Here is a 54139-nt window from a genome sequence, read left to right on the forward strand (position 1 = left end):
ACGTCTCGCTCTTCGACGACGCCAAGATGGTGAACGTCGAGCGTTTCGCGGCTGGAGAGCCTGGCCCGGAGGGCAAGATCGTCTCGCTTCTTCCAAGCACCCCGTCTCCTCGTGGAAGCACGGGTCATATCGCGGTGGCGTTCTGGGAATCCCCGGGCGGGCCGAGCGCGGCGACGCCGTACACGGCGATCTCAGTGGCGCGCCGACCGGCCTCTACCACCTGGTCGGCGGGGTAGCCCTGCTCGTGGGCGGCGATGCCGGCCGCGGCGATGGCCCCGAAGAAGCTGCCCACCAGGGCGGCGGCGGAGATCACGTCGAGCCGGTCGGGGAAGGCCCGCAGCAGCGCCCCGGCCAGTCGCGGTTGCGCCTCGGCGGTCAGGCGCATGGCGCGTGCCCGCAGGGCCGGTTCGGTGAGCATCAGCCGGGTGCGCACCGGCGAGAGTGCGACGTCCAGGTCGTCGTCGTCGACGAACGCCTGCACGTCGGCCTCGTACAGCCGGATCAGCAGGTCCTCGAGCGATTCGCCGGGAAGCGGGTGGTCAACCACCTCCAGGATCCGCTCGCCCCGAGCCTCGGCCTGCATGAACAGCACGTCCTCCTTGGTGCCGAAATAGCTGAAGAAGGTCCGGGCGGACACGTCGGCCGCCGCCGCGATCTCGTCCACGGTGGTCTGCTCGTAGCCCTTCTCGTCGAACAGCCGCACTGCGGCCGCCACCAGTGCCCGGCGCGTGCGCAGCTTCTTGCGCTCACGAAGACCCAGCTCAGAAGTCATGGTTCAGCTTAACACGCAGAAGCTGAACTTCTTCATAGGTTGCAATGTTTCAGACTCTGAGGTTTTCTTGAGATGGTCGCGGGACGCCGTCCCGCACTTTCCGCCCGGAGGGCGCCATGACCCTTCCCAGCCTGCCGACCGACCGCGCGACTCCTTTCGACCCGCCCACCGGGCTGCTCGCGGTCCGCGACCAGGCGCCGGTACATCCCATGACGTACGCCGACGGCCGGCTCGGCTGGCTGGTCACCGGCTACGCCGAGGCCCGCACCGTGCTGGACGATCCGCGCTTCAGCAACCGGCTGGACGCCGGCGGCAGCCCGCCGTTGAAGGAGCTGCTCGCCGTCATGCCCAGGGAGCCCGTACCGGCGCCGCCCGGGTACTTCATCGTGATGGACGACCCCGAGCACGGCCGCTTCCGCAGACTCCTGACCGGCCAGTTCAGCACCCGGCGGATGCGCGCGCTGGAGCCGCGGGTCGCCGAGATCGTCGAGGCGCAACTGGATGACATGGAGCGCGCCGGGCCACCGGCCGATCTCGTCGCGGCCTTCGCGCGGCCGGTGCCCTCCCAGGTCATCTGCGAACTCCTGGGCGTACCGGCCGCCGACCGCGGGCCGTTCCTGGCGGCCGCCGACACCATGCTGGATCTCGGCCGCCCGCCCGAGGACCGGGCGCGGGCCTCCGCGCAGGCCATGGGCTACCTGGCTGAGCTGGTGGTGCGCAAGCGGGCCGAACCGACCGACGACGTGCTCGGCGGTCTGGTGGCCGGGGGCGAGCTGTCCGACGAGGACCTGAGCGGCGTGGCCGCGCTGCTGCTGACCGCCGGGCACGACACCACCGCCAACATGCTCGGCCTGGGCACTTTCCTGCTGCTGCGGAATCCGGCACATGCCGACGCGCTGCGTCAGGACCCGGCCCTGGCCGACAGTGCCGTGGAGGAGTTGTTGCGGTATCTCTCCATCATCCACATCGGGCCGATCCGCGTCGCCAAGGCCGACATCGAATTGGGCGGACACACTGTACGAGCGGGCGAGACGGTGACGGTCTCACTGCCGATCGCCAACCGCGACCCCAGCCGCTTCCCCGATCCCGACCGGCTGGACCTCACCCGCCAGGCCGAGAGCCACCTGGCCTTCGGGCACGGCATCCACCAGTGCCTCGGCCAGCAACTGGCCCGCATCGAGATGCGCGTCGCCTTCCCGGCACTGCTGCGCCGCCTGCCGGGGCTGAAACTGGCCGGGCCGCCCGAGCAGGTGCGGATGCGTACCAGAGCCACCGTCTACGGCGTCCACGAGCTACCCGTCACCTGGTGAGATCACCCGGACCAGGCGATCTCGCCGGTTCGGCTGACGAAGCGGCCGGAGCCGGCGCCGGGCTTCTCGGTGGCCAGGGCGACGATGGCGTCCGTGCCCTCGGTGACGGTCTGCGGGCCGCTGTTGCCGTTCAGGTCGGTCGCCGTGTAGCCGGGGTCGGCGGCGTTGACGCGGATGTCCGGCAGCCCCTTGGCGTACTGGGTGGTCAGCATCGTGAGCGCCGCCTTCGAGGCGGTGTAGAGGGGCGCGACCACCGCCGATTCGGGCCGCGACGGGTCGTGGGTGAGGGCGAGCGAGCCCATTCCGCTGCTGACGTTGACGATGACCGGGTCCGATGACCGGCGCAACAGGGGCAGGAACGCGGTGGTCGTCCGGACCACGCCGGCGAGGTTGACGTCGAAGACGCTGAGCGCGTCCGCGCCGGTCAGGGTGCTGGGGTCACCGTACGGGCCGTGGATGCCGGCGTTGTTGACCAGGACATCGACCGAGCCCTCGTGAGCGGCGACGTCCGCGGCCGCGGCGGCGACGGACGCGTCGTCGGTCACGTCGATCTGGACGAACCGCGCGCCGAGCGCGGCGGCGGCCACCTCGCCCCGCTCGGGGTCGCGGGCTCCGATGAGCACGGTGTGGCCGAGTTCGATGAGGCGGCGGGCGGTCTCGCGGCCGAGGCCCTTGTTCGCTCCGGTGATGAAGGTGACTGTCATAGGGCCATTGTCCGTTTCACCTGCGGTGTTCAGCCAGGGAAGCCGCGACGGTAGGAGCAGCGGTACCACCATCGACGACCGGGGATGGCGCAGGATGGAGGTCATGACGACTCCCGGGGCCGGACTGGGCGCGATGATCCGTACGTGGCGAGAGCGGTTGCCTCCGTCGGCCGCGGCGCTGCCGGTGGGCCCGGCACGCCGCGCGGTCGGGCTGCGCCGCGAGGAGCTCGCCGAGCTCGCCGGCGTGTCGGTCGACTACGTCGTGCGCCTGGAGCAGGGACGGGCCACGACGCCCTCGGCACAGGTCGTCGCGTCCCTCGCCCGCGCGCTGCAGCTGACTATCCCGGAACGGGACCATCTGTACCGGCTTGCCCGGCTCGTACCGCCGGCGGACGGCATGATCTCCGACCACATCCCGCCCGGGATGCACCGGGTGCTCACCAGGCTGGGAGACGTCGCGGTCGCCGTGTTCGCGGCGGACTGGCAGCTGGTCTGGTGGAACCGCGGCTGGGCCGCGCTGCTGGGCGACCCCTCGTCGGCGCCACCGCGGCTGCGCAACTTCGCTCGTGACAGGTTCGGTACGAACCCCGCCTGCCTCGCCCTCTGGCCTGTGATCGAACGGGACAGTGCTGCCGTCGACGCCGCCCTGGTGTCCGACCTGCGCCGTGCCACCGGCCGCTTCCCGCAGGACGCGCGCCTGGCAGAGCTGATCCACCACCTGCGCACGGGCAACCAGCGATTCGCCGACCTGTGGGCGAACGGTACGGTGGCCTTGCACCGCGAGGACCACAAGACGATCGAGCACCCCTCGGTGGGACCGGTCACCGTGGACTGCGACGTGCTGACCGACGGCGACTCCGAGCTCAAGATCGTAGTCATGACCACCGCGCCCAGCAGCGCGGACGAGACCAAGCTCCGGCTCGCCCTGATCGCCGGCCCCCCGTCGCCACCACAAGCCACCCATCGCCTCCAGCGCTAAGGGCCGGAGGCAGGGGTGTCGTGGTGGCCGGGCCGATCGACTATCCGGCGGTCACCGTCTGCGGCTCCCAGGAGAAGACCTGGGGCGCCTTCGGGTCGGCGGTGACCCGTAGCCACTGGGTCGCGGTGTCGCCGTAGGTCTCCAGGCGGGTCAGGTTGGGCACGCCCGCGTAGGACGGCTCCTCCTCGTAGACGTGCTCGTCACCGTGCACGAGCAGGACCGGCTTGCCGTAAGCGCGAGTCCGCTCGACGATGCGGGCGCGGATCTCGCTGAATCCGGGGGTCTCGACCGGCTCGGCCTGCATCATCAGCAGGACGCCGGGGGCCTGGGTGCGCTCGGCGGTGGCGAACGCGGCGTCGATCCAGGCGAGCGCGGCGGCCTTGCGCGCTTCGAACTCGGCCAGACGCACCTGCGGCCGGTCCCCGCCGGGCAGCTGGTCCCACGGCGCCAGGCCGTTGTCGCTGCCGACGGCGTGCACGGTGGCGAAGACGACCCGGCCGCGGGTGAAGCGCACGTTCTCGCGGTAGTCGCGGTGACCAGGGTCCTTGGCCTGGGTGCGCACCGCCATCTGGTGGCCACCGAGCGTGCGGCCTGCGGTCGGGAAGAACACCCGGCGGACCGCGTCGAGGCGCTCGGTCGGCAGGTAGCCACCCGCGGCGGTGCGGTGGCAGTCGGTCCACTCGTTGTCGCCGGGGGTCAGCACGAACGGGTCGTCGAAGGTGCCGAACAACTCGGCCAAGGTTGCGAAGCGGGCGTCGTCGCAGGTGGAGGAGCCGTTCTTGACGTCGCCCGCGTGCAGGACGAAGCGCACGTCCGGGTCGGCGTCGATGGCCTTGACCAGGCCGGGGAACACGACCTGCTGCGCGTCACCGTAGGGGGTGTCACCGAGCAGGGCGAAGGTGACGGCACCGGGCCGGGTGTCGGCGGCGGCGGGGGACAGCAGGCCCGCGGCCAGCGAGGCTGCGACGACGGCTGCTGCGAACAGGGGATTACGCATAGGAGAATCTCGACATGCTCCGGCTACCGGGCATGGACGCAGGGCCGACCACTCGGAGAAATCTTGCCGACGAGCATGGATGGCCGCCCGGGAGACCCCCGAGTCCATTCCGGAAGGCCGGTGTGGTGATCACCGATGGTGATGAGCCTGACTAGGATCGGTGGTTTCCGCTGGTGGGGCCGACCGGGTTGAGTGGAGGCGATCAGTCGGCGCGAGCGCCAGGCTGAACGGTCAGGCGCCACCGTGCGAGCATCTCGGCACATCTCCGGTGATCAGTCCTGGGTTGCCACGCTGCGCGGCATGCATCACTCTTGGCCTGACCTGGACACGCCTGCTGGTCTGCCGGACCTGCGGGTGGGTTGCCTGCTCCGACAGGCGCTGGTGCTACGTCGACGAACGAGCAGTGTGAGCGCCACGCTTATCGATTTGCGTGATAACCGGCCTGATCATTGCTGGTTTCCCCCGCGCGGGCTAGAGGGGAGACTGGAGCTCCAAGCCGCCTGAGCGCGGCGGATGCCCACCCGCACCTGGCATGGCTGATGGTGAGACCGATCGACAGGTCTCCCGGACGATGGCCGAAAGCAGTGCGGCGAAGGGAAATCACGATGAGCACGAGTAGCAAGATCAGGGCCAAGGCGCAGGTTCTCCTGGGCAGGGTCAAGCAGCGTCTCGGCCTGGCCACCGGTGACCAGCGCCTGCGGAGCGCGGGCAGGAACGACCAGGTGATGGGGAACCTGAAGCAGGCCGGTGAGAAGGCGAAGAACGCCTTCAGGCGCTGAGCTCCGCCTGCACGCCGGCGAACTCCGCGATGCGACGCGTCCCGCCTATCGCCTCCGGCACTCCCAGTGCAATTGATGTAGATGGAGGTAGAACCCGATGCGTATCGCGTCGATACTGCTCATCGTGTGGCTGATCGCCGGCGCCTTCGCAGCAGGCCAGCGCGGATACTACTCAGGACCGGTCGAGAACTGTAACCAGGCGGCCACCATCGCCGTGACGATCCTGGCAGGACCCCTCAACTATCTCGGCATGAACCCGAAAATCGCCTGCCAGACACCCCAGCCCAGTAAATAGCAGCATCAACTCCCCTACAGTGCAGGAAGACGGTTCGATTCCGACGCCGCCCGATCCGGAAGGGGTGGCGAGCATGGAGTTACGTCAACTGCGGTATTTCGTGACACTGGCCGAGGAGCTGCACTTCGGCCGGGCGGCAGCCCGTGAGCACATCGTGCAGTCCGCGCTGAGTCAGCAGGTGCAGCGGCTGGAACGGGAGCTTGGGGTGCGGCTGCTGGATCGCAGCACCCACCATGTCGACCTGACCCCGACGGGCGCTGTCTTCCTGGTCGAGGCGCGTCAGATCCTCGACCATGTGAGCCGGGCCAAGCAGGCCACCCGCAACGCCGCCGCCTCAACCCCGACCCTGCGCGCCGGCATCATCGACGCCGCCTACGACTCCATGCCGCAGATCCTGCGTGAACTCCAGGCCAAGCACCCGGACCTGACCATCCACCAGGTCGAGGCGGGCACCCCCGAGCAGTACCGCCAACTGGCCGACGGACGGCTGGACATCGGCATCGGACTCGCCTCCCGGACCCCGCCCGAGATCGCCTCCGAACTGATCAGGCTCGACCCGCTCGGCGTCCTGATCCCCGACGACCACCGCTTCGCCGCCGGCGACGGGATCCCGGTCGCCGCTCTGGCCGACGAGCTGCTGCTGCTCGGCGAGGAGAGCCAGACCCCGGAGCTCAACCAGTTCGTCATCGAGCTGTGCGGCGACGCCGGCTTCGCGCCCACGATCTACGAGGGAACCGTCGAAAGCACCCGGGCCGCCGGTGACCTCGTCCTGCAGAACCGCTGCGTGCACTGCATCCCGTCCTCCTCGGTCACCTCCATCCGGCCCGGCACCGTCTGGCGGCCCCTGATCGAGCCGGTCACCCACTTCCCCTGGTCACTGCTGTGGCGCGAGGCCGGCTCCTCGCCTCACCTCCGCACCGTCATCGACGGCGCCCGACAGCTCGCCCAGCGCCTTGACTGGCTGAACCCGAGCGGGCCAGCATCGTCGGCTGACGCTCCAACAGCCATCGGCCAGGGCGACGACACCCCCTGACTCACTGCGAACGGTCCCCAGGACCGAGCAGACAGCGATTCACCACCCCTAGGAGCTTCACCATGGGCATCATCGCCTGGATCGCCCTCGGCCTCATCGCCGGGGTGGTGGCCAGAATGCTGGTCCCCGGCAGAGATTCGCAAGGCCTGATCATCTCCTTCGTCCTCGGCATCGCCGGCGCGCTGCTCGGCGGCTTCGTGGCCACCGAGGTCTTCCACGTCAAGGGCATCCAGGGCTTCTTCAACCTGTCCACCTGGGTCTGCGCCATCCTCGGCGCGGCAGTCCTGCTGCTCGGCTACAACATGATCACCGGCCGCCGCTCAGGCCGACGGATCGGCCGCCGATGAACGCGCCACGCGGGCCCGGGGGTGCGTGATGCCCATCGCCGGTGCCATCGCGGTCATCATCGTCGGCGCCATCCTCGCCTTCGCGCTGGACGAGCGCTCGATAGCGGGCTTCGATCTGCGCATCGTCGGCATCATCCTGATGCTCGGCGGTGCCGCCGCACTGGTGCTGCCCCTCCTGATGCGCAGCGGATCTCGCTGGAGCGGGTCGACCGTCCGCAGTCGCCAGGACGTCATCGACGACGGCCCACCCCCGGCGGACCCGCCCGCGCCTCAGTCGAGGGTGAAGTAGTCCGGGCCCGCGTAGCGGCCGGTGACCAGCTTCTGGCGCTGCATCAGCAGGTCGTTGAGCAGCGACGACGCGCCCAGGCGGAACCAGTCCGGGGAGAGCCAGTCGTCGCCCGCCGTCTCGTTGACCAGGACGAGGTTCTTGATGGCGTCCTTGGTGGTGCGAATGCCGCCGGCCGGCTTCACGCCCACCTGGCGTCCGGTCCGGTCGCGGAAGTCGCGCACTGCCTCCAGCATGATCAACGTCACCGGCAGCGTCGCCGCCGGTGACACCTTGCCGGTGGAGGTCTTGATGAAGTCGGCCCCGGCCAGCATCGCCAGCCAGGACGCACGCCGTACGTTGTCGTAGGTCGCGAGCTCGCCCGTCTCCAGGATCACCTTCAGGTGGGCGTCGCCGCAGGCGGCCTTGACGGCGACGATCTGCTCGAAGACCTTCGCGTAGTCGCCGGACAGGAACGCGCCACGGTCGATCACCATGTCGATCTCGTCGGCGCCGGCGGCGACGGCGAGCGCGGTGTCGGTCACCTTGACCTCCAGCGAGGTACGGCCGCTGGGGAACGCGGTCGCCACCGAGGCCACCTTCACCCCCGAGCCGGCCAGCGCCTCGACGGCGACGGACACCAGGTCGGGGTAGACGCAGACGGCCGCCACCCGGGGCGCGCCCTCGCCGGGGTGCATGGCCTTGGCGCACATCGCCCTGACCTTGCCGTGGGTGTCGGCGCCTTCGAGCGTGGTGAGGTCGACCATGGAGATGGCCAGGTCGATGGCCTGCGCCTTGGCCGTCGTCTTGATGGATCGGGTGCCGAGCATCGCCGCCCGCTGGTCCGCGCCGACCCGGTCGACACCGGGCAGGCCGTGCAGGAATGCGCGCAGGGTCGCGCCTGACGCGGCGACGTCCGCGAGCGAAGTAGTCAGAGTTGACACCACCACAGCATCGCCGACCCGAGAGCCCACCTCCAAACCGGAGCCTCAAGGAATGGCATTTACGCAGGTCAGAGCGGTTGATCGAGAAAGCCGTCGGGTAAGTGACGCTCGAGATCATCCATGCGTCCAAGGAGAGGGACGACACCGTCATGGCCAAGGCCTACCTGCTGAGTGGCAGCCGCTACGTGCGGTACGACACCGACGCCGATCGTGTGGACGGCGACTACCCGAAGGCGCTCTCGGCGGGCTGGACCAACCTGCCGGAGGCGTTCAAGAGCGACCTGGACGCGGCTCTCGACCTGGCAGGGGGAAAGGTCTATCTGTTCAAAGGCGCTGAGTACGTCCGAGTGGATCAGCAGAGCAACACGGTCGACCAGGGCTACCCGTTGCTGATCACCGACCACTGGGCGGGTCTGGCGGAGGCGGGCTTCGGCGACGGCATCAACGCGGCCGTCACCTGGAACAACGGCAAGGCCTACTTCTTCAAAGGCGACCACTACCTCGGCTACGACCTCAACGCCGACCACGCCGACCCCCAGGCCAAACTCATCGCCGGCAACTGGCCCGGCCTGGCCGAGACGGGCTTCGGCGACGGCATCAACGCGGCCGTCACCTGGAACAACGGCAAGGCCTACTTCTTCAAAGGCGACCACTACCTCGGCTACGACCTCAACGCCGACCACGCCGACCCCCAGGCCAAGCCCATCGCCGGCAACTGGCCGGGCGTGGCGGAGGCCGATTTCGGCGGGCGGGTCGACGCAGCCTGGCTCAAGCTCCCGCAACGGACCGGCCCGGCCGCCTCCGGCGACGAGCACGGCGGCTGGACGAGGATGCACGATGTGCTGCACGTGGGCGGCACCCTCGCCTGGCGCAACAACAACCCGGGCAACCTCCTGCCCGGCCGGATGCCGTACCGGAACGCGCTCGCCGTCGACAGGCGAGGCCTGGCGATCTTCGCCAGCCACGAGGACGGCTGGACGGCGCTGCGCGGGGTCCTCCGGTCCTCGGTCTACAACCCGTTGAGCATGGCCGACGCGCTCAGAAAGTACGCGCCCTCCGGGCACGGGAACAACGATCCCGTCCTGTACGCCAACCGCGTCCGCCAGCTCACCGGGCTCGATCCGGCGCGGCGGGTGGCCGATCTCGACGACGCCGAGCTGGAGAGCTTCATGCGGGCGATCAAGACGGTCGAGGGGTTCGAGGAGGGCCGGACCTTCCAACGCACCGACCCGGCCCTGCCACCCGAGCTCGTCGCGCTGTTCCCGTGAATGCTGGCGACATCATTACTGTTTGCCACAATTAGTCAGCAATCATCACGGTAAGTAACAGAGCGGAGTCGCGTCGCGACAGCTTCGTAGGAGAGACCATGACGTACACCACGCCGCAGATGGCGCCAGGACAGCAGTACGGCCAGCAACCTTCTCCCCAGCAACAGCAGCAGTACGGTCAGCAGGGCGTGTCACCGATGGGCATCGGCGGTGGCATGGTCGGAGGTCTCGCCGGTCGTGAGATCGGTAATGCGATCGGCGGCAATGAGGGCGCCGCGATCGGCGGCATCCTCGGCACTATTCTCGGTGCCGTCCTCCCGATGCAGGCGCAGCAGAGCCCGCCGCAACTCAGCCCGCAGAGCTTTCCCGGCATGGGCGGCCAGTTCCCGTTCTCCGGCATCGACCCTGAGATGCTCCGCAGGCTGCAAGAGGTCTTGGGGCAGGTGATGGGTGGGTCGCAGCAGGGCCAGCAGGGCGTGTCACCGTCGTTCTTCGGCGGCCTCCTGAACAACCTGCCCACCATGCCGACGCCCACGCCGACGCTCCCTCCCATCCTGCAGCAACTGCTCGGCACTCAGGGCTCCTTGCAGCCCTTCCAGGCCGGGCAGGGCGGGCAGCTCCAGCCGATGGAGCACGTGGTCAACCCGATGAGCTTCTGGAGCAAGGTGGCCCAGTACGGCATGCAGTACGGCCTTCCTGTCGTCAAGCAACTCCTGCTCAGCATCCCGGACCAGCCGGGCCAGCAGCAGGGCATGCAGCAGCCGATGCAGCCCCCGATGCAGCACGGCATGCAGCCCCCCATGCCGCAGCCGATGCAGCCGGGCCAGGCGCCCGCCGGGGTCGGGTAGGAGCGGCGACATGGGACCGACGGTCGGGCTGGGACAGTGGCCGGACATGATCTCCGGGGCGCCGGCCATGGGGCTTCCTCAGGTGAGCCAGGCGCAGTGCGCGACGGCGCTGCAGCAGCTCTACGGGTGGTTGCAGGCCGCCGTCCCGCAGGCGCCCCAGTACGCGAACGCCGTGCCGGCGACGATCGAGGCCGTGCGGCTGTACCGCAACGGGCAGTACGACCAGTGCCTGGCACAGATTCAGCTGGTCACCGGCTTCATCGGCAGAGGCGGCCAGCCCACACCGCCGCAGTGACCGGGCCGTCGCACGACCCCGGATCGGCCGGTGACCGGTCCGGGAGCGTGCCGTACATGATCGGTTGCCCTGACCCCGAGTTGCTCGCGCAGCTGGTGGAGCTGCTCCGCGACGATCCCGAGGTACGGATCCGGCGGATCATCGGGGCGCCGGACCGGCCGAGCCTGCTCGCGGTGGAGATGTCTCCGGCACACGCCGGAGCGCTACGGGCGAGGTACGGCACGCGGCTGACGATCGAGCCGGACTCCCCTGTCGAGTTGTACTGACATATCAGCATGAGCTCTCAGGAGAGACGCCATGAGCGGTAACGGTAGTTCCAAAGACGGCAGGCAGCCGCGGCCCCGCCCGTCCACCCGAGGCAAGGCCGATCAAGAACCGGTGCGGGAACAGGTGCGGCCGAGACTACGGCGCTATATGGCGGCGGTGCTGCCCCAGCCCTATCTGGAGGCGAAAGGCCTCTCCGTCTCGTCACTCAACTCCGATACCCTGCACGACCTGCTCGAACGTGACTCGCAGGTGGAAGTGCGCAAGCGGGTCGAGGCGCCGGTCCGGATGTCCGCACTCGCGGCGGGGAACGTGTCGCTGGGAAGTCTGACAGTCGCCGACATGACGCGAGAGTACGCGGAGGCGCTCAGCCGACAGCTGCCCCAGGTCTACATCGAGCGCGACCGGCTGCTCACCTACACCGACGTGTCCCTCATGCCGCGCAGGGAGACGCGCCGCCAGCTGATCCTGCCCGCCGGCGCCGAGTCGAGCTTCACCTTCCTGGTCGTGGACACCGATGGCACGCCCATGCCCAATGCCACCGTCCTGGTCAACGGCTATCTGTGGCCCGCCCAGGGTCTCACCGGCCCGGACGGCCGAGCCACGGTCACCCTGAACGGAGAAACTCCCGAATCCATCGCCAGCGTGCAGGTGAAACCCGTCGGCGGTCACTGGAGCCGGATACTCGACCGGCCGGCCCTGAAGGAGGACGGTGACAACCTCGTCGTCCTGAAGAAGCTGTCGGACACTCTGCCCGGCTTCCCCGACAAGCAGGCGTTCGGCTGGGGGCAGCAGGCCATGCAGCTGCACCGGCTGCCCCCGAACTTCCGCGGCGCGGGCGCCAAGATCGCCATCATCGACTCCGGGGTGGACGTCGGGCACCCCGACCTCGCGGGCCGGGTGAGCACCGGAATCGATCTGAGCGATCGGAAGGAGACCGGATGGACGGTCGACACCGTCCACCACGGCTCGCACTGCGCCGGGATCATCACCGGCGCGGACACCGGCCGGGGCGTCGTCGGTTTCGCCGTCGAGGCGGAGGTGCACGTCTGCAAGATCTTCCCCGGCGGCCGGCTCAGCGATCTCATCGAGGCCCTGGACTACTGCATCGACAAGGAGATCGATGTCATCAACCTCAGTCTGGGCACCAAGGAGTTCTCCCCGCTCGTCGCGGCCAAGTTCGAAGAGGCCCGCTCGGCGGGCGTGGCGTGCATCGTCGCCGCCGGCAACGACAGCGGTCCGGTCAACTTTCCCGGCAACATGCCCACGGTCCTCGCGGTCGCGGCGATCGGCAAGACGGACGCGTTTCCCGCCGGCAGCACGCACGCCGACCAGATCCGGCCGCCGCAGGCCCTCGACGGATACTTCTCGCCCGCGTTCACCTGCTTCGGGCCAGAGGTCGACGTGTGCGCACCGGGCGTGGCGATCCTGTCGGCGATCCCGTCGAACGAGTACGCCGCCTGGGACGGCACATCGATGGCCGCTCCTCACGTCAGCGGCCTGGCCGCGCTGATCGTGGCTCACCACGGCGACTTCCAGGGCGAGTACGCGGACCGGGACGCCCGGCGTGTGGACCGGCTGTTCGACATCATCAAATCGAGCTGCACCCCGCTGCAGCTCGGCGACCCGAACAGGACGGGAGCCGGGCTGCCTGACGCGATCCGCGCCCTGGCGCCGGCACTCACCGGCGTGGCGGCGCACTCACCGCTGGACCAGCTCACCCAGGAGATGCTGGCTGCCGGCCTGCTCACCACCACGCCCCCCATCTCCTTCCAGCAGACACCGGGCGGCACGTCCATGGCGGCGCTGACCCGGCTCTACGAGGAGATGGTCGCGGCGGGGCTCATCGGCCAGTACTGAGCCGCTACTGAGCCGCTACTGAGGCGCTTCGCCTCACCCTGAACATCAAGGAGAAACCATGACCGCGACCGCTACGATCCAGCAGATCTGGTGCCTGCGCCAGGCCACCGGAACCGACCTCGGCGTCGTCCAAGCCCTTTCCGGCCTCGCCCCGGCACAAGTGCTGAGCCAGCTCGGCGGGAGTTCGATCGAGAGCTTCGTCAGGGGATTTCCCGGGGTCGTGGGGGCCATGGACAGCGCCCGCTCCGATCCCGACAACCTGTTCATCACGACCGACACCTCAGGTGACCTGGACAACTCCATCTGGCCGCACGGCAACACGACCGTGGACATGCAGGCGGGCCAGTCCCAGACGCCCGGCATCACGCTCCCCGTCTCGTTCTCACAGAACATCTCACTGTGGGATCACGACTCGGCCTCCGGTAACGACCTGCTGGGATCGATAACGATCTTCGAATCGGAGAGCGGCACCGGGGAGATTGCGAAGCTCGCCAAGTCTGAAGTGGAGAGTTCGTACTACTACGTCACCTACCGGGTGGACTAGACGCCTCACGGCGGTGCCCTAGGTATGTACGGGCCTGCGCGGGTGTGGAGATAGGGCATCCATCCGATGTGGAGGGGTGGGCCTTAGGCCGACTCTTGAAGATGTCAGGAAATACGCTCCACAAGCACAGGAGAACGGCATGAACGCCGAAATCGAGTTCCAGCTCATGAAGAGTCAGGCCAACGAGCTGCGTCAGGCAGCGGCCAGGCACCGCCGCGTACGCGAGGCGGAGCAGGCGAACAAGTCCGAGCGCCGCTCGGTCTTCGGCAAGCGCCGCTCGTCATGACCGTCCCAAGAGAGCCCGGCCGCAACCTCCCTCGCGGCCGGGCCTCTCAGCCCCCGTAATCCCGTCGAAAGATACGGACAAGGCGTGACATGCTGGACGACATGCTGGGACGTTCGGTGAGCCCCGTCTTCGTCGGGCGTAGCGGCGAGCTCGCCGCGCTCTGCGAGGCGTTCGAGGAGGCCTGCCGTGGCAACGCCACGGCGGTGCTGCTCGGCGGCGAGGCGGGCGTCGGCAAGACCCGGCTCGTCCACCGCTTCGCCGAGCAGGTCGGCGGCGCCCGGGTGCTGTACGGCGGCTGCGTCGAGCTCTCTTCCGAGGGCCTGGCCTACGCGCCGTTCACTGCGGCTCTCAGGCAGCTCGTCAGGGAGCAGGGCGCCGACCGGATCGCCGGGCTGCTCCCCGAAGGCGCCGCACGCGACCTGGCGCGGTTGCTGCCCGAGTTCGGTGAGGCCAGCGGCGACGGCGAGACCGACACCAGCCGCGCCCGGCTCTTCGAGCAGTTTCTCACCCTCCTCGAACGGCTGGCCGACAGCACTCCCACGATTCTGATCATCGAGGACGTCCACTGGGCCGACAGGTCCAGCCGGGACCTGATCGCCTTCCTCAGCCGCAACCTGCGCATCCCGCAGGTGCTCATGGTCATGACCTACCGCTCCGACGACCTGCACAGGCAGCATCCGCTGCGCCCGGTGCTGGCGGAGCTGGGCAGGGTCAACGGCGTGCTCCGGCTCGACCTGCCCCGGCTGTCGCGTGACGAGGTGGCCCAGCAGATGACCGGCATCCTCGGCAGCACCCCGCAGTACGCCAAGGTGCAGAAGGTCTTCGAACGCAGCGAGGGCATCCCCCTGTTCGTGGAGGCGATGCTCGACGGCAACGACGACTGCACCTTCCCCGACTCCATGCAGGACCTGATCCTCGCCGCCGTCGAGCGGCTGCCGGAGGAGACCCAGCGGGTGCTGCGCATCGCCGCCGCGGGCGGCACCCGGGTCGGCCACGCCCTGCTCGCCGCCGCGAGCGGCCTGTCCGACCTGGAGCTGGAGACCGCGCTCCGGCCCGCCATCGCGGGCAACGTGCTGCAGATCGCCGACGGCCGCGCCTACGTCTTCCGCCACTCGCTGATCCGCGAGGCCGTGCACGAGGAGCTTTTGCCCGGCGAGCACCAGCGGCTGCACTCCCGCTACGCCGAGGAGATCTCCAAGGACCGCACGCTCGTCCCGCCGGGGCGCGCCGCCGTCGAGCTCGCCCACCACTGGTACGGCGCCCGCAACGACCACGAGGCCCTGATCGCCGCCTGGCAGGCCGCACGGAAGTCCTTCAAGGCCTTCGCCTACACCGAGGCGGTGCCGCTGCTCGAACGGGTGCTCATGCTGTGGGACCGGGTGCCGGACGCGGCGGAGCGGATCGGCGTGGACCACATCGCGGTGCTGGAGAAGGCCTCGGCCGCCGCGCAGGCCGGCGGTGAGGTCGACAGGGCGGTGAAGTTCGTCAACGCCGCGCTGGCGGAGCTGGACGAGAGCCAGGAGCCAGGCCGGGTGGCCAGGCTCATCGTCCGCCAGACGTACCTGAAGATCTCCAAGGGGCGGGTCGGCGTCGTCGAGAGCCTCCGCCACGCCCTGCGGCTCGTCCCCGAGCCGGGCCCGGCCAGAGCCGATGTGCTCATGCCGCTGAGCCAGCACCTGATGCTCCGCGGCGAGGGCGCGGAGGGCGGCGCGTGCGTCGAGGAGGGCATGCGCCTGGCCAGGGAGCTGGGCGATCGCTGCCTTGAGGCCGAGTTCCTGCTGAACCTGGGGCTCGGCCACTCGCTCACCGGCGACATCGAGGCGACGATCGACACCAACACCCGGGCCCTGGAGATCGGCAAGCAGGCCAACTCCGGCCGGGTGATCACGCGGGCGATCGGCAACATGATCGACGCCCTGCTCGACACCGGCCGCTCGGATGAGGCGCTGAAGCTGTGCGAGGAGGGCTGGCTGGCGGCCAAGAGGTTCGGCAGGCTCCGGGCCAGCGGCCTGTTCATCCTCAACAACTGGGCCGAGGCGCTGGAGACGATCGGCCGCTGGGACGAGGCCGTCGATACCGTCGAGCGCGCCCTCTCCTTCGGGCCGGCGCTGCGCACCCGCCATCACCTGATGCGGGTGCGGGCCGACATCGCGCTCGCGCGTGGCGAGCTGGAGCTGGTGGAGGGCATCCTGTCGGAGATCGGCGTGCTCAAGGAGCGGCCCGAGGACTTCGTCCAGGACATCACCAACAGCGCCCGGCTGCACATCGGCTGGCACCTGCTGAGCGGCGAGTACGGCCTGGCGCTGGCGGTGGCCGAGCGGGTGCTCGCCCGCCCCTCCCAGTCCAGCAAGGCGATGCTCGGCTGGCGGCTGCTGGCCCTGCTCCGCACGGTCTGCGACGCCGCCGAGGAGCTCGAACCCGAGCGGGTCCGCGCGGTGCGCGAGCACTCCGCCGAGGTGGCGAAGCACCTGTCGACCGTCGGCCCGGTCGCCGAGGCCTACCGGCTGTCGTACTCGGGGGACTTCGACGCCTCGGCCGCCGCCTGGGAGCGGCTCGGCCGCCCGCACAACCAGGCCAGGGCGCTCACCCGGGCGGCATCCGCCGCGGCGCTGGCGGGCGACCGCGACGGCGCGGCGGCCCGGCTCAAGGTGGCGCTGCCGCTGGCGAAGGCCCTGGGCGCGACCCCGCTCATCGGCGACATCGAGCGGCTGTCCCGCCGCGTGGGCGCGGCCCGGCAGGAGCCGTCCGACCTGCTCACCCCGCGCGAGCTCGAAGTGCTGCGCCTGGTGGCGCTGGGGCATACCAACAGGGACATCGCGACAGAGCTGTTCATCTCCGCCAAGACCGTGAGCGTGCACGTCTCCAACATCCTGGCCAAGCTGGGCGTGGCGACGCGGGGCGAGGCCGCCGCCGCCGCGCACCGGCGGTCGCTGCTGTCACACTGACGGGCTGCGGTGCCTCGGCCGCTCGTCGAGAGGCCGCCCGTCGACGGGCCGCCCGCCGAGAGGCCGCTCGCCGGGGATCGGCTCGCGCGCCGGCCGCGCTCTGATCTCGCCGAGCGTGGCCTGCCCGGACCGGATGTCGGCGATCAGCACGTACGCGACCAGGATCAGTCCGAGACAGAGGGCGTCGGCGGCCCACCAGGGGATCTCGGCGAGCAGCAGATAGCCGTCACGGTCGCTCAGCGACCTGATCACCCAGGTGACGGCGGCCACCACCAGGGCGACCATCAGCCAGCTGCGCAGGCGCGGCAGCTCCGCTCTGCGCCACAGCCGGATCCGCCAGTCCACGAACACGGCGAGCACGCCGAGCAGCGCGCAGAACCCGATCAGCCACCAGGGCAGGGCGAAGGCCGTCTGGTCGGCGATCCCCTCCTGGGTGGTGCGCAGCTCGGTCTCGGCCTGCCGCTGGGCCGCCACGGCGGCGTCGAGCTGCTTCTGCAGCTGGGCCACGGTCTTCTGCTCGCGGGCCGACTGCGCGGGAACGTCGGTCGGCAGCATCCGCGCCACGACGGTGAGCATGATGGCGACGAACGACAGGGCCAGCACGATGGCCATGAACAGGTCGATGAAACGCAGGTCGAGCGGCGGGGCGAACGATCTGGCGGGCCGCTTCCTCACGGCTCCCTCACCAGTGTGTACCGCTGCGGTCGGGTCTCGGCCGCGCTCAGCCGCTCCACCGCGATCCGCAGCGCGTCCAGCCCCTTGACCAGCGCCTCGGTCTCGCCGCGTGAGCGGGCCAGGCCCTTGGCCAGGGACTCGGTCTCGGCTCGCGAGCGGGCCAGCTCCTGGCTGAGCCCCTGCAGGGCGGGGGTCGCCTGCGCGGCGGGGGCCGCCTGCTTGCCGGGCAACCGCGCGATGTAGCCGAGGAACACCTCGTCGGCGGCCACCACGCCGGCCCGCTCGGCCCGCTCGACCAGGGACATCGCGAAGAACGCGAGCACGCTCAGGAACAGCGCGATGAGCGTGACGCCGAACGCGGAGGCCAGCTCGGGCAGCACGTGCTCCCTGAGCGCGGTCATCAGCACGCTGGGGTCGCCCTGGCTGTCCAGGGCGGTGCCGAACGAGGTGACCATCGCGGCCATCGTCAGCGCGGTGCCGATGAACCCGAACACCGGCAGCGCCCAGATGAGCGCGTGGTCCAGGTGGTGCTTGTTGGCCATCTCGCTGTCGTCCAGCGCGGAGCGGGCGCTCAGCACCGCCTCGCAGTCGCTGCCCGCCTCCGCGGACTCCTTGAACAGCTTGAGCCGCCGGCCCACCAGCGTGTCGCCGCCCGGTTTCACCGCCTGGACGTTGGCCACGGCCCGCGCCGTCGCCTCGTTCTCGCGCCGGATGTCCGGCACGGCCCTGACGATCCTGAGCACGGCGGTCAGGAACACCGCGACGATGACCGTGACCACGAACTCCGCCGCGGCCGGGGGTGTGGTCGCGCCCACGGCCCGCAGCACTGTCTCCACCACTCCGGTCATCAGCAGCAGCGCCGAGACCACTCCGGCCACCGCGGGCGCGAACGCTGAGTGGCGCCAGCCGATCCTTGACAATCCGTACTCCATCCCCGACGAACCAGAGGTCAGTGAATACCCAATCACACCTGTTGCTTACAATGAGTAACAAATTGTAACGAGTGGGTACTAATCTCCTGGATTGCGTCAGAGCATCGCGTCGACCAGCAGGACGACGCCGAAGATCGCGAAGGCGGCGGCCGCGCCGTACCGGATCGCCTTCTCCGGCAGATGCTTGCCCAGCAGCCGGCCCGCCACGATGGCCAGCGCGTCGGCCGCCACCATGCCGACGGTGGAGCCGATCCAGGTGCCGAGCCAGCCGTGCTGGGTCGCCAGCGTGATCGTGGCCAGCATGGTCTTGTCGCCCAGCTCGCTCAGGAAGAACGCGACCGTCACGGCGATGATGGCGTTCCTGGTGGTGCGCTGCGCCTTGCGGGACTCCTCCTCGGTCAGCTCGTCGCCGCGCAGCGTCCACGCCGCGAAGCCGAGGAAGGCGAGGCCCGCCACGACGGAGATGGCGGTGGTGGGGAGCGCGTCGCCGATCAACCCGCCCACGGCCACACTGACGAGGTGGACGGCGGTGGTGGCGATCGTGATGCCGGCGATCACCGGCCAGGCTTTGAAACGGGTGGCGAACGTCATCGCCATGAGCTGGCTCTTGTCACCGAGCTCGGCCACGAAGATCACGGCCAGGCTGATCCAGAATGCGTCCAACGGTCCTCTTCCGCGCGACCGGACCGGGAGCGCGCACCGGGGGAGAATTTCGGGCACGGCTTCGGCCCGGCAGCGTCTTCGTACACGGCTGCCAGGCCGAAGGTCTCGTCCGCCCGTGAAGGCCCGCGCGACCGGGCGCGCGAGCGCGCCAGCATGTCGATCACGCGATTGGGACTACTCCCCTTCGGTGTTTCCGACACACTAACAGCCGCCCCGGCGCGACTATTCCCCACCCCTCGGCAAGGCGCCCCTCACAGCGCGCAGCCCACCATGACCGGCTCGTTGACCAGCGTCACCCCGAACTTCTCGCGCACCCCGTCGCGCACGTGCCTGGCCAGGGCCAGCAGGTCAGCGGTGGTGCCTTCGCCGGGGTTGGTCAGGGCGAGGGTGTGCTTGGTGGAGATGCGGACCGGGCCGTGCGCGTAGCCCTTGGGGAAGCCGGCCTGCTCGATCAGCCAGGCGGCCGGCACCTTGATCGACCCGTCGCCGACGCTCCAGCTCGGGTGTCCCGGCGCGCGCGTGGCCAGCGCCGCGGCCTCCGGCGCGGACAGGATGGGGTTGGTGAAGAAGGACCCGGCGCTACGGGTGTCGGGGTCGGCCGGGTCGAGCACCATGCCCTTGCCGCGCCTCAGCTCCAGCACCGCCTCACGGGCTCGCGCCAGCGGCACGCGCTCGCCGACCTCGACGCCGAGCCGTCCGGCCAGCTCTTTGTACGCCACCGGACCGGATGTTTCCGAAACATCCAGCGCGTACGTCACGGCGAGCACCACATGCCGGGACAGATCCCGCTTGAAGGCGCTGTCGCGATAGGAGAACCCGCACTGCCGCGCCTCCAGATCCACCACCTGGCGCGTCTTGCGGTCGTAGGCCCGCACGCACCAGATGGTCTGCGACACCTCCTGGCCGTAGGCGCCGACGTTCTGGATCGGCGTGGAGCCCACCAGGCCGGGGATGCCCGACATGCACTCGATGCCCGACCAGCCCTCGGCGACCGCGCGGGCCACCAGCGGGTCCCAGTCCTCGCCCGCCTCGACCGTGACCAGCACCTGCTCGGCGTCACGGGAGACCGAGACGCCCAGGTTGGCCACCCGGATGACCAGCCCGTCGAAGCCCTCGTCCGCCACCACCAGGTTGCTGCCGCCGCCGAGGATCAGCGTGGGCCGCCCCTCCCGGTCCGCCGCCGCCACCAGGGAGACCAGCTGCTCCGCGGTGTCGGCTTGGGCGAAATCGCCGGCCGGACCGCCCAGGCGCAGCGTGGTGTAAGGCGCGAGCATCTCCATGAGCACCTAGCTTATGAGGTGTCACAGCCTCGGGGGCACCCGTCGTAGTTCCCCCTGACCTCCTCGTCGCGGTATTCGGGGCCTATCCGGGGGCCTGTTCGGGGGCTTGTTCGGGGGCGACGTCGCGCTCGCGCAGCCTGCGTACCGGCAGACGCTCGGGGGGCACCACCAGCTCGCCGCGCAGGGCCAGGGAGAACTCCACGTCGGCATCGCCAGCACTGTCGGCCCGCTCCGGGAAGGCGGCCAGCGCGGCCGACCTGCGGACCGCCATCAGGTCGGCGCTCAGCGCCCGCACCCGCCCCGGCCCCGCCTGACGCCACCGGTCGCCGGACTCCGCCGGCTCCAGCCCCTGCCGGCCGGCGGCCACCGCCCCCTCCTTGACCGCCGCGACCAGCGGGGTGAGCGCGTCACCTTCGAGCACGAGCGAGGTGTCCATCAGGACGTGCACCTCGGAGCTGTCGAGGTGGAGCAGCTTCATCCGGGCCGCGCCCAAGGTCGCGCCGCCGCCCCGCCCCTGCGGGGCGTCGGCGACGCGCCAGAGACGGATCCGCTCCGGGTGGCGCTCGGCCAGCTCCGCCAGCACGTCCCCCGCGCCGTCCACGTCGCCCAGGTCGAGGGCCAGTATGGTGGCGCCGGTGTGCTCGACGAGCGACTCGACGCACGCCCGCACGTCCTGCGGCCGGCCGTCGGCCACCAGGCCCACCGAGGCCGTCACGTCCTTGGTCTCCACGCGCTGCCGCTCGGCGTTGACGCCCAGGTCGTCCATCCGGTTGGTGGCAAGCGTCCCGTCCCAGGTCCGCTGGGCGTGCAGCATGTCGTCATCGGGGACCCCGTGCTGGCCTGGATCGCCGGAGAAGCCGAGCTCGGCCGCCGGGTTCCCGCGTGCACCCCTGCCCCTGGCCCCCGCCGTGCCGACCCCGGTCGCCGGCCCGGCCGCGCCGCCCCCGGTCCCCGGTCCCGCCGCGCCGCCGGCCGCTGTGCCGCTCGCTGTGCCGCCCGCTGCGTCGCGGCCCGTGCCCACGGTGCCGGCCACCTCCTGGGGCCTGGGCGGTCGGAGGTGGCCGGGCGGCCTGTCGTCGGTCACGGCGGAAACAGGGATGGACTCCACGGTCGGCCAGACGGTGGCATGCGGGGATTCGCTCATGACCTCACGGGTACCCGAGAGCCGCCCGCCCTATCATCAGGAGAGCTGCACCACCGCGCGCGCCCTGGACAGCACCTTGGCGTCGCCCGACCGGGCCGTCAGCGCCACGGCCACCCGCTTGTCCGTGAGTTTCTCCTCCACGACGCCGCTGACCGTGATCGTGGCCCCCTGGTCGTCGTCGGGCACGACCACCATCGAGGAGAACCGCACCCCGTAGTCGACCACCGCGCCCGGATCCCCGGCCCAGTCCGTGACGAACCTGCCGGCCTGGGCCATCGTGAACATGCCGTGCGCGATGACGTCGGGCAGGCCGACCATCTTGGCGAACCGCTCGTTCCAGTGGATCTGGTTGAAGTCGCCGGACGCGCCCGCGTACATCACCAGGTTGAGCCTGCGCACGCCGTAGTCGACGGCGGGGATCTCCTGGCCGACCTCGACCTCGTCGTACTTCACCGTCGCCGTCATCTCAGGCCGCCCCTCCGCGCTCGATGATCGTGTTGTACGTGGTGCAGACCGGCTCACCGGAGACCGTGGTGACCTCGCTCCTGATCGTCAGCAGCTCGTTGCGGCCGGCGGTGCGGATCTCGGTGATGGTGGCGGTGGTGACGAGCTCGTCACCGGCGTAGACCGGGCGGGTGTACTCGAAGCGCTGCTCGCCGTGGACCACCATGGCGATGTTCAGGCCGAGGTCGGGGTCGGCCAGCGCCCCGCCGCCGCTCTGCAGGCTGAACACGATGGGGAAGGTCGGCGGTGCGACCACGTCCGGGTGCCCGGCGGCCCGCGCCGCCTCCCGGTCGCGGTAGATCGGGTTGCCGTCGCCGATCGCGGCGGCGAACTCCTTGATCTTCACCCTGCTGACTTCGTACGGGCTGCCGGATGGGTAACTGCGTCCCACGAAGTCACGGTTCAAGGCCATCAGTGCTCCCTCGCATGTCTCACCGAACGCGATGTGAGCCAGACGGTAACAGAACAACATTCGGCTGTCGCCGGAGATGGCCGTCTTTTTGCCGCCGCCAGGATCGGGCGTGTGCGGACACGACAAACCGGCGCCCTGTCAACAGGACGCCGGTCTGTTCAACGATGGCAGGGGTGCTGCCCGGCGAGAACTAGCGGGTCTCGCGGTGCGCGCGGTGACAGCGGCAGTTGGGGCAGTACTTCTTCAGCTCAAGCCGATCCGGGTCGTTGCGCCGGTTCTTCCGCGTGATGTAGTTGCGGTGCTTGCACTCCTGGCAGGCCAGCGTGATCTTCGGCCTAACGTCGGTGGCAGCCACTTGGGAGTGCCTTTCTACGTTTGGGACTGGGACATGCCCATACCCAGGTCACAGGACCTGGGATTGGGCAGTAGCGGAGGCCGGACTTGAACCGGCGACACAACGATTATGAGCCGTTTGCTCTGCCTGACTGAGCTACTCCGCCTTGGGCCGAAAACGACCGGCCCCGTAGAGGATACCCGACCCGAGGAGCACCTACGTAACTCGCCTGACCGGGCAGGGTGTTCGTTCCCAGTATGCCCCAGGAACCCCCGCCAACCGAAATCGAAAAAGCAAAAGCCCCACCTGCCGGTGAGGCTCGACACTGCTGGAGCCCCCAAACGGAATCGAACCGTTGACCTTCTCCTTACCATGGAGACGCTCTGCCGACTGAGCTATAGGGGCTTGCCCGCGCTGCGGACAGGTGTAACCATACACGGCACTCAGCGATGATGCGAACTCGTCCGCACCCGCGCCGGCTCCGTCGCGGCGGGCCTCGACGGGAACGCGATCACCTCGCAGAGGTCGGCCAGATCGACGTGCCTGGCCACCTCCTCGACCGTGGAACAGTCGGCGACGAGCCGCCCGTGCCGGCGCACCCGCAGCACCTGCCGCCCGGCCCGCATGGCGAGCACGATCTCGCACCCGTCGCTACCTACCCATCGGCTGTCCATACCGGCACACAGTAGCTTTCGGGTCTCTCATTTTTCATCGGGTCACATGCGTTACAGGTCAAAGCGACTCGGTTTCAAAAACGGTAGAACCCGAGGAAGCCCTTCACCTGGTCGATGTCGTCGACCCGCACCACGGCACCGGTCTCCGGCGCGTTCATCATCCTGCCCCGTCCCAGATAGATGCCCACATGGCGGGTCTTCTTCCGGCTTTTGCCGAAAAAGACCAGGTCACCGGGCCTGGGCGAGTCTACCCGGCGCATCCTGCGCAGGTGGTCGTCCGTGTTACCCGGCCCGAGCACGTCCGTGCCGTGCGCCAGCGCGTACACCCACCGCGTGAACCCCGAGCAGTCCAGCCCTCGCGTCCTCGCCGCCGGGCAGGGCTTGATCTTTCCCGAGTAGCCCAGGCAGGTGCCCTTGGACGGCCCGGGCCGCTCGGCGTGGCCGCCGCCCCAGGAGTAGACGATCTCGCGCTCCTGGATGTCGTACGCGATCGCCACGATCTCCGGCAGCACGTATCGCACGAGCGGCACGGAAGCCGTGGCGCTCACTAAGACGAGGATCACGGCCACGGCCGCCCAGCGCCTTCCCGACACCCGTCCCCCCTCACACCTACGGGTATGTCGGTTTTATCCTGCATCACCGATCTAGCGTGCGCTGAGCTCAGATTTCGCCGCGTGCGGCCTCAGAACCAGATAAATCCAGATTTTTCGGCACGTCGCCTGAATCCGCACTTCAGGGGCCATGAAACGCCGCCCCGCCGGCACGTCTGCCACGTGGCGTTTCCGCAGGTCAGGGCCTTATATGAACGTGACATTCGCGTTTGCCAAACCGGTATTTCCCTGCCCAAGATGGTCCCGATCCTCAATCGAGCCCCCGACCTGGGGTTTCTTCGCCATGCCCGGAGGAGAACGACCATGATCCACGCCCGGGGACTGACCCGAGTCTTCACCATGAAAAAGGAACGCGTCGAGGCGGTGCGCGGCATCGACCTCGATGTGGAGGCCGGCCAGCTGGTCGCCTTCCTCGGCCCGAACGGCGCCGGTAAATCCACCACTCTGCGCATGCTCACCACCCTGCTGCCGCCGACCTCCGGCACCGCCACCGTGGCGGGCCGGGACGTGGCCCGCGACCCGGCGGGCGTGCGCGCCCGGATCGGCTACGTCGGCCAGAAGAACAGCGCGGGCGAGAACCACCGCGTCCGCGACGAGCTCGTCACCCAGGGCCGCTGCTACGGCCTGAGCACCTCGGAGGCCCGCGACCGCGCCGCCGAGCTGCTCGGCCTGCTCGACCTGGAGCCGCTGGCCGACCGCAAGCCCGGCACGCTCTCCGGTGGCCAGCGCCGCCGCCTGGACATCGCGCTCGGCCTCATCCACCGCCCCGGCCTGCTCTTCCTCGACGAGCCGTCGACCGGGCTCGACCCCAGGAGCCGCGCCGACATCTGGTCGCACATCCTCCGCCTGCGGGAGACGTACGGCACCACGCTCTTCCTGACCACCCACTACCTCGAAGAGGCCGACAGCATGGCCGAGCGGGTGGTCATCATCGACAACGGCGTGATCATCGCCGACGGCACGGCCGGGCAGCTCAAGAACGACCTGGCCGGCGACCACATCACGATCACCACGCACACCGAGCGGGACGCCGCCGAGGCGGCCAGGATCGCCGGCGCCACGGCGGACGGGCTGACCGTGACCTACCGCGTGGCCGGCGCGACCTCGGCGCTGCCCGAGCTCCTGCGGACGCTGGAGGCGGCCGGCGTCAAGGTCGCCACGGCCGAGACCACCCGCCCCACCCTTGACGACGTGTTCCTCGCTCTGACCGGGAGAAGCCTCAGCGATGACGACCTTCCTGCATGACACCACGACCATCTTCCGCCGCGAGTTCGTCACCGTCGTGCGCGAGCCGCTCGGCCTGGTCTTCGAGATGGGGCAGCCGCTGCTGTTCCTGTTCCTGTTCGGGTCGCTGCTGGACGGGGCGGTGGGCTCCTCCTGGCAGTGGTTCGTGCCCGGCATCCTGGTCATGATGTGCCTGACCGGCCCGATGTCCTCCGGCTACAACCTCCTGGTGGAGCTGATCGGCGGCTCGATGGAGCGCCTGATGGTCACCCCGGTCAACCGCACCGCCCTGCTCATCGGCCGGGCGCTCAAGGAGATGGCGATCCTGTTCGCCCAGGCGCTCCTGATCATCGTCCTGGCGTTGCCGCTGGGCTTCGAGCTTCACCTGGCCGGAGCGGTGGCGGGGGTGGCCATGCTGATCGTGTTCGGGGTCGGCCTGGGATCGCTCTCCTTCGTGCTGGCCATGAGGTCGGCGCCCAGCGGGGAGCTGTTCTACGTCGTGACGCAGGGGCTGCTGTTCCCGCTGCTTTTGCTGTCGGGGGTGCTGCTGCCGATGGACTCCGGCCCCGCCTGGCTGCGCGTGGCCGGCGACGTCAACCCGGTCACCTACGTCGTCGAGGCCCAGCGCGCCCTGTTCGCCGGCGACCTCGCCGACGTCTCGGTCCTGTACGGCGCGGCGATGTCGTTCGCGGTGGCCGCGCTCGGCCTGTGGCTGGGCAACCGGGCGATGCGCCGGGGCGTCTGACAGACTTCCCGGCGTGAATCGCTTGGTGGAGACCAGGACGGTGCCGTGGATCTCCGTCCCGCATCGGATGGACGTCGTGCTCGCCGGCGGCGTCCCGCCCGAGGGCCCGGTCACCTCCGCGTTCGCGTTCGTGCTGGACGCGGCGGACAGGACGCTGCTGACCCGGGTGAACCGGGCCGGGCGTGGCTGGGAGATCCCCGGCGGTCACCTCGATCCGGGCGAGACCCCGGTGGGTGCGGCGGTCCGGGAGGTGGCCGAGGAGACCGGGCTGCTGCTGGAGCCCGAGCTGCTGTCGCTGTTCGCCTGGCACCGGATCGAACTGCTGGCCCCGCCACCGGCCGGCTACCGCTACCCCGCGCTGACGTACATGCTGATGTTCCAGGCGCGGCTGGCCGGGCCGGGGCGGCCCACCCGTCCGCCGGCGGGCTCGGAGAGCACGGCGGCTCGGTGGCTGCCGCGCCAGGAGGTCGAGCGGCTCTGCGGCCACCAGTCCTGGATGTCGCTGCACCGCGCGCTGCCGGCGTAGGCTCAGATTCTTCGGTCAGACGGTGCGGGCCCGGTCGATGTCCGGCCCCCGGTAGGCGTCTTCGGGGATCCGGGCCAGGGTGGACTCGTGCACCTGCGGGCCGAGGCCGTACAACTTCTGGAAGCTCATGATCAACGGCCGCCACGCGTCCGGGTCGATGTGGTCGTCCTTCCCCTCCGCGCGGATCTCGTCGTGCACCCAGACCCGCTGCACGCGCACCTCGAAGGCCACCACCCCGCCGTCGCCCACCGGATGTGACGCCTCCACGACGGCCTCCATGCTCACCGGGCACTCGGCCACCCTGGGCGGCCGCACCGTCTCGCTCGGCACCGGCGTCAGCCCGGCCCGCCCGAACTTGCCCGGCACGAACCGGTAACCGCGCTCGTGCTTGCCCGGCGGCACGGGGTCGGACCCGGTGGTCAGCGCCAGCCGGTCGACGGCGGAGGCGAGGGCGTCGGAAGGCAGGTTGAGCACGCACTCGCGGGTGCTCAGCAGGTTCTGCGCGGTCTTGGACCTGACGCCCAGCCCCAGCATGGCGCGCCAGCCGAGCCAGAAGGCGGACGACATGGGGGCCAGGTTGGGGGTCCCGTTCTCGTTCATGGTGGAGATCAGGACGACCGGGGTGCCGAAATAGAGAATGGCCGGTTCGATACGGGTGTGCGCGTCGGTGAGAGTGGTCACGTTCCACTCTTTCGGGCCGTGTCTCACCCGTGCTGGCGGCATTCGGACGCTGCGCCTTTCAACCGGCCCATTAAGGTTCTTTACCGGTGTAACGTCACGGATGAGCACAATGGAGGTCCGCTCGTATGCAACCACCGTTGGCCATCACCAGTGAGCAGTTCGGTGACACGGCGATCATCAGCCTGACCGGCGAGCTCGACACCACCAGGTGCGCTCAGGTGGACGAAACTCTCTCCGCCTGCCTGTCCGGCGGCTGCCCCCATCTGATCATCGACGCCTCGGGGCTGACCTTCTGCGACTCGATGGGCCTGCGCACCCTTCTGGAGTACGTGGACCGCACCGCGAAGGCGGGTGGCTGGCTGCGGCTGGCGGGCGTCCACGGCGTCCTGAAGCGGCTCCTGGAGGTCACCGGCGTGGCCTTCGTCATCCCGATCGACCCCGACGTCCCGACGGCCCTGCAGGCCCGCATCTCCGAGGCGGGCCACACCGCTCGGCAGGAGAGCTAGTCGCACTCGTACGTGTGACCGCGCACACAGCCCCTACGTGGACTTGTACACAGAACATCACGATCCGCGCCCGTAGCGTCTGCCACGTCGGACAAAACGTCGAACGTAAGGGCAGTGGTTCTGATGAGCACTCTTGAGCAGGGTGGCGGCGCGCGGACCTCGTGGCGGCGGACGATGGGCCGGGCGGCGATCGGCGCGGCCACCGCGGCACTGGCCGTCACCGCCATGGGCGCGGTGCCCGCCTCGGCGAGCACCCAGTCCACCACCCAGTCCACCACCGTGACCGCCGACGCCGAGGCGTCGGCCAAGAAGTACTACTTCGTGAGCGTGCTCCTCGGCAGGAACGAGGTGCCGGAGCGCGGCAAGAAGGTCAACGACCGGAACGGCCTGGCCGTCGCGAAGTTCCGCATCCACGGCAACCGTTTCTACTACCTCGTCGAGTGGAAGAAGACCGGCAAGCCCACCGCTTTCCACATCCACAGGGGCTCGGCCGGCCAGAACGGCGCCGTCGTCATCGACCTGCTGGCCAACGGCAAGATCCGCGGCAACACGAGCTTCGGCAGCGTCATCGTCAAGGACCACAACCTGCTGAAGGGCATCAAGAACAACCCGAAGAAGTGGTACGCCAACCTCCACACCGCTCAGTTCCCCGACGGCGCGGTGCGCGGCCAGCTCCACCACAGCAAGCACTGGTAGCCCGTCCCCACAGCCCCGGCAGGTCGTCCTGCCGGGGCTCCGTCACACGTTGCCCAGCACGCGGGTGACCGTGATCTCCAGCACCACCCTGGCGGGGTTCGGCCGGGGTGGCTTGTAGCGGGCGGCGTAACGGCGCTCGGCGTCGGCCACCCGCTCCGGCTCGGCCCGCAGCACGGCCCGGCCCTCCAGCGTCGACCAGCGGCGGCCGTCCACCTGGCACAGCGCCACCAGCGCCCCGGCCGCGCCCGACGCGCCGATGAGGCGGGCCTTCTGCGAGGACCCCGAGGTGATCACGCGGGCGGTGCCGGTCGCCAGGTCCACGGTCGCGCCCACCGGCACCAGGTGCGGCGGCCCGTCCGGGCGCGTGGTGGCGAGCGTGCACAGATGCCGCTCCTGCCAGAACGCGGCGAACCCGTCTCCCTGCTCGGCCAGATCCACAGTCCTCCTCAGGCCTACTCAGGCCTACTCAGGCCTCCTCAGGCCTCCTCATCGACGTGCGGGCACCAGCGTATCCACCGGTGTCAGGCGTCCCGGGTGCGGAACACCGCGAACGCGACGGTCAGCAGCAGCGCGGTGAAGGCGGCCAGCACCCCGAGCCCCGCCCACGGAGTCAGCCGCCCGGCCGCCTGAACGGTGGTGGTGATCTGAAGACCTGCCGAGATCGGCCAGTAGGTCAGCATCGCCTCTCTCGCCGGCTCCGGCATGAGCCGGGGCCCGATGACGGGGATGATGAAGTTGACCGCCACGAGCACGGTGGCCGCGATCATCGTGCCGCGCAGCAGGCAGCCCAGCGCCACGCCCACCAGGCCCACCAGCGCCCAGATCACCCCCATGCCGACGACGGCCCGCAGCACTCCGGGCTGGCCCAGCGTCGCCGTGGGCGCGCCGCCGGCGCCGATGGCCACCTGCCCGAGCAGGAACGACCCGAAGCTCGCCACCTCACCCGCCACCAGGGCGAGCCCGGCGAACATGGCGACCTTGGCGGCCAGCAGCCGCCCCCTCCGGGGCGCCACGGTCAGGCTCGTCCGGATCATCCCGGTGACGTACTCCGACGTCACCACCAGCACGCCCAGCGTGCCCACCACGGTCTCGGCGAACAGGAAGCCGCCGTACATGCTGATATAGGTGGCGTCGAACGCCCCGCCCGCCCGGTACCCCTCGCCCGCGCGGTAGGCGGTGAGGGCGCCGAGCCCCACCATGAGCCCCACGGCGATCAGCAGGGTGGCGATGTTCGACGGCACGGTGCGGAACTTGGTCCATTCGGCCCGGAACGTGTTCATGCCGCTGCTCCCTGGAACTCGAGACTGTCGCGCGTCAGATTCATGTACGCCTCCTCAAGGGAGAGGCGCTGGGGGGTGAGCTCCGACAGCACCACCCCGGCCTCCATCGCCACCCGGCCGATCTGCCTGGCGTCCAGCCCGGTGACGACGAGCGCCCCGTCGGCGCCGGGCTCCGCCTGGCCGCCCGCGTCGCTCAGCCGGCGGGCGAGCGTCTCCCGATCATCCGCGCGGACCAGCACGCCGGAGCTGTGCCGGACGAACTCCCGCATCCCCACGTCCGCGATCAGCCTGCCCCTGCCGATGACCACGAGATGGTCGGCGGTCAGCGCCATCTCGCTCATCAGATGGCTGGAGACGAGCACGGTGCGGCCCTCGTCGGCCAGCCCGCGCATCAGCTCCCGGATCCACTTGATGCCCTCGGGGTCCAGGCCGTTGACGGGCTCGTCGAACAGCAGCACCTTCGGGTCGCCGAGCAGCGCCGCCGCGATGCCGAGCCGCTGGCTCATCCCGAGGGAGAAGGTGCCGGACCGCCGGCGCGCCACCGATTCGAGCCCCACCAGGCGCAGCACTTCGTCCACCCGCTCGGCCGGGATCGCGTTGCTGTGGGCGAGCCAGAGCAGGTGGTTGCGCGCCGTACGCGAGCCGTGCACCGAGCGGGCGTCCAGGAGCGCGCCCACCTCGCGCATCGGCAGCGGCGCGGCCACGTACGGGCGGCCGTTGACCCGTACGCTTCCCGCATCCGGCCGGTCCAGCCCCAGGATCATCCGCATGGTCGTCGATTTGCCCGCCCCGTTCGGCCCGAGGAAGCCGGTGACCCGGCCCGGCTCGACGCTGAACGTCAGCCCGTCCACGGCCGTCCGGTCGCCGTAACGCTTGGTCAGTCCCGCGATTTCGATCATCTGCCAGCCCCGCCGTCGACCTCGATGTCCGTCATGACTTGAGAATCGCTGCAGAGCTTTCCTCCCGAAATCCACCGATCGGTTGATACGGCATCCGCCTCGACTGGAAATTCACCGTCGTTTCGCCCTGAAGCGCTGATACATGTCGCGTTCCCTTTCTTCGGTGAAGCGTTAGTCTCGAAATGTGCACCCCCCGTCACCACCCCGTACACTTTTCGTGATCATGCCTTTCGGGATACGGACGCTTTCCTCCGGTTCCGACCATGACTTCGATCGCTTCTATGTCGAGGTCCTGCGGCCGATCGCGCAGACGGCCAGGTGGGCCGTGCTGCGCGCCGACGAGCTCGCCGAGCAGGGCACCATCGTCAACCAGGCGTTCAGGCATCTGCACTCGGCGGACCTGGTCGTCGCCGACCTGAGCGCGCCCAACGGCAACGTCTACTACGAGCTGGGCATCAGGCATGCCATCTCGCCGGGCAAGACGATCCTGGTCGCGGCGCGAGGCACGGAGCTGCCGTTCGACCTGGCGGGCCAGCGGGTGCTCTTCTACGACCTCGACTTCGCGGCCGACACCGGCTTCCAGACCCTTTACGCGCGGGCCCTCAACAGCGAGCCCGACCTCGACGCGAACCCGGTCAGATCGGCCCTGACCAAGCTCGGCCTGCACTCCGATCCGAACACCGACCATGTGGCCTTCCAGCAGGAGCTCAACCTCAAGATCGATCGAGCCCGCAACGTCGAGCAGCTGGTCGCCGTCTGGCACTGGGCCCGGCAGTTCGACAACCTGCCCATCAGCAGCCTGCTGTCGCTGGGCTATCGGCTCGCCGAGGCCGGCGACTACGCCACCGCCGTCCACGCGCTGGACGCGGCGTTCCCCATGGCCGCCCAGGACTACGAGGTGCACCGGCAGCGCGGCTTCTACCTGCGCAAGCTCGGCCGGCTGGAGGAGGCCGAGGCGGCGCTGACCAGGGCCAACGAGCTCAACCCCTCCGACCCCGAGACCCTGGGCATGCTGGGCGGCGCGCTGAAGCGGCAGCGGCGCTACGCCGAGGCCCTGGAACGGTACGAAGCGGGCGCCCGCCTCTCCCCCACCAGCCTCTACCTGGCGGTCGCGCAGGCCGGCATGTCGATCATCGCCGCGCCGCACGACCCCGAGCACGGGCTGGCCCTCTACCGTGAGCTCCTGACCAAGATCGAGTCAGATCCGGGTTACGAGGTCGACTCCTGGGCCAACCTGGTCGCCGCCGAGGCCAGTTTCGTGCTCGGCCGGCTCGACGACGCCTACGCCCACGCCCGCGCCGGCGTGCGCCTGGGAGCGGGCCGCCTGGACCTGGAGTCGGCGACCGAGCAGATCCGGATGCTCGACGACGCCGGGTTCCCGTTGCCGAACGCCCGCGGCTTCGTCAGGTGGCTGTCGCAGGGCGCGGCGGGCGCGATCCCCAGGAACGCCGGGCAGGCGGCGCAGTTCAAGAAGCGCATCATCTTCCATCTCTCCGACGTGCACTTCGGCTCCTTCGACAAGGAGGGGCGGAAGGTCGACGCGCACCGGTTCCACGACAGCGAGAACACCAGCCGGCTGAGCCTGGAGCTGCAGGAGGAGTTCGTCGCGGCCATGCAGCGGTCGGGGTGCGAGCCGGCCAACGCCACGATCGTGCTGTCCGGCGACTCCACCTACACCGCGAGCGAGTCGGAGTTCGACCTGGTCAGGGACTTCCTGAACGAGCTGTGCGGGTCACTCGGGCTCGAACCTCGTCAGGTGGTGGTCGTGCCGGGCAACCACGACATCGACTGGTTCCAGTCGGCCTCCAACTGGAGCCACCGCTTCGACAACTACCTGGCCTTCGCGGTGAAGTTTTACGGCGAGCCGCTGTTCAGGGAGCTGTTCCCGCTGGTCACCTGGGATCTGAAGATGCCGGGCAAGCGGCCGGCCCCCAACGAGCTGATCTACTACCGGGCCGACGACACCACCGCCTTCGTCGGCCTGAACTCGTGCGTGTTCGAGGACAACCAGAATCACTACGGCTTCATCGGCAAGCGCCAGCTCGACAACGTGAACCGGGTGCTGGACCGGAAGAAGGCGCCGGAGATCCGGATCGCGGTCATGCACCACCACCTCCACCCCTTCCCCGAGCCGCTGGAGACCCGGAAGGGTCAGGACGTCACGCTGGACCTGTCCACGGTGCGCGACGCCGGCATGGTGGAGCAGCGCCTGGAGAAGCTCGGGTTCTCGCTCCTGCTGCACGGCCACAAGCACAAGCCCCAGCTGCGCGAGACCCTCGTACGGGATCCGCTGATCAGCTCGTCCACCACGGTGCGCCCGCTCATCGTGTCCGGCTGCGGCAGCACCGGGGTGAGCGCGCACGGCCTGGAGCACAACCAGCCCAACCACTTCGCCATCCTGGAGCTGCTGCAGCCGACCCGTTCGCTCGGAGCCGACTTCGTCTCCGTCGAATGGCGCGAACTGACCGTCTCCCCCGGCGCGGAGTGGGCCACCAAACAGCGCTGGACGTTGAAGGGGTGACATGGACAAGACCAGTCGCAACCTCGTTCCGGCGTTGCTCGACGGGGCCCATGACGGGGAGCCCCTGGAGCGGGCCACCGCCCTGTTCAGACATGCCGAACGCAACGCGCTGACCACGATCAACTGGTACCTCTGGAAGAAGACGATCAAGTCCCGCTGGTCGCGGATCCTCCGCGCCTCGGCGATCGTGCTGGCCGTCGCCGGCGGTGTGACGCCCCTGCTCCACGCCGCCAGTCCGGGGCTCATCGCCTCCGGGTGGGGCTATGTGGCGCTGGCGCTCTCCGCGGGCTGCGTGCTCTTCGACCGCTACTTCGGCTACACCTCCTCCTGGATGCGCTATATGCGCGCCCAGGCCCGCCTGCACCGCGTCCTGGTCACGGCACAGGCGCAGTGGACCGCCGCGATGATCCAGTGCACCCACGCCGCCGCCCCGGTCGACGTGCTCATGCCCATCGTGCAGGACCTCATCAAGGGCACGGCCGAGACGGTCGAGCTGGAGACCGACGAATGGGCCCGCGAGCTGACCGAGCAGTCGGAGCAGCTGCAACGGACCACCGAGAAGGACGACAGGCAGCGCAGATGACGGTCACTCGGCGACGAAATCGACCGTGACGTGCGCGGGGACACCGAGGCGAAGGACCGCGTCGAGCCATTTACGGTCGATGCTCACGCTTTCCGGCAGCTGGATGGTGACCTTGGACTCGTCCGTGCCCGGCAGGGTGCCGCCCGGCTCGGTGGACCAGGTGGCGCCGCCGGAATCGGTGATCCGCACCGGCTCCACCCCGGTGAGGGTCCGCACCAATCGGGCCAGGCCGTCCAGGGTGCCGCGCGCCCGATGCAGGGACACGGCCTCCAGCACGAGAGCGCGGCGCTGCTGGAGGGTCATGTGCTCGCTGAATCCGATGCCGACCCAGCTCGCCAGCCACGGCAGGAAGTCCGGCGGCGTGAGGGCCGGATCCAGGTAGCTGTCCAGGCAGTCCAGGGTCGTCAGGATGGGCGCGAGCACCTGGTCGAACGCCTCGGTCATCTGCTGGACCCACGTGTCGCCCGCGTAGATGGCGGGCAACTGCTCGCCGAGAGGATGGGCGGTGGCCAGCCCTGTGACGCCCATGCGCATGCTTCACGACTCCACTTTGATCTGGTGGCCGTACGAGAAGACCAGAGTGTCCGGCTTCAGGGTGATCTGCTGGACGGGATCGCCACGCCGCCCGGTGACCGGATCGGCCTCGAACAGGAGGATTTCGTCGATCAGATCGACACCCTCGACCTGCTGGAGGATGGCGTGCACCTCGCCCGCCTGCACGGGACGGCCGAACGGCCAGCCCGTGCCCCACTGCCCTCCGGTGACCGGGTTGAGGTAGGTGTACAGAGCCGACAGGGCGCGGGCGCGGACCTCTTCGTGGTTCACGGCCGAGCCGGCCCGTAGCTCGGCCACGACCGTGACGCCCTGGTAGGAGGGCGGCTCGACGAGGATCCGCGCTCCCAGGCAGCGCCGCTCGTCCAGATATCGGGCGATAGCGCGGACCATCTCCTCCTTCGGCATGAATTGCTCAAAGTTCCGCTCGGTGCCCCGCACGTCCGGCACGACCAGCACCCGCACGCCTTCGGTCGGACCACCGTCCGAATCGGTGACGGGGACGCACTTGATCCGGGCCGCGTTCGACGCCGCCGTCCGCGCGAGCGCCTCGTAGTCCTCGACCGTGACGGCTCGGTCCATGCCCCGCAGTTGCAGCGGGCCCCGGACGGCGGCGGCGGCCACGGACTCGGCGTCCACTCCGCCGACGGCGGGCCTCCGGTTGATGACCTTCCGCACGAAAGGCACCGGATCGCGCGGAACGACCAGCGCCTCGCGGGCCACGTTGCCGCGGCGTCCGCCGCCGGTGAGATAGGCGGGCATCTTCACGAGAGCGCCCTTCTCCGGCACGTCACCGTAGGGATTCATGGAGCCGCCCTTCTCCCGCACCGCAGGGGGAAAGACGATCTCGCCCGCGACCCGGTCCACCACGAAGTGGCGGCTGCTCGCACTGGTGGAGGCGAAGGAGTCCACCTCCGTCCACTCCTGCGGGCCGTTGCGCGCGAGCACCTGCACGACCAGCTTCTCGTCCGTGACCACGATGGGCGGGCGCCGGACGGTGAACCGCTGGCCGGGAACGCCCTCCGCCGTGCCGAGGATCTCGTCCTTCACGAGGTCGGCGTGGCATGCCTCGACCGACCCGCCCATGGTTCGCGCGGTCACGGCCATGATGCGCGGGGTGGAGGAGTACGGCTCCCCCTGCCGGGCCTCGACCACCCGGCACCGGAGCCAGCCGCCCAGGTTGTCCGCCACCACGGAGGCCACATGATCGTCCGGCACGTGCAGCAGCACCTCGCCGTCCCTGGTCAGCCCTCCTGTCGTGTCGCTCTCCAGCTCGCAGGCCGCCCAGCGGTCGCCCTTCCAGTACTGCCATTCGAGCGGCGGGTCGTCGGGATCGATCCCCGCCCCGGCGACCGCGCAGTCGAACGAGAGGAGGACGACGCATCGGGGGACCGCGTTCGGCAGCCCGAAGTAGACCGCGTCGTTCTGACGGGGCGGGTCGGTGAAGCAGTCCACGCCCGTCCCCTCCCGGAGCTCGACGCCGCGGTCGACCGGCTGGGATCCGGCGGTCCCGGTGCAGAGGTGGTCGAGCGCGGACGGGATGATCACCAGGTCTCGCGTGGTCATGAAGACGACGGGCTCCTCTCCCTCCACGTGCTCGTTCGCCACCCTCGTGGCCTTCGGCACCGTGACCGGTTGCGCCCTGCTCGCCGCCAGGGTGAAGGTCAGGTCGCAGACGGCCGGGGTCGGCGGGAACAGCCGCACCCCGAGGAGATCGAGGAAGCGCATGTAGTGCAGGTCGGTGACCCGGTTCAGCCGGTAGATCAGCTGGTCCACCATGAAGGCGAACGTCTCGACGAGCGTGATGCCCGGATCGGAGACGTTGTGGTCCGTCCACTCGGGGCATCGCTGCTGGATCAGCGCCTTGGCCTCGTCCACCAGATCCTGGAAGTGCCGGTCGTCGAGTCGGGGAGCGGGAAGCGACATCATGCTCCTTCGTGCGGCGGAATGACGTAGAAGGGGAAGACGAGGTTGCGCGGGTCGTTCTCTCCGCGCAGCGCGTAACGGATGTCGATGAGCAGGATCCCCTCGTCCGCCCGGCCGAAGCCCACCTGGACGTCGACCAGGTCGATCCGCGGCTCCCAGCGTTCCAGCGCCGTGCGGACCTCGTACGAGAGCAGCCCGGCCGTGCCGGCGTTGGCCGGCGCGAACACCAGATCATGGATGGCGCAGCCGAACTCGGGCCGCATCGGCCGCTCGCCGGGTGAGGTGCCGAGGATGAGCCGGATGCTCTGCACGATCTCCTGCTCCCCCGTGACGAGCGCGATCGATCCCGTCTGGTCCGCCCGCACCTCGAAGGCCCAGCCCGCGCCGATGAAGTCCCTGTTCACGGTCATCCTCCGATCGACACCGTGGGGCAACCCATGATGATCATGGCGCCGCATCCGGTCCGGTCTCCCACGCGCGCGGCGGGCAGGCCGCCGATGAGCACGGTGGCACTGCCGGGCCCGGCGATGGGCGTGGGCGGATGCGGGGTCGTGGGCGAGGGGAACGCGCAGGAGTGCATGGTGGTCACCGTCGCGGCGGGCATCCCGCCGATGAGCACCGTCGGCACCCCCGGCCCGGTGATGAACCCGGGGTGATCGGTGGGGTCGCCCACCCGTGCCGCGAATCCCATCAGTTGATCCTCACCTGTAGGCCCTGGATCACCACGTCGGCCTGGCCGGTGACGCTGACCCGGGCGCCCTTCAGCTCCAGCGGCCCCATGCCGGCGTCTACGGTGATGCCGGCAGCGGCCTTGATCTCCAGCGGCCCGTTGCCCGCCTCCACGGTGACGCCGGCGGCCCCCTTGATCGTCACCGCGCCCGTCCGCGCGTCCAGCCGTACGGTCGACCGCTCGTCACCCGTGGCGAGCAGCACCCCGCCCCCGGCGGTGACCGAGTCGACGAGTTCCAGGCGGTGACCGGTCCTGGACACCAGGGCACGGACGTTCACCTGCCCGGTTGCGTCATCGATCGCCGGGGCCGACAGCTTCGGCAGCGCGTCCCGCCCGTTGTAGAGCCCGCCGAGCACGTAAGGATGATCGATGTCGCCGTTCTCGAACCCGACGAGCACCTCGTCCCCGACCTCCACGGGCAGCACCGCGCCGCGATCGTCGCCGGCGCCCGCCGCCATCACCCGCGCCCAGCCGCTGGTGTAGCCGGCGGCCAGCCACGGCATGCTCAGCCGCAGCCGGCCCTGGCCCGCCGGATCGTGCACGTCGCTCACGATCGCCGGGACCAGCCCCATCCGGCCGGGCGGCGCCGGTCCCGGCGAACCGGCCGACACCGTGAACGCCGTGGTGTAGCCGGTGACCGCGGAGAAGACGTGGCGCGTACCGGACAGCCTGTAGCGCCCTTCGAAGGGCGTGCCGACGTTGACCAGCTTCATCAGGGTGCCCGCGCGCAGCTCGGGATCTCCCCGCACCACGCCCTCCAGCTCGGCCGCGCCGCCGCCCAGGCCGACCGCCAGCGCCTTGGCCGCGGCCGACACCTCCGCCTGGGAGCGGTGCCGGCTGTCTCCCGCCAGCAGGGACGGCGCCCCGAACCGGCCGCCCAGCTCGACCGGGTCCGCGCCCGGCACCTCGGCCTCGGCGGCGGAAGGCGTGGCCATGGCCGTGACCTCCTGCTTGTTCTCGTAGTCCCAGCCTCGCACCTCGACCTCGGGCACCTGACCGCCCGCCGTGACGGTCGCCCGGAGCGACAGCAGAGCCCCGCCGGCCGCCACGGTGACCTCCTGTGACCCGGCGCGCGGCCCCGGCAGCCGGAACGACAGCTTCCCGTCGACGACCCGTACCCGCGCCCCGGTCCGGCGGGACAGCCGGGAGAGGAACTCCCAGTCGCTGATGCCGTCCTGGTTGATCTGCGTGCCCGGCCGCCCGCCGATGCCGGGGAGCGCGTCGATCTCGCCGGGCTTCAGTCCCGCCCGCCGGGCGACCATGCTGACGATGTCGGCGACCGCCATATCCGGATACACGGCCACCCGTCGTCCTCGCATGAGCCGGTGCGCCTCGTCCATCCCGCGCACCTCCGCAAACGTCCCGTCGGAGTCCACGTCCAGGACGACCGAGGTGACCTCGCCGTTCATCAGCGGGCGCGGGCCTCCCGGCTCGGAGGTCTGCACCCTGAGCCGGACCTTCGCACCGATGGCGAAGCGGCCCTTGCCCAACGCCACGCCGCCGTCGTCGCGGAAGCGCAGCACGAACACGTCGGGCAGGTGCTGACTGTCCTCGACGTACCCCGACGCGAGAAGCGCCGCGACGTCCTCCGGCAGGGGGCTGCCCTCGACCTCCACCATGAGCCCGCCCGTGAACAGCTCAGCGGCCACCGGTCAGCTCCTCGATCCGGGGGACCAGCAGCCGCGTGCCCGGCCGCAACCGCATCGGGTCGTCGACGCCGTTCGCCTCGGCCACCACCCGCCAGCGGCTGGGGTCGCCGTAGGCCCGGTAGGCCACGGCCGCCAGCGTCTCGCCGGCCACCACCACATGGACGTCCACCGTGCCGGCGGCGCCTGACGTCGGATTCTGCTTCGGCGGGACGCCGGCGATCTCCTCCATCGTCACCAAGCAGACCGCCCTGATCGGCAGGCCCCCCGGCGTGAACAGCGTGAACCTGGCCGTGACGTTGCTGACGAACGCGGTGAAACCGTTCAGCAGCCCCCACCGCAGAACCACCCACGGCGGGCACGACTGCGCGCTGGCCAGCGTCTTGTCCGTGGGCACGACGCAGCTGAACAGCTTGTCCACGGCCTTGGCCACCTTGTCGTCCATGGTGTCGGTGGCGTCGAAGAACATCTCCAGCGTCAGCCTGCACGGGTCCGGGCCCTGAAACTGCGGCACGCCGCTCCTGCGGGTGTTGCGCTGCGGGCTCCGCCGCCAGCGTGCGGCCTTGGTGAACGCCAGCTCGTTCGGATTGAACTGGAAGTTGATGGTGTCGTAGCTCCTGCCGGGCTTGCCGATGCCGGTGCTCGGCGGATGAAGGAGCTCCAGGTAGGCCCGTTCCAGGCTGGTCGGCGGCCCGTCGCCGGGCGCCGTGGACGGCGCCGAGGACTCGAACACCAGCGGAGATGACACGGTCAGCCTCCCCAACCCGGTCCGAAGAACCCGTGATGGGCCAGCTCGACCGTCTCCATGGCGGCTTCCGGGGTCATGCTGTCGAACCTCGGCCCCGTCCATCTGACGGGGACCACGTCCCGCAGACCCCAGCTCGTGATCAGCTCACCCTGGAGGGTACGGGCCTCGATCGTCGCCGTCCTGCGCCTCATCCCGTACACCGAGCTCGCGAACCACCTGGTCACGTCCCTGCTCGCGGCCGTGACCGGCCTGGACAGCCGCACGTTGGAGAACCTCACCCGGGTCGGCAGCTGCCAGACGTGCCCGTTGTTGCCGCCTTCCACGCGCTGCTCCATCTCGACCTCGCACCCGAGGCCGTCGCAGCTGTCGAACATCCCCAGATCGTCGCCGTCGATCTTGAGGCTGTAACACACCGCGACCGCGGTCTCCTCGTCCGCCATCCCCCGCTACCCCCAGAACCCCGGGTCCGCCACGAGCCCACGCCGCTCCCGCTCCAGCCGGAAATCGGCCCTGAGCCTGCGCAGCAGCGACTCGTAAAGCGTCTCCATCAGCTCGTCCACCTGCATCCCCCCTGCCGGCTCCCCCTCGACCACCCTCGCCACGCACCCGATCTCCTGATCGAGTCCCCCACCTGGCTCCGACCCGACTCCCCCGCCCGGTTCGGGACCGGTTCCTCCGCCCGGCTCGTCTTGCACAGCGCGTCCGGCTTCCCATACGGCCGGCGCACCCGCCGCCCTCTCGGGCTCCCCCACGACCCGCCTCTGTGCTCTCTCGGACTTCCGTACGGCCTGCCTTCTGGGTCCTTCTGTCTCCCATACGGCCCGGGTGACCGGTGCTCCGGTGCCGTGCGAGCGGCCGGTGGACCGATCTACGGGCCCCATCTGCCGTCCGGGACCAGCACCGTCGTGCCTGTGAGTCAGATCTGCGGACGTGCGTGGCGGCAGCAGCGCGGCAGGCATCGGCTCCTGCCATGCCGGGGCCCGCCGCGGGCCGTCCTCCGTCCCGGAGCTCCTGCCGAGCTGCGCGGGGAGGCTCAGCACGAAGGCGACCGTCCGGATCCGGCATCCGCCCGAACCAAGCGTGGGCGAATCGCCGCGCGCATCCGAAGCCGGGTAAGCGAGCCCCGGCCTTACAACGACGTCCGACCTCGTCGACTCCACCCCTGGGGACCCGGCCTTCGAAGACCCCGGCCTTCGGGGCTCGGCCCTCGGAGACCCCGCCCCCGAGGTCTCGGACGTCGGAGCCAGCACCCCTGTGAACTCGGACGTCAGAACCCGCACCCCTGGGAACTCGGACGTCGGAGGCCACAACGCTGGAGACTCGGGGCTTGGGGATCCCAACGTTGGACTGCTCGGCGTGGGAGAGTCCAGGCCTAGGGCAGTCTGCGCCCTTGGAACGTCCACCCCCGAAAGCTCCGGCCCCGGCGACTGCGGGATTGTGGGGTCCGGCCGGGGAGAAATCCGCTTTGGAGGGCCGAGCGTCGGGTGGTCCAGCTTGGACGAGTTGGGAGAGTTCGGCCTGGACGAGCCTGATCCCGGAGAGTCCAACGCGGACGTGCCCGGCCTCGAAGACCTGGCCCCGGGCGAGCCTGACCACCAAGAGCCCGACCCAGGCAAGGCCGACCCCGGAGAGTCCAACCCGGACCTGCCCGACCTCGAGGAGTCCGACCCGGGTGAGTCCAACCCAAGTTCGCCCGACAAGGGGGAATCCGACCGCGAAGACTCCAACGTGGGTGAGGCCGACCCAGACACGCCCGACCGGGGTGAACCCGTCGTCGGCTCCTCCGGGCTCGCAGAGTCCGAAGGGTGGAAGGCCGACAGGATGGACTCCTGCTCAGGGACTTCCGAGATGCTCCTGGTGTCGATGGGGGCACCCACCTGGCGCTCAGCGACGGGTAGAGGTCGCTCGTCATCGGACGTGCTCCGCGTGGACGCGAGCGGGGGCTGGCGTACCGGGGCGGCGATGAGCGGCTCACCCAAGCCCAACGGGCGACGCCACCGGGACGCGTCCGCGGTGCTCCGCAGCATGCCGACCTCGTCCCAAGTGTCGCCGCCCCCATGCGACAACGGCGCGCCCGGACTTTCCACCGCATTCAGATCGGAGGATGCCGAACCGTCGGCCTCCAGAGCCTCGGCACCCACCCGAACGTCCGCCGGCACCCCGCCGCCGGGTGCCTCACCGGGCTGCGCACTCTCGGTGGCGTGCCGGGCGAACGCTCCGCCGCCGAGGGTGGGCACGGTGACGGTCTCGGTCAAGGGCCGCGCCTGATCCCCCGCGACGGACCCGACCGGCGTACCTGGCCGTACGGGGTCAACAGTGGGCGGCACAGGCCGTACAGGCTGGGTCTCCATCGCCGGAGACGGCGCTGGAGGCGCGGTCGGCGGAACAGACCGCACGGGCTCCACCGCCCCGCCGGCCGGGGCTACCCGTACGACAGACCCGGATTCCCCACCCGACACCCCCGCAGCAGGCCCGACCGACGAATCAGGCCACCCCGGATCCACCGACCCCACAAGGTGAGAAGCCGCAGGGTGAGACGCCCCAGCAGCGTCAGCGTCCCCTCCCTGGCTCTGCACCGAGGACGGCGATGCCGGCACAGGTTGCACAAGGCCTGGTGGAGACGCGGGCCCGGAGGGGCGCGCGGGCGCCGGCGGATGGAGAGGTGGCGTGAAGGCACCAGGCGCGGAGCCGTCACACCGCGCGGGAGTTACAGGCGGGACGCAAGCATCACGCCCGGAAGCGGCGCCAGACGGCAAAGCGACCGGCCAGGCGGAGGTAGCCGACGCCGCCCAAGTGTCACCCCTGGAAGGGACAGCAGCTTGCCCGGAAGCGTCACCCCCCGAGGGGGTCGCGGGCGGCGGAGTGGCTGACCGGGCGGAGGCAATGGGCTGGGAAGGGGTAGCGGACGGCGCGCAAACCTCACCTCCCGCAAGAGTGGCAGGCAGCGGAGCGGCCGACCGAGCGGAAGTAGCCGGCTCGAAAGAGGCAACAGCCGCCGCGCCAGCGCCACCACCAGAAGGGATGCCATCCAACGCGCAAGCATCACCCCCGGAAGCGACACCAGGCCGCGGAGTGGCCGACCAGGCAGAGGCAACGGGCTGGGAAGGGGAAACGGACGGCGCGCAAACCTCACCTCCCGCAAGAGTGGCAGGCAGCGGAGCGGCCGACCGAGCGGAAGTAGCCGGCTCGAAAGAGGCAACAGCCGCCGCGCCAGCGCCACCACCAGAAGGGATGCCATCCAACGCGCAAGCATCACCCCCGGAAGCGACACCAGGCCGCGGAGTGGCCGACCAGGCGGAGGTAACCGACTCCGAAGGAGTAGCAACCGGCGCGCAAGCGTCACCTTTAGAAGGGGTGGCAGGCGGCGGGGTGGCTGACCGGGGGGAAGTAACGGGCTGGGAGGGGGTAGCGGACCGCGCTCCGGCCTCACCCTCTGAAGGGGTAGCGGGCGGCGCTCCGGCCTCACCCCCCGAAGGGGTACCGAACCCCGCTCCAGCCTCACCCCGCGAAGGGGTAGCGGGCGGCGTTGGGGTGGTGTGTCGGGAAGGGGTGGACGGCTGGGTGGTGGCGGGTGTGGTGCGGGAAGGGGACGAGGTGGAGGGGGTGTTGGGGACTGGGATGGCCAGGTCGTGGATGACGCCGGAGGGGGCTTCGGTGGCCATCTGGTGGGTCAGGGGGGCGAGGAAGGACGGGTTGTGCCAGGTGGCGAGGGACAGGGCGAAGCGGTCGTACGGGATCATCAGGGGATGGGCGGCGATGACACTGCTCATCGGGGGCAGCGACCGCCATTCGGCACGCGGCTCGGGTGCCACCAGAGCCTGGGCGTCGGACGACGTCCGCCCACGCGGGTCCCTCGCCCTCCAAGCCCGCCAAGCGGACGTCGCCAGAGACGACCCCAAGGCGAGCGTCGCCAGAGCCCCCCAGGAGGACGTCGCTGGGCGGTGGGAGGGGAGGCGGGGCCAGGGCCGTTTCATTGGGAACCGCCGAGAGCCTCGATCTCGGCGACGAACCGGCGGCGGTCGGCGTGCTCCAGATCGAGGATGTCATCGAGGGGCCAGTGGAAGTGGTACGCGACGTATGCGACCTCCCCGTAGAGGCGATTCGTCGCGTAGGTCATGATTCCCCCAGGCGGCTGCCCGAAAGGTCGACGTCGAACTTGTGCCCGCAGTCGGGGCAGGCCACGGCGGCGCGTGCGTGCCCCTCGCTGTTGATCCTGCGGTAGAGGTCCTGGAGGAACGCCAGGTCGGTGGCGAAGAGGTTCTCGATGATCCCGGCGTGGACGTCGGTGACGCCGCCCAGCCGGGTGATCACCCGGCCGAGGAGCACGACGGTGAGGTAGGCGGCGTTCTCCCGTACGCGATCGTCTCGAAGCGGGACGAGTTCGTCGCGAGCGGTGGCCAGCCGCATGACGCCGTCGCGGTGGAGGGTGCCGGACTCGTCGAGATAGCCGCGTGGCAGCCGGAAGGCGAACTCGGTACGCAGAGGCGGCTCCCCGGCGGAAGCCGGGAGCGCCGCCACGGCCATCGAGCGGCGCATCCCTACTCGACCTCTAGCTGTTCGTACGTGACGACCAGGGTCTCGGTGAGCACGCTGGTGTCGCCCGCCTTCATGGTGCTGATCTCCAAGCTCTTCGGCCAGGCGTTGGTCAGTTTGTAGCGCTTGATCGGGTTGTTCTCGAAGTCGTAGACGATGATCGCGCCGCCCTTCCGGGCGTTGCTCATCCGGCCGAAGCGCGCATCCTTGGCCCACTGCTCGAAGCTGTTGTCGGCGGTCAGGCCGCGGGTGAGCGTCACCTCGCCCGCCTTGGGACGGCCGGGCAGTTTCTTGACGACGTACTTGCCGTCACCGGTGTTCTGCCGCAGCTCGATGACGTCCTGTTCCATTTTGAGGCCGGAAACCTCGCTGATCTGTTTGATGGTGATGCCGTCGACCTCGAGGCCGAAGGAATGGGCGACCACGGTGTCGAGGTCGGGAAGTGCCATGTGCGATCTCCTGCGTTACTCGCTGACGAGGCTGACGCCGCTCGCCATCTGGGATACCTGGAAGACGACGAACTCGGCCGGTTTCACCGGTGCGATACCGATCTCGCAAACGACGCGGCCTTGGCTGATGCTTTCGGCGGGGTTGGTGTCGCGATCGCACTTGACGTAGAAGGCCTCGTCGGGAGTGAGGCCGAACAGCGCGCCCCGATGCCATTCCATGACGAGGAAGGCGGAGATGGTGCGGCGGATCCTGGCCCACAGGGCGTCGTCGTTGGGCTCGAAGACCACCCACTGGGTGCCGTTCAGGATCGACTCCTGCAAGTAGTTGAACAGGCGCCGGACGTTCAGGTACTGCCAGGCGCCATCGGGGTCCAGGGTGCGCGCCCCCCAAACCCTGATCCCGCGGCCGGGCATGACACGGATGCAGTTCACGTTGAGCGGGTTGAGGATGTTCTGCTCAGCGCGCGTAAGCTGCGTTTCCAGGGCGATCGCACCACGAACCACTTCGTTGGCCGGAGCCTTATGCACGCCACGGGTGGCGTCATTACGTGCCCAGACGCCGGCGATGTGACCGCTCGGCGGGATGCGGATCGGGCCATTGCTGATCGGATCGAAGACCGTGAGCCACGGGTAGTAGACGGTGGCGAAGCGGTTGGGCTGCGGCTTGCTATCTTCCCGCCAGATCCTGACCTGATCTACGGAAAGTCCCGGGAGTGGGTCGAGGATCGCCATCCTGTCTTTCAGGAGATCGCAGTGGGTGATGAGCGCGTCCTGCACGGCCTCGACACCGGCGGCGTCGATGGCGCCGCGCTCGAACGCGCTCATCAGGTCGGGGATCGCGATCATGGTCACCTCGTCGACCGCTTCGAGCCCGTCCACGCCGCGGCGCTCATGGGCGTTGCCGACGTACGTATCCTGACTCACCTGGGCGGGAAGCGGCGGGGCGGGAGCGGGGGGCGGGGCCTGCAACGTAATGGTCTGAGGCGCCGGCTTGGCCATTTCTGCTACCCCTGTGTCCTCAACCGTGACGAATCGTGACTTCTCCGTGACGGCAGTCGCGATGAAGTCCTTGGCGCCACGTTTCAGCGACACTGTGATCGGCGGTTCGGCGCTCTTGCCACGCTTGACCGTGAGTACGAACCGGTCCTCTGGAGGAGCCTGCCCCTCCTCGGTCGGCGCCTCCGAGACCTCGACGGTGATCTCGTTGCGCCCACGCCCACCCTGCACCGGTTCCCTGGCGACAATCCGGAACGGGCCGAGCATGGCCTGCGGTTCAGCGGAGGGTTCCGGCTCCGTACCGTCGGCGCCGACGCGGATCACGTAGCAGGAGCTGCCGCCATTGGCGAAGTAGCCCTGGACGGCATGCGGGAGGTAGCAGCCTTGTACGAACCCTCCGAACTCCTTCTGATACTGGCCCCAGGTGGTCACCAGCGTCGCCTGGCTCGGCCCTTTTTCCGCAAAACCGATGAACGCCGCCACAGCCGTGGCAACGCCCTCGATCGGTCGAGACCCAGGGGGCTCTTCTTTCCAATAGACGCCTGGCGAAGACTCACTCATCGGCCCCTCCTGAGCAGCATGGTTACTCAGGTTCTTCCCGGTTCACCGCTGCAGCGGCAGCGCCATCGAGCAACCTTGGAGGCTGAGCCGACCACCCTTTCGGGCGGCTAATCGGGCGGGGGGAGGACCGTGTCGATCAAGTAGACGGTCGCGTTGGCCGTCTGGATGTTCGAGCACAGCACCTCGGCGGTGTCGTTCAGGGTGATCTCGCCGGCGGTGCCCTCGGTCTTGATGTCGCCGCCCTGCTTGGTACGCAGCGTGGCTCGGGCTAGGTCGGCCGGGGTCTTACGACCGTCGACCACCTGGTAGCCGAGGAACGAGACGAGAGCCGTCTCGTTGTCGAGCAGTTCTTCGGTCCCCTCGTACTTGTCGAAAGCATCGTTCACCGGGACGAACACGGTGATGTTGGCCTCGTCGTTGAATCTGTCGGTGAAGCCGGCCTGCTCGATGGCCGACACGAAGGTCGACGCCTCGGGAACGTCGGCCAGGGCCGTGGTCACCTGCTCATCCTTGATCTCGCCTCTGCTGCCGGGCCCCGACGACGGGAGCAGGTCGCAGGTCGGGGCGGGACTGCGCGGGGCCGGTGGGGCCGGTGGGGCTGGACGCGGCGTCCGGGTGGTCGGAGTCTTGGGAGTCGTCGGAGTCTCCGGAGGCTCCGGAGTCTCCGGAGTTTCCGGAGGTGGGCTGCCCCAGCCGGGGTCCGGGCTCCGATCGGTATCGGGCCGCTGTTGATCGGGCCGCTGTTGATCGGGCCGCTGTTGCTGATCGGGCCAAGGCTGCGGCGAACCGCCGTCGGGCGGAGGTGCGGGTACGGGCGATGAGGCGGAGACGAGGGCCGCCGCCAAGCAGATGGACGAGAAGTAGGCCCTGTGGTCCATGGGTCGATGCCTCCCCGAAACGAGACGTCTAACCTGAGGCTGTCACCGGGAGCGAAGCCATCACCAGTACGAGACATGCCACCAAAAGGGCGGAGAGAACAGCCCTTTCGGTCCGCCCGAAAGGGCGAGGTCACTCCCTCCGCTCGACGATCAGATAGTCGAACCCCACGGCCGGGCCGCTGAACCCGGCCACGCTGAACGCGTCATCGCTCTGGTCGTCCACGTACACGCCGGTCGCCCCGGAACCGGACAGCCCGTTGTTCGCGACGTCCGTGGTGAGCAGGACGACGCCGTTCTCGACAGAGGTGTCGATCCGCGCCGGATCCCCGAAGGTGGTGGTCTCCACCCCGGCCAGCGAGGAATCGTCGGAGTCGATGACGAGCCAGCTGAACCTGATCTCCACGGGCGCCGGCACGAGGTCGAGGGTCGCCACCGTGAACGCGCCGTCGTTCTTCGCGTCCACCCTCAGGCCCGCGACGGGATCCGCGAGGCTCCCGTCCGTCTCCACCGTCAGCAGGATCACCGACCTGCTCGTGGCCATGGTCGCCGGGACGCTCACCTGGCGCTCGCCCGGCTGGACGCTCCCGGAACCCGCCTCGTAGGACTGGCCGTTGAGCGTCCCGCTGGAGTCCCTCACGATGAGGTAGTTGAAGCCCGTTCCGTCCATGTTCGACCCGTCGAGCGGCTGGACCGAGAAGGAGGTCCAGCCACGGCCGGTGACGCCCAGAGCGCCGGCGAACGGCAGCCAGCCGGGCTGCGTCTCGGCCAAGGGCCCCTGAGACAGATCTGGGGTGACGAAGATCCTCGCCTCATCGGGCAGTCTGGGCGTCTCGACGGAGGTCAACCCGTTGCTCAGCGTGCCGCTTCCCGCCAGGTAGGTCTCCTGATCGAGAATGGCTCGCTCCCGCGCGTTGAGCAGTGCGCCGATGGCGACGGCGGCGACGATGAGCAGGGCGAGGACGAGGACGACCGTCCTCAGCGGCCAGGACGTGACCAGCGGCAGCACCGTCCTGGTTCCGTCGACCCGGATCGTCTTCGCGCCGTCGTCGACGTCCACCTTGGTGGCGAAGGGAATCTCGCGCGCCGGCCCGGTGAGGCCCGGTTTCGCCCAGACGCGCAGGGCCAGTTCGGTGTGACCGGGGGGAATCACGAGCCCGCCCGCCGGCCGGGAGAAGCGCAGCTCGTTCTCGTCGTCCTCCGCGCGGATCCGTACCCGATGGGTCAGGTTTCCCCGGTTGGCGAACACCACCATGTGGTGGGTCATCCACCAGCCCCGGGAGTCCTTCGGGGACAGCTCGACGGAGAGGTCGTCGAACCCGGCCACCACGCACTGGCCCTCCGCGGTGGCCGTGATGCCGGAGTTGATCTGGGAACGGGCCCGTACGGTGAAACCCACCGTCCCCGCGCGGACGGACGAGGAGCGCGGCGGGGCGAAGGTGACCACGTACTCGGCCGCGTCGTCCGGCTGGATCACGAGTTCCTCGGGCACGACCGTCGCGTACGGCGCCGCGCCGCCCTCGACCACGACGCCGGCCCGCTCCACCCGGGTGCCCCTGTTGCGCACCGTCACAGTCGTGGAGACCCGCTCGCCGGGAGTGCAGGCGACGGGGCTGCCGGACAGACTGACGGCCAGTTCGGCGTGCTGCTCCTGGAGCGGCGGCTCGGCGGGCTGTGGTCGCCGGGTGTCGTCCTCGGCGTCACGCCGCTCCCAGGCGAGGTACTCCCCGCACCCGGCGCAGAACCTGGTGCCGTCCGGATTCTGGTCGCCGCACTTCGGACAGGTGACGCTCATCCAGAACCTCCGGTGCGGTGGCTTTCGGGGCGCAGTGTCAGCGGCTTGGTGACCGGTGGCGACACGGGCGTGGGAGGCTCCGGCATCATCGGAGCGCTGATCACGACATTGACGAACGGCCGTAGTCCCGCGCCCGACGCGGCCAGCGCCGTCGCGAGGGCGCGGTCGTCCGGTGGCGGCACGGCGGCCGCCATCGGGACCGGCAGCCCGAGATCCGCCAGCGAGCCCGTCAGCCGCTCGGCGGGGATGGCGTCCTGCGCGAGGAACGCCCGCAGGGTGGCGTCCAGGAGCCGGTGCTCCTCCTCAGGCTGCGGCGCCCACACCGTCACCAGGTACGACAGCCGCACATAGCGGGGCGGGCAGCGCCTGACCGTCAACGCGCCGTCGGAGTCGTACTCGTTGACCGTGCCCTGCCGGCGCCTGCCCTGATCCTCACGGATGTCGTACAGCTGCAGGTGCACCGTCGCGGCCGTCCGCTCCCCGCCGGGCGCGCCGAAGGAGACCTCCGTCTTCGAGCGCCGCACCACCTCCCGGCGGATCAGCTCCTCCAGCGCCCGGTCCACCTCTCCGATGACGCCGCCCTGCCCGGTCACAGCAGCCCGTTGCGCAGGGCGTAGGCGACCGCGTGGGCCCGGTTGCGCAGGTGGAGCCGGGTGGTGATGTCATGCAGGACGGTCTTCACCGTACGCTGCGAGTACGACAGGGCGGCGGCGATCTCCGCCGTGTCGCACCCTTCGGCGATCAGCCGCAGCACCTGCACCTCCCGCTCGGCCAGGCCGGCGAAGGTCAGCCCGCGCGGCCCGAGCATCTCGCCCTGCACCCGGCTGACCTGGGTGAGCAGCCGGCCGAGCAGATCCGGCGGCATGACACCCGCGCCGTCGGTGGCCGACTGGATCGCCGCGACGAGCCGCTCCGGGCTGGCCTCGGCGCGCCGTACGACACCCGAAACGCCGATCTCCACGATGGCGAGCAGGCCGCTGTCGTCCACGGTCCCCGCGACGACCACCAGCCGGAGACTTCCATGGCATCGCAGCGCCTGCAGGACGCCCAGCGTGTCGGCGCACACGCTGTCGGCCACCACCAGCGCGACCTGCGCCTTCTCCGGACTGTCCGTTTCCAGGATCTCGATCTCGGGCCGCTGCTTGAGCTGGCTCAGCACACCTGCGCGGGAGATGGGGTCGTGAGCCTTCACGACTACCTGGATGCGCTCCATCCCATCTCCATTCGACTTCGCTCTGGCGAGCCGGCACCTCCGAAAATGGCACAGAAAGCACGCGAGACGAGGACGCCACATCCTGGACACAGGCAAAGAATGCGAAAAACGCAGCTTTGCCCCACCCCCGGAGATCGGGGTTGTCGCCGCCGTTCTGTGGCGCCTTCATCGCCAGTTCCCGCGTCTTCTCTGGCACCCTGTTCGACATGTCCGCCGATGCGCCCAGTGCGTCCCAGGAGCCCGCGCGATCCTTGCCGCACCAGCCATCGGCCCAGCCGCTCCGAACAGCCGGCCGCGTGTCCCGGACGACCGGCTACGCCCTCGCCTTCGTCGTTCACCTTCTGGCGCCGGCCTTCCTGGTCACCGGCATCTACCTGATCGCCGGCCTGACCGTAGGCGGCATCCTGTTCGGTCTGGTGGCGTTGGACCTCGCCTGGCTGCTGCGTCCCCGCCCCGCCCCCTTCCCCGCCTCCGCCGTGCCCCTCACCCGCTCCGACGCCCCTCACCTGTACGCCCTCATCGACGGCATCGGCGTGGCCCTGGCGGCGCCCCGTACAGACCTGGTCGCCATCAGCGGCGAGGTCAACGCATCGTTCCGTGCCTACGGCCGGCGACGCCGTCGTCTGGTGGAGATCGGCTACCCGCTCTGGCTGATCCTCACCCCGGAGGAACGCGTCGCCCTGCTGGCCCACGAGATGGCCCACTCCAGGAACGGCGACGCCAGGCACGGCCTCGTGGTCGGCAGCGCCCTGCGCTCGCTCCACGAACTGCGCGTGGTCACCCGCTTCGGGTGGCGCCCCGGCGACGGCGGATCAGTCCTGGTCACCCGGTGCCTCCTCGCCCTCCTGGGCGTCCCCGTCCGCGCCCTGATCTTCCTGCTGGAACTCCTCCTGAACCACTCCTCCCAGCAGGCCGAATACCGTGCCGACGAGATGCAGGCCCACGTGGCCGGCGCCGCGGCCACCGCCTCGCTCCTGGACGTCCTGTCCACCCGCGCCCCTTCCGTCAGCGACTTCCTCGGCTCCAGCGCCGTGGCCGTAGGAACGTGGAACCTGTGGGCGGCTCTCCGGTCCCATGTGGACGCCATCCCTCAGGCCGAACTCGACCAACGCCGCGAGGCCGCCCGCGTGGAGAGGACTCGGGTGGACACGACCCATCCGCCGACGCACCTGCGCATGCGACGCGTGCTGGCGCTGCCGTACCCGACACCCCGGATATCCGCTGCGGCGATGGAGCAGATCGAGGCGGAGCTCGAGCAGGCGGCCGGGCGCGTGGCGCTGAGTCTGCGGGAGAACGCCCAGTCGGCCCGCTACCGATAGGCCGCACGCCCTTCAACGCCTTACGGCCATAGCTTCAGTCCAGGCAGAACTCGTTGCCCTCAGGGTCGGTCAGCACGATGAAGCCGGCGCTCATCGGGAGAGCGGGCTCGAAGCGGCGTACCCGCCTCGCGCCCAGCGCGACGAGCCGGTCGCACTCGGCCTCCAGCGCCGCCATCCGCTCCTCCCCCTGCAGCCCGGGGGCCGCGCGGACGTCCAGGTGGACGCGGTTCTTGGCGATCTTGTCCTCCGGCACCTGCTGGAAGAACAGCCGTGGGCCGTCCCCGTCCGGGTCCTCGATGGCCGATCTCGTGTTGCGCTGCTCCTGCGGTACGCCGGCCCGCGCGAGGAAGTCGTCCCACGCGGCCAGCGGGTCGGCGTCCTCGGGCAGGTCGACCCCAGGCGGGGCCGGGTGGACGTACCCCAGGACGTCGCGCCAGAAGGACGACAGCGCCCGCGGGTCGTGGGCGTCGAAGGTGACCTGGATGTGGCGGCTCATCGGGTCGCTCCGTTCATGTGCAGGTAGAGGTCGCGCAGCAGGCAGACCTCGGACAGGTGGTGGATCAGCTCGCGGTGGATGTGCAGCACCAGGTCGGCCATGGGTGCCTCGGGGTACGGCTCCTTCTGGCCGACCGGGACCGGCAGCCCGGCCTCGCCGAGCCCGCGTACCCCGGTCAGCCAGACGTAGAGCTGGGCTTCGAGCTGGGCGAGCGCGGTGGCCGCGCTGCCGGCGTACTCCCAGCTCTCGTACGATGCCGCCGGCGCGCCGAAGTGCGCCGCGTTGCGCCCGGCGAGCACGCCGACGATGACGTGGCCGAGCCGCCAGGCGATCGTGGTGAAGGGCGCGGGGACCGGCGTGGGGAAGGCGTAGTCGATCGTGAAGTTCCCGGCGCCGGCCTGCACGGGCGCGGTCGAGCTGCCGCGCGGCCGCACGCTCCAGGCGTCCGGGACCGGCGACCAGAAGTACTCGTCGTCGGTGAGCCCGTCGAGCCGGGCTCGGAGCTGATGGTTCCAGTGGAACTCCCACTGCTCGCGCAGTGTCCGGTTCCAGTCGAGTTCTGCGTCCATGGCGTCACCTTGACACCCCAAGCGGACAGGATCGGTCCGCTATCTGGCAGGGTGGGTGGCATGGGCATGGCGCGCGGTGACGAGCGGGGTACGACGGAACGGGTGCTCGCGCTGCTCGGGCTGCTGCAGCAGCGCCAGGTCTGGACCGGTCCCGAACTCGCCGACCGGCTCGGGGTCACACCGCGCACGGTACGGCGCGATGTCGAACGGCTGCGCACGCTCGGGTATCCCGTGCATGCCAGCCAGGGGGTCGGCGGTGGCTACCAGCTCGGTCCGGGGCAGGACCTACCGCCGCTGCTTCTCGACGACGAGGAGACGATCGCCACCGTGGTCTCGCTGCTCGCGGGCGCGGGTGGCGCGGTCGCCGGCGCCGGCGACGCCGCGCTCCGGGCGCTGACCAAGCTCGACCGGGTGCTGCCCACCCGGTTGCGGCACGAGGTGCGGGCGCTCTCCGACTCGGTGGAGTCCTTCGGCGGCGGCCGTACGCCGGTCGACCCGGAAGTGATCATGACGCTGGCCAGGGCCTGCCGCGACGAGGTCGAGGCCGGCTTCGACTACCCGTCCGGGGACGACGTGCGACGGCGGCGGGTCGAGCCGTACCGGCTGGTCGCCTCCGACCGGCGCTGGTACCTCCTCGCCTACGACCTCGATCGCGACGACTGGCGCAGCTTCCGCGTCGACCGGATGACCGGCGTGTCGGCGCGCACCTGGCGTTTCCGCCCCCGCGAGGCGCCCGACGCGGCGACGTACGTGCAGGAGAGCGTGGCGAGCCGCGTCTACCGGCACCAGGCGCGCTTCCTCGTGCACGCGCCGGCCGACACGGTCCGCGCCCAGATCCCGGCGTCGGCGGCCGTCGTGCGGCGGCGCGGGAGCGAGCTCTGCGAGGTGCTCAGCGGCGCTGGAAACCTCGACTTCCTGCTCATGCACATGGTCCTGCTGGGGCACGACTTCGAGGTGCTCGACCCGCCGGAGCTCGGCAGCCGCTGCCGCGCGCTGGCGGAGAGACTCCTGTCGGCCGCACCGGCGCCCTGAATCAGGTCACAGGCGCCGGCCGATGGTGAGGACGGCGGACCAGTGGCGGGTGAGCCGTCCGTCCGGGCGGGCGCCGAGGAGGCGGCGGATCTCCTGGTAGAGGTGGTCGCGCTTGGCGGGCTCCATGGCGATGTGGCCGGAGAACGTGTCGAGGAGGGCGAGGTATTCGTCCGCCGTGTAGCGCAGGGCCCAGACGTAGAGCTTCGTCCTGACCACCGTGAAGTGTCCGGAGGCGTCGAACTCGTCGGCCATGGGGTCGGGTTGCTCCTCGGGAGGCGGGGAGGGCCACGGGCCGTCGTGGCCTTCGCCGATCTCCACGTAGACCTTCTGGATCTCGGTGAAGAACGGGTCGAAATCCACCGGCATCGCGTGGTCCGCGTTCCAGACCGCCAGGTGGCCGCCCGGGGCGAGCAGGGCGGCGGCCTTCGCGTACTTGACCTCCGGGTCCACCCATTTCCAGGCCGTGGCCGCGTACACGAGATCGAAGCGGGCGCCCTCCGGCGGCTCCCAGCCCTCGAACGACGACGTGATCACCGAGACGTCGTCGAACTCGGTGAGCCGGCGCCGCGCCTCCGCCGCCAGGGCCTCGCCGAGCTCGACCGCCGTGATCCGGAACCCCATCCGCGCCAGCGGCAGCGTGGCCTTCCCCGGTCCGCAGCCGACTTCGAGCAGGTGCGCGGGTGGCGTCACCCCGGTGCATGCCAGCAGGTCGGAGTAGAGGTCGGCCGGGTAGTCGGGGCGCGCTTCCTGGTAGGTGGCAGCGGCTCTGTCGAAGGTGGCTCGCAGCCTGCGGTCAGGGGACACGCACCGATTCTGACAGCACGGATGCCGGCCGCGCTGTCGCACGACCGGCATCCGTTCTCGGCGCTGGGTCCTACTTGTTCACGTGCCTGTACAGGTAGACGGCTACCTTCTTGAGCTGGGCGGATGAGCTCTTCTTGACGCGGTGCTTCTCGGCGGTGCCGACGGCCGTCTTCAGCGTGGTGCTGCCGTGGACCTTGGCGGAGCCGTTGTAGACGCCGTGGGCGTAGTTGAGCCAGGCGGCCAGCAGCTCACGGTCGAGCAGCGCCTTGG

63 protein-coding genes and 2 tRNA genes (1 of these 65 cut by a window edge) are annotated in these 54139 nt (G+C 69.9%); 25 read left to right on the forward strand and 40 right to left on the reverse strand.

Translation table 11 applies throughout. The features are described from left to right. Positions 1-124: 124 nt before the first annotated feature. Positions 125-772 (reverse strand): TetR/AcrR family transcriptional regulator, encoded by a 648-nt coding sequence (locus ACTMTF_RS34285; RefSeq protein WP_441114395.1) that lies wholly within the window; start codon positions 770-772, stop codon positions 125-127. A 116-nt stretch (positions 773-888) separates the two neighbouring features. On the opposite strand from ACTMTF_RS34285, the gene ACTMTF_RS34290 reads away from it, so the two are divergent. After that, positions 889-2082 carry a cytochrome P450 gene (locus ACTMTF_RS34290; RefSeq protein ID WP_441114396.1) on the forward strand — a complete coding sequence of 398 codons (1194 nt, stop codon included), beginning with the start codon at positions 889-891 and terminating at the stop codon, positions 2080-2082. Positions 2083-2084: 2 nt separating this feature from the next. Here ACTMTF_RS34290 and ACTMTF_RS34295 read toward each other — a convergent pair whose 3' ends face one another. Then, positions 2085-2786 carry an SDR family NAD(P)-dependent oxidoreductase gene (locus ACTMTF_RS34295; protein ID WP_441114397.1) on the reverse strand — a complete coding sequence of 234 codons (702 nt, stop codon included), beginning with the start codon at positions 2784-2786 and terminating at the stop codon, positions 2085-2087. 103 nt (positions 2787-2889) lie between these two features. Between ACTMTF_RS34295 and ACTMTF_RS34300 the strand changes: the two genes are divergently transcribed. After that, positions 2890-3765 carry a helix-turn-helix domain-containing protein gene (locus tag ACTMTF_RS34300; RefSeq protein ID WP_441114398.1) on the forward strand — a complete coding sequence of 292 codons (876 nt, stop codon included), beginning with the start codon at positions 2890-2892 and terminating at the stop codon, positions 3763-3765. Positions 3766-3805: 40 nt separating this feature from the next. On the opposite strand, the gene ACTMTF_RS34305 is transcribed toward ACTMTF_RS34300, so the two are convergent. Then, positions 3806-4762, reverse strand: a complete 957-nt coding sequence (locus ACTMTF_RS34305; protein WP_441114399.1) for a metallophosphoesterase — start codon at positions 4760-4762, stop codon at positions 3806-3808. A 605-nt stretch (positions 4763-5367) separates the two neighbouring features. Between ACTMTF_RS34305 and ACTMTF_RS34310 the strand changes: the two genes are divergently transcribed. The 5 genes from ACTMTF_RS34310 to ACTMTF_RS34330 all read left to right on the forward strand — a co-directional run bounded on the left by ACTMTF_RS34310 (position 5368) and on the right by ACTMTF_RS34330 (position 7505). Continuing rightward, positions 5368-5541, forward strand: a complete 174-nt coding sequence (locus ACTMTF_RS34310) for a CsbD family protein (RefSeq protein ID WP_441114400.1) — start codon at positions 5368-5370, stop codon at positions 5539-5541. A gap of 97 nt (positions 5542-5638) precedes the next feature. Then, the gene (locus tag ACTMTF_RS34315) at positions 5639-5836 is read left to right on the forward strand and encodes a hypothetical protein (protein WP_441114401.1); all 198 of its coding nucleotides are present in this window, start codon (positions 5639-5641) and stop codon (positions 5834-5836) included. A gap of 73 nt (positions 5837-5909) precedes the next feature. Then, positions 5910-6869, forward strand: a complete 960-nt coding sequence (locus tag ACTMTF_RS34320; RefSeq protein ID WP_441114402.1) for a LysR family transcriptional regulator — start codon at positions 5910-5912, stop codon at positions 6867-6869. A gap of 62 nt (positions 6870-6931) precedes the next feature. Continuing rightward, positions 6932-7216, forward strand: a complete 285-nt coding sequence (locus tag ACTMTF_RS34325) for a GlsB/YeaQ/YmgE family stress response membrane protein (protein WP_441114403.1) — start codon at positions 6932-6934, stop codon at positions 7214-7216. A 28-nt stretch (positions 7217-7244) separates the two neighbouring features. After that, entirely contained in the window at positions 7245-7505 is a 261-nt protein-coding gene (locus tag ACTMTF_RS34330; RefSeq protein WP_441114404.1) for a DUF6458 family protein, read from the forward strand. Here ACTMTF_RS34330 and deoC read toward each other — a convergent pair. Next, positions 7487-8416 (reverse strand): deoxyribose-phosphate aldolase, encoded by a 930-nt coding sequence (gene deoC, locus ACTMTF_RS34335; RefSeq protein ID WP_397011545.1) that lies wholly within the window; start codon positions 8414-8416, stop codon positions 7487-7489. The genes ACTMTF_RS34330 and deoC overlap by 19 nt on opposite strands. A 110-nt stretch (positions 8417-8526) precedes the next feature. Here deoC and ACTMTF_RS34340 point away from each other — a divergent pair, with 110 nt between their 5' ends. From ACTMTF_RS34340 to ACTMTF_RS34375, 8 genes are all read left to right on the forward strand, one after another. Then, a complete protein-coding gene (locus ACTMTF_RS34340; protein WP_441114405.1) occupies positions 8527-9693 on the forward strand; it encodes a hemopexin repeat-containing protein in 1167 nt (388 codons plus the stop codon). A 98-nt stretch (positions 9694-9791) separates the two neighbouring features. Continuing rightward, the gene (locus ACTMTF_RS34345; RefSeq protein ID WP_441114406.1) at positions 9792-10541 is read left to right on the forward strand and encodes a hypothetical protein; all 750 of its coding nucleotides are present in this window, start codon (positions 9792-9794) and stop codon (positions 10539-10541) included. A 10-nt stretch (positions 10542-10551) separates the two neighbouring features. Further along, positions 10552-10836 carry a hypothetical protein gene (locus ACTMTF_RS34350; protein WP_441114407.1) on the forward strand — a complete coding sequence of 95 codons (285 nt, stop codon included), beginning with the start codon at positions 10552-10554 and terminating at the stop codon, positions 10834-10836. Positions 10837-10892: 56 nt separating this feature from the next. Further along, entirely contained in the window at positions 10893-11102 is a 210-nt protein-coding gene (locus ACTMTF_RS34355) for a hypothetical protein (RefSeq protein ID WP_441114408.1), read from the forward strand. 148 nt (positions 11103-11250) lie between these two features. Further along, positions 11251-12960, forward strand: a complete 1710-nt coding sequence (locus ACTMTF_RS34360; RefSeq protein WP_441114409.1) for a S8 family serine peptidase — start codon at positions 11251-11253, stop codon at positions 12958-12960. 58 nt (positions 12961-13018) lie between these two features. Further along, entirely contained in the window at positions 13019-13504 is a 486-nt protein-coding gene (locus tag ACTMTF_RS34365) for a hypothetical protein (protein WP_441114410.1), read from the forward strand. 139 nt (positions 13505-13643) lie between these two features. Further along, positions 13644-13790, forward strand: coding sequence for a hypothetical protein (locus ACTMTF_RS34370; protein WP_397011297.1), 147 nt, complete (start codon positions 13644-13646; stop codon positions 13788-13790). Positions 13791-13891: 101 nt separating this feature from the next. Next, positions 13892-16735, forward strand: a complete 2844-nt coding sequence (locus ACTMTF_RS34375; RefSeq protein WP_441114411.1) for an ATP-binding protein — start codon at positions 13892-13894, stop codon at positions 16733-16735. Here ACTMTF_RS34375 and ACTMTF_RS34380 read toward each other — a convergent pair. The 12 genes from ACTMTF_RS34380 to ACTMTF_RS34435 form a co-directional block, all read right to left on the reverse strand. After that, positions 16727-17410 carry a hypothetical protein gene (locus ACTMTF_RS34380; protein WP_441114412.1) on the reverse strand — a complete coding sequence of 228 codons (684 nt, stop codon included), beginning with the start codon at positions 17408-17410 and terminating at the stop codon, positions 16727-16729. The two genes, ACTMTF_RS34375 and ACTMTF_RS34380, sit on opposite strands and share 9 nt — an antisense overlap. Beyond that, complete coding sequence (locus tag ACTMTF_RS34385; RefSeq protein WP_397011303.1) at positions 17407-18330, reverse strand: hypothetical protein; 924 nt, start codon at positions 18328-18330, stop codon at positions 17407-17409. Before ACTMTF_RS34385 ends, ACTMTF_RS34380 begins: the two co-directional genes overlap by 4 nt. 108 nt (positions 18331-18438) lie before the next feature. Further along, positions 18439-19005 (reverse strand): TMEM165/GDT1 family protein, encoded by a 567-nt coding sequence (locus tag ACTMTF_RS34390; protein WP_397011305.1) that lies wholly within the window; start codon positions 19003-19005, stop codon positions 18439-18441. A 251-nt stretch (positions 19006-19256) separates the two neighbouring features. Next, on the reverse strand, positions 19257-20285 hold the full coding sequence (locus tag ACTMTF_RS34395; protein ID WP_441114413.1) for a UDP-N-acetylmuramate dehydrogenase: 1029 nt from the start codon (positions 20283-20285) through the stop codon (positions 19257-19259). 82 nt (positions 20286-20367) lie between these two features. Next, positions 20368-21429 carry a glycosyltransferase family 2 protein gene (locus ACTMTF_RS34400; protein ID WP_441114414.1) on the reverse strand — a complete coding sequence of 354 codons (1062 nt, stop codon included), beginning with the start codon at positions 21427-21429 and terminating at the stop codon, positions 20368-20370. A gap of 36 nt (positions 21430-21465) precedes the next feature. Further along, positions 21466-21894, reverse strand: coding sequence for a MaoC family dehydratase (locus tag ACTMTF_RS34405; protein WP_441114415.1), 429 nt, complete (start codon positions 21892-21894; stop codon positions 21466-21468). 1 nt (position 21895) lies between these two features. Continuing rightward, positions 21896-22345 (reverse strand): MaoC family dehydratase N-terminal domain-containing protein, encoded by a 450-nt coding sequence (locus tag ACTMTF_RS34410; protein ID WP_441114416.1) that lies wholly within the window; start codon positions 22343-22345, stop codon positions 21896-21898. A gap of 190 nt (positions 22346-22535) precedes the next feature. Then, on the reverse strand, positions 22536-22700 hold the full coding sequence (rpmG, locus tag ACTMTF_RS34415; RefSeq protein ID WP_019632658.1) for a 50S ribosomal protein L33: 165 nt from the start codon (positions 22698-22700) through the stop codon (positions 22536-22538). A 71-nt stretch (positions 22701-22771) separates the two neighbouring features. Beyond that, a tRNA-Met gene (locus tag ACTMTF_RS34420) sits at positions 22772-22845 on the reverse strand. 163 nt (positions 22846-23008) lie between these two features. Next, positions 23009-23084: transfer RNA gene (locus tag ACTMTF_RS34425), tRNA-Thr, on the reverse strand. Between the two features lie 38 nt (positions 23085-23122). Continuing rightward, a complete protein-coding gene (locus tag ACTMTF_RS34430; protein ID WP_441114417.1) occupies positions 23123-23353 on the reverse strand; it encodes a transposase in 231 nt (76 codons plus the stop codon). Positions 23354-23427: 74 nt separating this feature from the next. After that, positions 23428-23901, reverse strand: a complete 474-nt coding sequence (locus ACTMTF_RS34435) for a C40 family peptidase (RefSeq protein ID WP_441114418.1) — start codon at positions 23899-23901, stop codon at positions 23428-23430. 366 nt (positions 23902-24267) lie between these two features. On the opposite strand from ACTMTF_RS34435, the gene ACTMTF_RS34440 reads away from it, so the two are divergent. From ACTMTF_RS34440 to ACTMTF_RS34450, 3 genes are read left to right on the forward strand one after another with little or no spacing between them, the layout of a single operon-like run. Next, positions 24268-25209 carry an ATP-binding cassette domain-containing protein gene (locus ACTMTF_RS34440; RefSeq protein ID WP_441114419.1) on the forward strand — a complete coding sequence of 314 codons (942 nt, stop codon included), beginning with the start codon at positions 24268-24270 and terminating at the stop codon, positions 25207-25209. Continuing rightward, on the forward strand, positions 25190-25933 hold the full coding sequence (locus ACTMTF_RS34445; protein WP_441114420.1) for an ABC transporter permease: 744 nt from the start codon (positions 25190-25192) through the stop codon (positions 25931-25933). Before ACTMTF_RS34440 ends, ACTMTF_RS34445 begins: the two co-directional genes overlap by 20 nt. Positions 25934-25946: 13 nt before the next feature. Further along, positions 25947-26459: an NUDIX hydrolase gene (locus ACTMTF_RS34450; protein ID WP_441114421.1), complete on the forward strand. Its 513-nt coding sequence runs from the start codon at positions 25947-25949 to the stop codon at positions 26457-26459. A gap of 15 nt (positions 26460-26474) precedes the next feature. Here the strand turns inward: ACTMTF_RS34450 and ACTMTF_RS34455 are convergent, their stop codons facing one another. After that, a complete protein-coding gene (locus tag ACTMTF_RS34455) occupies positions 26475-27140 on the reverse strand; it encodes a flavin reductase family protein (RefSeq protein WP_441114422.1) in 666 nt (221 codons plus the stop codon). Positions 27141-27265: 125 nt separating this feature from the next. Here ACTMTF_RS34455 and ACTMTF_RS34460 point away from each other — a divergent pair, with 125 nt between their 5' ends. Both ACTMTF_RS34460 and ACTMTF_RS34465 read left to right on the forward strand, forming a co-directional pair. Beyond that, positions 27266-27646, forward strand: coding sequence for an STAS domain-containing protein (locus ACTMTF_RS34460; RefSeq protein ID WP_441114423.1), 381 nt, complete (start codon positions 27266-27268; stop codon positions 27644-27646). A 123-nt stretch (positions 27647-27769) separates the two neighbouring features. Further along, positions 27770-28342, forward strand: a complete 573-nt coding sequence (locus ACTMTF_RS34465) for a CHRD domain-containing protein (protein WP_441114424.1) — start codon at positions 27770-27772, stop codon at positions 28340-28342. A gap of 42 nt (positions 28343-28384) precedes the next feature. Here ACTMTF_RS34465 and ACTMTF_RS34470 read toward each other — a convergent pair whose 3' ends face one another. The 3 genes from ACTMTF_RS34470 to ACTMTF_RS34480 form a co-directional block, all read right to left on the reverse strand. After that, a complete protein-coding gene (locus ACTMTF_RS34470; protein ID WP_441114425.1) occupies positions 28385-28780 on the reverse strand; it encodes a pyridoxamine 5'-phosphate oxidase family protein in 396 nt (131 codons plus the stop codon). 83 nt (positions 28781-28863) lie between these two features. Continuing rightward, on the reverse strand, positions 28864-29622 hold the full coding sequence (locus tag ACTMTF_RS34475; RefSeq protein WP_441114426.1) for an ABC transporter permease: 759 nt from the start codon (positions 29620-29622) through the stop codon (positions 28864-28866). After that, positions 29619-30521 (reverse strand): ABC transporter ATP-binding protein, encoded by a 903-nt coding sequence (locus ACTMTF_RS34480; protein WP_441114427.1) that lies wholly within the window; start codon positions 30519-30521, stop codon positions 29619-29621. Before ACTMTF_RS34480 ends, ACTMTF_RS34475 begins: the two co-directional genes overlap by 4 nt. 223 nt (positions 30522-30744) lie before the next feature. Here ACTMTF_RS34480 and ACTMTF_RS34485 point away from each other — a divergent pair, with 223 nt between their 5' ends. Beyond that, a complete protein-coding gene (locus ACTMTF_RS34485; RefSeq protein WP_441114428.1) occupies positions 30745-33042 on the forward strand; it encodes a metallophosphoesterase in 2298 nt (765 codons plus the stop codon). A 1-nt stretch (position 33043) separates the two neighbouring features. Then, on the forward strand, positions 33044-33625 hold the full coding sequence (locus ACTMTF_RS34490) for an SLATT domain-containing protein (protein ID WP_441114429.1): 582 nt from the start codon (positions 33044-33046) through the stop codon (positions 33623-33625). 3 nt (positions 33626-33628) lie between these two features. On the opposite strand, the gene ACTMTF_RS34495 is transcribed toward ACTMTF_RS34490, so the two are convergent. Genes ACTMTF_RS34495 through ACTMTF_RS34530 form a run of 8 tightly spaced genes read right to left on the reverse strand, consistent with a single transcriptional unit; the run spans position 33629 to position 39829 of the window. Beyond that, complete coding sequence (locus tag ACTMTF_RS34495; RefSeq protein ID WP_441114430.1) at positions 33629-34159, reverse strand: phage tail protein; 531 nt, start codon at positions 34157-34159, stop codon at positions 33629-33631. A 3-nt stretch (positions 34160-34162) separates the two neighbouring features. Continuing rightward, positions 34163-36106 carry a putative baseplate assembly protein gene (locus ACTMTF_RS34500; protein WP_441114431.1) on the reverse strand — a complete coding sequence of 648 codons (1944 nt, stop codon included), beginning with the start codon at positions 36104-36106 and terminating at the stop codon, positions 34163-34165. Beyond that, entirely contained in the window at positions 36103-36507 is a 405-nt protein-coding gene (locus ACTMTF_RS34505; protein ID WP_441114432.1) for a GPW/gp25 family protein, read from the reverse strand. The genes ACTMTF_RS34500 and ACTMTF_RS34505 overlap by 4 nt, the downstream gene beginning before the upstream one ends. Positions 36508-36509: 2 nt before the next feature. Continuing rightward, the gene (locus tag ACTMTF_RS34510) at positions 36510-36794 is read right to left on the reverse strand and encodes a PAAR domain-containing protein (protein WP_441114433.1); all 285 of its coding nucleotides are present in this window, start codon (positions 36792-36794) and stop codon (positions 36510-36512) included. Further along, positions 36794-38482, reverse strand: coding sequence for a VgrG-related protein (locus ACTMTF_RS34515; protein ID WP_441114434.1), 1689 nt, complete (start codon positions 38480-38482; stop codon positions 36794-36796). The genes ACTMTF_RS34510 and ACTMTF_RS34515 overlap by 1 nt, the downstream gene beginning before the upstream one ends. After that, positions 38472-39227, reverse strand: a complete 756-nt coding sequence (locus ACTMTF_RS34520) for a CIS tube protein (protein ID WP_441114435.1) — start codon at positions 39225-39227, stop codon at positions 38472-38474. The genes ACTMTF_RS34515 and ACTMTF_RS34520 overlap by 11 nt, the downstream gene beginning before the upstream one ends. 2 nt (positions 39228-39229) lie before the next feature. Then, entirely contained in the window at positions 39230-39667 is a 438-nt protein-coding gene (locus ACTMTF_RS34525) for a phage tail protein (protein WP_397011351.1), read from the reverse strand. Positions 39668-39673: 6 nt separating this feature from the next. Beyond that, positions 39674-39829, reverse strand: a complete 156-nt coding sequence (locus tag ACTMTF_RS34530; RefSeq protein WP_441114436.1) for a hypothetical protein — start codon at positions 39827-39829, stop codon at positions 39674-39676. Between the two features lie 892 nt (positions 39830-40721). On the opposite strand from ACTMTF_RS34530, the gene ACTMTF_RS34535 reads away from it, so the two are divergent. Next, positions 40722-41495: a hypothetical protein gene (locus ACTMTF_RS34535; protein WP_441114437.1), complete on the forward strand. Its 774-nt coding sequence runs from the start codon at positions 40722-40724 to the stop codon at positions 41493-41495. 1702 nt (positions 41496-43197) lie between these two features. Here ACTMTF_RS34535 and ACTMTF_RS34540 read toward each other — a convergent pair. The 8 genes from ACTMTF_RS34540 to ACTMTF_RS34575 form a co-directional block, all read right to left on the reverse strand. Beyond that, positions 43198-43344, reverse strand: coding sequence for a DUF6760 family protein (locus ACTMTF_RS34540; RefSeq protein ID WP_441114438.1), 147 nt, complete (start codon positions 43342-43344; stop codon positions 43198-43200). Beyond that, the gene (locus ACTMTF_RS34545) at positions 43341-43763 is read right to left on the reverse strand and encodes a hypothetical protein (protein ID WP_441114439.1); all 423 of its coding nucleotides are present in this window, start codon (positions 43761-43763) and stop codon (positions 43341-43343) included. Before ACTMTF_RS34545 ends, ACTMTF_RS34540 begins: the two co-directional genes overlap by 4 nt. Before the next feature lie 2 nt (positions 43764-43765). Beyond that, a complete protein-coding gene (locus ACTMTF_RS34550) occupies positions 43766-44209 on the reverse strand; it encodes a phage tail protein (RefSeq protein WP_397011358.1) in 444 nt (147 codons plus the stop codon). A gap of 15 nt (positions 44210-44224) precedes the next feature. Beyond that, positions 44225-45766 (reverse strand): phage tail sheath family protein, encoded by a 1542-nt coding sequence (locus ACTMTF_RS34555; protein ID WP_441114440.1) that lies wholly within the window; start codon positions 45764-45766, stop codon positions 44225-44227. Positions 45767-45873: 107 nt separating this feature from the next. Continuing rightward, a complete protein-coding gene (locus ACTMTF_RS34560; protein ID WP_441114441.1) occupies positions 45874-46266 on the reverse strand; it encodes a fasciclin domain-containing protein in 393 nt (130 codons plus the stop codon). A 508-nt stretch (positions 46267-46774) separates the two neighbouring features. Then, positions 46775-48436 (reverse strand): zinc-ribbon domain-containing protein, encoded by a 1662-nt coding sequence (locus tag ACTMTF_RS34565; RefSeq protein WP_441114442.1) that lies wholly within the window; start codon positions 48434-48436, stop codon positions 46775-46777. Next, a complete protein-coding gene (locus ACTMTF_RS34570) occupies positions 48433-49029 on the reverse strand; it encodes a DUF4255 domain-containing protein (protein ID WP_441114443.1) in 597 nt (198 codons plus the stop codon). The genes ACTMTF_RS34565 and ACTMTF_RS34570 overlap by 4 nt, the downstream gene beginning before the upstream one ends. Next, the gene (locus tag ACTMTF_RS34575; protein WP_441114444.1) at positions 49026-49649 is read right to left on the reverse strand and encodes a response regulator transcription factor; all 624 of its coding nucleotides are present in this window, start codon (positions 49647-49649) and stop codon (positions 49026-49028) included. The genes ACTMTF_RS34570 and ACTMTF_RS34575 overlap by 4 nt, the downstream gene beginning before the upstream one ends. Before the next feature lie 296 nt (positions 49650-49945). Here ACTMTF_RS34575 and ACTMTF_RS34580 point away from each other — a divergent pair, with 296 nt between their 5' ends. Beyond that, positions 49946-50968: a M48 family metallopeptidase gene (locus tag ACTMTF_RS34580; protein WP_441114445.1), complete on the forward strand. Its 1023-nt coding sequence runs from the start codon at positions 49946-49948 to the stop codon at positions 50966-50968. A gap of 34 nt (positions 50969-51002) precedes the next feature. Here the strand turns inward: ACTMTF_RS34580 and ACTMTF_RS34585 are convergent, their stop codons facing one another. Next, positions 51003-51464: a VOC family protein gene (locus ACTMTF_RS34585; protein WP_441114446.1), complete on the reverse strand. Its 462-nt coding sequence runs from the start codon at positions 51462-51464 to the stop codon at positions 51003-51005. Next, a complete protein-coding gene (locus tag ACTMTF_RS34590) occupies positions 51461-52033 on the reverse strand; it encodes a DinB family protein (protein WP_441114447.1) in 573 nt (190 codons plus the stop codon). The genes ACTMTF_RS34585 and ACTMTF_RS34590 overlap by 4 nt, the downstream gene beginning before the upstream one ends. A 60-nt stretch (positions 52034-52093) precedes the next feature. Here ACTMTF_RS34590 and ACTMTF_RS34595 point away from each other — a divergent pair, with 60 nt between their 5' ends. Next, the gene (locus ACTMTF_RS34595) at positions 52094-53065 is read left to right on the forward strand and encodes a helix-turn-helix transcriptional regulator (protein WP_441114448.1); all 972 of its coding nucleotides are present in this window, start codon (positions 52094-52096) and stop codon (positions 53063-53065) included. 6 nt (positions 53066-53071) lie between these two features. Here ACTMTF_RS34595 and ACTMTF_RS34600 read toward each other — a convergent pair whose 3' ends face one another. Beyond that, entirely contained in the window at positions 53072-53869 is a 798-nt protein-coding gene (locus ACTMTF_RS34600; RefSeq protein WP_441114449.1) for a class I SAM-dependent methyltransferase, read from the reverse strand. Between the two features lie 70 nt (positions 53870-53939). Beyond that, positions 53940-54139, reverse strand: partial view of a S8 family peptidase gene (locus tag ACTMTF_RS34605; protein WP_441114450.1) — the final stretch only. 1723 nt of this gene lie beyond the right edge of the window; the window shows 200 of its 1923 coding nt (coding positions 1724-1923); its start codon lies off the right edge, out of view — the gene reads right to left on this strand; it ends in the stop codon at positions 53940-53942.

It is taken from the genome of Nonomuraea sp. ZG12 (assembly GCF_052068115.1).
Lineage (GTDB): Bacteria > Actinomycetota > Actinomycetes > Streptosporangiales > Streptosporangiaceae > Nonomuraea.

Bases quoted from the DNA above. Each gene is read 5' to 3' on its own strand.
- ACTMTF_RS34285 (WP_441114395.1), bottom strand. From the start codon at position 772: ATGACTTCTGAGCTGGGTCTTCGTGAGCGCAAGAAGCTGCGCACGCGC.
- ACTMTF_RS34290 (WP_441114396.1), top strand. From the start codon at position 889: ATGACCCTTCCCAGCCTGCCGACCGACCGCGCGACTCCTTTCGACCCG.
- ACTMTF_RS34295 (WP_441114397.1), bottom strand. From the start codon at position 2,786: ATGACAGTCACCTTCATCACCGGAGCGAACAAGGGCCTCGGCCGCGAG.
- ACTMTF_RS34300 (WP_441114398.1), top strand. From the start codon at position 2,890: ATGACGACTCCCGGGGCCGGACTGGGCGCGATGATCCGTACGTGGCGA.
- ACTMTF_RS34305 (WP_441114399.1), bottom strand. From the start codon at position 4,762: ATGCGTAATCCCCTGTTCGCAGCAGCCGTCGTCGCAGCCTCGCTGGCC.
- ACTMTF_RS34310 (WP_441114400.1), top strand. From the start codon at position 5,368: ATGAGCACGAGTAGCAAGATCAGGGCCAAGGCGCAGGTTCTCCTGGGC.
- ACTMTF_RS34315 (WP_441114401.1), top strand. From the start codon at position 5,639: ATGCGTATCGCGTCGATACTGCTCATCGTGTGGCTGATCGCCGGCGCC.
- ACTMTF_RS34320 (WP_441114402.1), top strand. From the start codon at position 5,910: ATGGAGTTACGTCAACTGCGGTATTTCGTGACACTGGCCGAGGAGCTG.
- ACTMTF_RS34325 (WP_441114403.1), top strand. From the start codon at position 6,932: ATGGGCATCATCGCCTGGATCGCCCTCGGCCTCATCGCCGGGGTGGTG.
- ACTMTF_RS34330 (WP_441114404.1), top strand. From the start codon at position 7,245: ATGCCCATCGCCGGTGCCATCGCGGTCATCATCGTCGGCGCCATCCTC.
- ACTMTF_RS34345 (WP_441114406.1), top strand. From the start codon at position 9,792: ATGACGTACACCACGCCGCAGATGGCGCCAGGACAGCAGTACGGCCAG.
- ACTMTF_RS34350 (WP_441114407.1), top strand. From the start codon at position 10,552: ATGGGACCGACGGTCGGGCTGGGACAGTGGCCGGACATGATCTCCGGG.
- ACTMTF_RS34355 (WP_441114408.1), top strand. From the start codon at position 10,893: ATGATCGGTTGCCCTGACCCCGAGTTGCTCGCGCAGCTGGTGGAGCTG.
- ACTMTF_RS34360 (WP_441114409.1), top strand. From the start codon at position 11,251: ATGGCGGCGGTGCTGCCCCAGCCCTATCTGGAGGCGAAAGGCCTCTCC.
- ACTMTF_RS34365 (WP_441114410.1), top strand. From the start codon at position 13,019: ATGACCGCGACCGCTACGATCCAGCAGATCTGGTGCCTGCGCCAGGCC.
- ACTMTF_RS34370 (WP_397011297.1), top strand. From the start codon at position 13,644: ATGAACGCCGAAATCGAGTTCCAGCTCATGAAGAGTCAGGCCAACGAG.
- ACTMTF_RS34375 (WP_441114411.1), top strand. From the start codon at position 13,892: ATGCTGGGACGTTCGGTGAGCCCCGTCTTCGTCGGGCGTAGCGGCGAG.
- ACTMTF_RS34395 (WP_441114413.1), bottom strand. From the start codon at position 20,285: ATGGAGATGCTCGCGCCTTACACCACGCTGCGCCTGGGCGGTCCGGCC.
- ACTMTF_RS34400 (WP_441114414.1), bottom strand. From the start codon at position 21,429: ATGAGCGAATCCCCGCATGCCACCGTCTGGCCGACCGTGGAGTCCATC.
- ACTMTF_RS34405 (WP_441114415.1), bottom strand. From the start codon at position 21,894: ATGACGGCGACGGTGAAGTACGACGAGGTCGAGGTCGGCCAGGAGATC.
- ACTMTF_RS34410 (WP_441114416.1), bottom strand. From the start codon at position 22,345: ATGGCCTTGAACCGTGACTTCGTGGGACGCAGTTACCCATCCGGCAGC.
- ACTMTF_RS34430 (WP_441114417.1), bottom strand. From the start codon at position 23,353: ATGGACAGCCGATGGGTAGGTAGCGACGGGTGCGAGATCGTGCTCGCC.
- ACTMTF_RS34440 (WP_441114419.1), top strand. From the start codon at position 24,268: ATGATCCACGCCCGGGGACTGACCCGAGTCTTCACCATGAAAAAGGAA.
- ACTMTF_RS34445 (WP_441114420.1), top strand. From the start codon at position 25,190: ATGACGACCTTCCTGCATGACACCACGACCATCTTCCGCCGCGAGTTC.
- ACTMTF_RS34460 (WP_441114423.1), top strand. From the start codon at position 27,266: ATGCAACCACCGTTGGCCATCACCAGTGAGCAGTTCGGTGACACGGCG.
- ACTMTF_RS34465 (WP_441114424.1), top strand. From the start codon at position 27,770: ATGAGCACTCTTGAGCAGGGTGGCGGCGCGCGGACCTCGTGGCGGCGG.
- ACTMTF_RS34475 (WP_441114426.1), bottom strand. From the start codon at position 29,622: ATGAACACGTTCCGGGCCGAATGGACCAAGTTCCGCACCGTGCCGTCG.
- ACTMTF_RS34480 (WP_441114427.1), bottom strand. From the start codon at position 30,521: ATGATCGAAATCGCGGGACTGACCAAGCGTTACGGCGACCGGACGGCC.
- ACTMTF_RS34485 (WP_441114428.1), top strand. From the start codon at position 30,745: ATGCCTTTCGGGATACGGACGCTTTCCTCCGGTTCCGACCATGACTTC.
- ACTMTF_RS34490 (WP_441114429.1), top strand. From the start codon at position 33,044: ATGGACAAGACCAGTCGCAACCTCGTTCCGGCGTTGCTCGACGGGGCC.
- ACTMTF_RS34495 (WP_441114430.1), bottom strand. From the start codon at position 34,159: ATGCGCATGGGCGTCACAGGGCTGGCCACCGCCCATCCTCTCGGCGAG.
- ACTMTF_RS34500 (WP_441114431.1), bottom strand. From the start codon at position 36,106: ATGATGTCGCTTCCCGCTCCCCGACTCGACGACCGGCACTTCCAGGAT.
- ACTMTF_RS34510 (WP_441114433.1), bottom strand. From the start codon at position 36,794: ATGGGATTCGCGGCACGGGTGGGCGACCCCACCGATCACCCCGGGTTC.
- ACTMTF_RS34525 (WP_397011351.1), bottom strand. From the start codon at position 39,667: ATGGCGGACGAGGAGACCGCGGTCGCGGTGTGTTACAGCCTCAAGATC.
- ACTMTF_RS34540 (WP_441114438.1), bottom strand. From the start codon at position 43,344: ATGACCTACGCGACGAATCGCCTCTACGGGGAGGTCGCATACGTCGCG.
- ACTMTF_RS34545 (WP_441114439.1), bottom strand. From the start codon at position 43,763: ATGCGCCGCTCGATGGCCGTGGCGGCGCTCCCGGCTTCCGCCGGGGAG.
- ACTMTF_RS34550 (WP_397011358.1), bottom strand. From the start codon at position 44,209: ATGGCACTTCCCGACCTCGACACCGTGGTCGCCCATTCCTTCGGCCTC.
- ACTMTF_RS34555 (WP_441114440.1), bottom strand. From the start codon at position 45,766: ATGAGTGAGTCTTCGCCAGGCGTCTATTGGAAAGAAGAGCCCCCTGGG.
- ACTMTF_RS34565 (WP_441114442.1), bottom strand. From the start codon at position 48,436: ATGAGCGTCACCTGTCCGAAGTGCGGCGACCAGAATCCGGACGGCACC.
- ACTMTF_RS34575 (WP_441114444.1), bottom strand. From the start codon at position 49,649: ATGGAGCGCATCCAGGTAGTCGTGAAGGCTCACGACCCCATCTCCCGC.
- ACTMTF_RS34585 (WP_441114446.1), bottom strand. From the start codon at position 51,464: ATGAGCCGCCACATCCAGGTCACCTTCGACGCCCACGACCCGCGGGCG.
- ACTMTF_RS34590 (WP_441114447.1), bottom strand. From the start codon at position 52,033: ATGGACGCAGAACTCGACTGGAACCGGACACTGCGCGAGCAGTGGGAG.
- ACTMTF_RS34595 (WP_441114448.1), top strand. From the start codon at position 52,094: ATGGGCATGGCGCGCGGTGACGAGCGGGGTACGACGGAACGGGTGCTC.